Source organism: Roseomonas sp. HF4, assembly GCF_005222755.1.
Classification (GTDB): domain Bacteria; phylum Pseudomonadota; class Alphaproteobacteria; order Acetobacterales; family Acetobacteraceae; genus Neoroseomonas.
The window spans coordinates 1-54,437 of the sequence record NZ_STGD01000016.1 but is presented as its reverse complement, the minus strand read 5'-3'; the positions used below and the strand labels follow the sequence as shown (position 1 = coordinate 54,437).

52 protein-coding genes (1 of these 52 running past the window's edge) are annotated in these 54,437 nt (G+C 72.9%); 27 read left to right on the top strand and 25 right to left on the bottom strand.

Going from position 1 to position 54,437, the window contains the following annotated elements; translation table 11 throughout:
• Positions 1–619: the 5' portion of a sulfite exporter TauE/SafE family protein gene (locus tag E8M80_RS21065; RefSeq protein ID WP_137127705.1), read on the bottom strand. Its footprint begins 296 nt before the window's first position; the window shows 619 of its 915 coding nt (coding positions 1–619); it begins with the start codon at positions 617–619; the stop codon falls past the left edge of the window.
• Between the two features lie 129 nt (positions 620–748).
• Here E8M80_RS21065 and E8M80_RS21060 point away from each other — a divergent pair, with 129 nt between their 5' ends.
• A complete protein-coding gene (locus E8M80_RS21060; RefSeq protein WP_137127704.1) occupies positions 749–2,335 on the top strand; it encodes a bifunctional UDP-sugar hydrolase/5'-nucleotidase in 1,587 nt (528 codons plus the stop codon).
• 177 nt (positions 2,336–2,512) lie between these two features.
• On the opposite strand, the gene panC is transcribed toward E8M80_RS21060, so the two are convergent.
• From panC to E8M80_RS21045, 3 genes are all read right to left on the bottom strand, one after another.
• Positions 2,513–3,385: a pantoate--beta-alanine ligase gene (gene panC, locus E8M80_RS21055; protein WP_137127703.1), complete on the bottom strand. Its 873-nt coding sequence runs from the start codon at positions 3,383–3,385 to the stop codon at positions 2,513–2,515.
• Positions 3,386–3,524: 139 nt separating this feature from the next.
• A complete protein-coding gene (locus E8M80_RS21050) occupies positions 3,525–3,869 on the bottom strand; it encodes a DUF1488 family protein (RefSeq protein WP_137127702.1) in 345 nt (114 codons plus the stop codon).
• A complete protein-coding gene (locus E8M80_RS21045) occupies positions 3,866–4,222 on the bottom strand; it encodes a hypothetical protein (protein WP_137127701.1) in 357 nt (118 codons plus the stop codon). The genes E8M80_RS21050 and E8M80_RS21045 overlap by 4 nt, the downstream gene beginning before the upstream one ends.
• Before the next feature lie 212 nt (positions 4,223–4,434).
• Here E8M80_RS21045 and E8M80_RS21040 point away from each other — a divergent pair, with 212 nt between their 5' ends.
• The 4 genes from E8M80_RS21040 (at position 4,435) to E8M80_RS21025 (ending at position 8,082) form a co-directional block, all read left to right on the top strand.
• The gene (locus tag E8M80_RS21040; RefSeq protein WP_137127700.1) at positions 4,435–5,646 is read left to right on the top strand and encodes a class I SAM-dependent rRNA methyltransferase; all 1,212 of its coding nucleotides are present in this window, start codon (positions 4,435–4,437) and stop codon (positions 5,644–5,646) included.
• A complete protein-coding gene (locus E8M80_RS21035; protein ID WP_137127699.1) occupies positions 5,643–6,089 on the top strand; it encodes a DUF3293 domain-containing protein in 447 nt (148 codons plus the stop codon). The genes E8M80_RS21040 and E8M80_RS21035 overlap by 4 nt, the downstream gene beginning before the upstream one ends.
• A 40-nt stretch (positions 6,090–6,129) precedes the next feature.
• Positions 6,130–7,284, top strand: coding sequence for an MFS transporter (locus E8M80_RS21030; RefSeq protein ID WP_170979548.1), 1,155 nt, complete (start codon positions 6,130–6,132; stop codon positions 7,282–7,284).
• Positions 7,285–7,428: 144 nt separating this feature from the next.
• Positions 7,429–8,082 (top strand): hypothetical protein, encoded by a 654-nt coding sequence (locus E8M80_RS21025; RefSeq protein ID WP_137127697.1) that lies wholly within the window; start codon positions 7,429–7,431, stop codon positions 8,080–8,082.
• Between the two features lie 16 nt (positions 8,083–8,098).
• Here the strand turns inward: E8M80_RS21025 and E8M80_RS21020 are convergent, their stop codons facing one another.
• From E8M80_RS21020 to E8M80_RS21005, 4 genes are all read right to left on the bottom strand, one after another.
• Positions 8,099–8,854: a Sir2 family NAD-dependent protein deacetylase gene (locus tag E8M80_RS21020; RefSeq protein ID WP_137127696.1), complete on the bottom strand. Its 756-nt coding sequence runs from the start codon at positions 8,852–8,854 to the stop codon at positions 8,099–8,101.
• A gap of 181 nt (positions 8,855–9,035) precedes the next feature.
• Entirely contained in the window at positions 9,036–9,806 is a 771-nt protein-coding gene (locus tag E8M80_RS21015) for a methyltransferase domain-containing protein (protein ID WP_137127695.1), read from the bottom strand.
• Positions 9,807–9,984: 178 nt separating this feature from the next.
• Complete coding sequence (locus tag E8M80_RS21010) at positions 9,985–11,055, bottom strand: patatin-like phospholipase family protein (protein ID WP_240790150.1); 1,071 nt, start codon at positions 11,053–11,055, stop codon at positions 9,985–9,987.
• Positions 11,052–11,846: a 3-hydroxybutyrate dehydrogenase gene (locus tag E8M80_RS21005; protein ID WP_137127694.1), complete on the bottom strand. Its 795-nt coding sequence runs from the start codon at positions 11,844–11,846 to the stop codon at positions 11,052–11,054. The genes E8M80_RS21010 and E8M80_RS21005 overlap by 4 nt, the downstream gene beginning before the upstream one ends.
• A gap of 217 nt (positions 11,847–12,063) precedes the next feature.
• Here E8M80_RS21005 and E8M80_RS21000 point away from each other — a divergent pair, with 217 nt between their 5' ends.
• Together E8M80_RS21000 and E8M80_RS20995 are read left to right on the top strand one after the other, a co-directional pair.
• Complete coding sequence (locus tag E8M80_RS21000; RefSeq protein WP_137127693.1) at positions 12,064–13,740, top strand: methyl-accepting chemotaxis protein; 1,677 nt, start codon at positions 12,064–12,066, stop codon at positions 13,738–13,740.
• A 320-nt stretch (positions 13,741–14,060) separates the two neighbouring features.
• Complete coding sequence (locus tag E8M80_RS20995) at positions 14,061–14,855, top strand: SDR family NAD(P)-dependent oxidoreductase (RefSeq protein ID WP_170979547.1); 795 nt, start codon at positions 14,061–14,063, stop codon at positions 14,853–14,855.
• Here the strand turns inward: E8M80_RS20995 and E8M80_RS20990 are convergent.
• Positions 14,779–15,279: a hypothetical protein gene (locus tag E8M80_RS20990; protein ID WP_137127691.1), complete on the bottom strand. Its 501-nt coding sequence runs from the start codon at positions 15,277–15,279 to the stop codon at positions 14,779–14,781. The two genes, E8M80_RS20995 and E8M80_RS20990, sit on opposite strands and share 77 nt — an antisense overlap.
• A gap of 142 nt (positions 15,280–15,421) precedes the next feature.
• Between E8M80_RS20990 and thiD the strand changes: the two genes are divergently transcribed.
• Positions 15,422–16,225 (top strand): bifunctional hydroxymethylpyrimidine kinase/phosphomethylpyrimidine kinase, encoded by an 804-nt coding sequence (gene thiD, locus E8M80_RS20985; RefSeq protein ID WP_137127690.1) that lies wholly within the window; start codon positions 15,422–15,424, stop codon positions 16,223–16,225.
• Between the two features lie 150 nt (positions 16,226–16,375).
• Here thiD and E8M80_RS20980 read toward each other — a convergent pair whose 3' ends face one another.
• Positions 16,376–17,242, bottom strand: a complete 867-nt coding sequence (locus tag E8M80_RS20980) for a sulfotransferase (protein WP_206035712.1) — start codon at positions 17,240–17,242, stop codon at positions 16,376–16,378.
• 127 nt (positions 17,243–17,369) lie between these two features.
• Here E8M80_RS20980 and E8M80_RS20975 point away from each other — a divergent pair, with 127 nt between their 5' ends.
• From E8M80_RS20975 to E8M80_RS20940, 8 genes are all read left to right on the top strand, one after another.
• Positions 17,370–18,182, top strand: coding sequence for a DUF1217 domain-containing protein (locus E8M80_RS20975; RefSeq protein WP_137127688.1), 813 nt, complete (start codon positions 17,370–17,372; stop codon positions 18,180–18,182).
• 83 nt (positions 18,183–18,265) lie between these two features.
• On the top strand, positions 18,266–19,444 hold the full coding sequence (locus E8M80_RS20970; protein ID WP_137127687.1) for a phosphoserine transaminase: 1,179 nt from the start codon (positions 18,266–18,268) through the stop codon (positions 19,442–19,444).
• Between the two features lie 3 nt (positions 19,445–19,447).
• Positions 19,448–21,046, top strand: coding sequence for a phosphoglycerate dehydrogenase (gene serA / locus E8M80_RS20965; protein WP_137127686.1), 1,599 nt, complete (start codon positions 19,448–19,450; stop codon positions 21,044–21,046).
• A 156-nt stretch (positions 21,047–21,202) separates the two neighbouring features.
• Positions 21,203–22,063 (top strand): endonuclease/exonuclease/phosphatase family protein, encoded by an 861-nt coding sequence (locus E8M80_RS20960; RefSeq protein ID WP_137127685.1) that lies wholly within the window; start codon positions 21,203–21,205, stop codon positions 22,061–22,063.
• A gap of 16 nt (positions 22,064–22,079) precedes the next feature.
• Positions 22,080–23,504 carry a phospholipase D family protein gene (locus E8M80_RS20955; protein ID WP_137127684.1) on the top strand — a complete coding sequence of 475 codons (1,425 nt, stop codon included), beginning with the start codon at positions 22,080–22,082 and terminating at the stop codon, positions 23,502–23,504.
• Between the two features lie 62 nt (positions 23,505–23,566).
• A complete protein-coding gene (locus E8M80_RS20950; protein WP_137127683.1) occupies positions 23,567–24,706 on the top strand; it encodes an ATP phosphoribosyltransferase regulatory subunit in 1,140 nt (379 codons plus the stop codon).
• A 4-nt stretch (positions 24,707–24,710) separates the two neighbouring features.
• Positions 24,711–26,000: an adenylosuccinate synthase gene (locus E8M80_RS20945; protein WP_137127682.1), complete on the top strand. Its 1,290-nt coding sequence runs from the start codon at positions 24,711–24,713 to the stop codon at positions 25,998–26,000.
• A 5-nt stretch (positions 26,001–26,005) separates the two neighbouring features.
• A complete protein-coding gene (locus E8M80_RS20940; protein ID WP_137127681.1) occupies positions 26,006–27,820 on the top strand; it encodes an ABC-F family ATP-binding cassette domain-containing protein in 1,815 nt (604 codons plus the stop codon).
• Positions 27,821–27,900: 80 nt separating this feature from the next.
• On the opposite strand, the gene E8M80_RS20935 is transcribed toward E8M80_RS20940, so the two are convergent.
• On the bottom strand, positions 27,901–28,386 hold the full coding sequence (locus E8M80_RS20935; RefSeq protein WP_137127680.1) for a VOC family protein: 486 nt from the start codon (positions 28,384–28,386) through the stop codon (positions 27,901–27,903).
• Between the two features lie 256 nt (positions 28,387–28,642).
• On the opposite strand from E8M80_RS20935, the gene E8M80_RS20930 reads away from it, so the two are divergent.
• Complete coding sequence (locus E8M80_RS20930; protein WP_137127679.1) at positions 28,643–30,268, top strand: FAD-dependent oxidoreductase; 1,626 nt, start codon at positions 28,643–28,645, stop codon at positions 30,266–30,268.
• A 199-nt stretch (positions 30,269–30,467) separates the two neighbouring features.
• Here the strand turns inward: E8M80_RS20930 and E8M80_RS20925 are convergent, their stop codons facing one another.
• Positions 30,468–31,448 carry a tripartite tricarboxylate transporter substrate binding protein gene (locus E8M80_RS20925; RefSeq protein WP_137127678.1) on the bottom strand — a complete coding sequence of 327 codons (981 nt, stop codon included), beginning with the start codon at positions 31,446–31,448 and terminating at the stop codon, positions 30,468–30,470.
• 271 nt (positions 31,449–31,719) lie between these two features.
• Between E8M80_RS20925 and E8M80_RS20920 the strand changes: the two genes are divergently transcribed.
• The 5 genes from E8M80_RS20920 to E8M80_RS20900 all read left to right on the top strand — a co-directional run bounded on the left by E8M80_RS20920 (position 31,720) and on the right by E8M80_RS20900 (position 38,395).
• Entirely contained in the window at positions 31,720–33,585 is a 1,866-nt protein-coding gene (locus E8M80_RS20920; RefSeq protein ID WP_137127677.1) for a ribonucleoside-diphosphate reductase subunit alpha, read from the top strand.
• A 91-nt stretch (positions 33,586–33,676) separates the two neighbouring features.
• Entirely contained in the window at positions 33,677–33,901 is a 225-nt protein-coding gene (locus E8M80_RS20915) for a hypothetical protein (protein ID WP_137127676.1), read from the top strand.
• Between the two features lie 152 nt (positions 33,902–34,053).
• A complete protein-coding gene (gene alaS / locus E8M80_RS20910; RefSeq protein WP_137127675.1) occupies positions 34,054–36,702 on the top strand; it encodes an alanine--tRNA ligase in 2,649 nt (882 codons plus the stop codon).
• Positions 36,699–37,784: a P1 family peptidase gene (locus E8M80_RS20905; protein WP_137127674.1), complete on the top strand. Its 1,086-nt coding sequence runs from the start codon at positions 36,699–36,701 to the stop codon at positions 37,782–37,784. The genes alaS and E8M80_RS20905 overlap by 4 nt, the downstream gene beginning before the upstream one ends.
• Positions 37,781–38,395 carry a hypothetical protein gene (locus tag E8M80_RS20900; protein ID WP_137127673.1) on the top strand — a complete coding sequence of 205 codons (615 nt, stop codon included), beginning with the start codon at positions 37,781–37,783 and terminating at the stop codon, positions 38,393–38,395. Before E8M80_RS20905 ends, E8M80_RS20900 begins: the two co-directional genes overlap by 4 nt.
• Before the next feature lie 4 nt (positions 38,396–38,399).
• Here the strand turns inward: E8M80_RS20900 and E8M80_RS20895 are convergent, their stop codons facing one another.
• From E8M80_RS20895 to E8M80_RS20885, 3 genes are all read right to left on the bottom strand, one after another.
• Positions 38,400–39,068 carry a DUF599 domain-containing protein gene (locus tag E8M80_RS20895; protein WP_137127672.1) on the bottom strand — a complete coding sequence of 223 codons (669 nt, stop codon included), beginning with the start codon at positions 39,066–39,068 and terminating at the stop codon, positions 38,400–38,402.
• 9 nt (positions 39,069–39,077) lie between these two features.
• Entirely contained in the window at positions 39,078–40,151 is a 1,074-nt protein-coding gene (locus tag E8M80_RS20890) for a hypothetical protein (protein WP_137127671.1), read from the bottom strand.
• A gap of 139 nt (positions 40,152–40,290) precedes the next feature.
• Positions 40,291–41,508: an NADP-dependent isocitrate dehydrogenase gene (locus E8M80_RS20885; RefSeq protein WP_137127670.1), complete on the bottom strand. Its 1,218-nt coding sequence runs from the start codon at positions 41,506–41,508 to the stop codon at positions 40,291–40,293.
• Positions 41,509–41,657: 149 nt separating this feature from the next.
• On the opposite strand from E8M80_RS20885, the gene E8M80_RS20880 reads away from it, so the two are divergent.
• A complete protein-coding gene (locus tag E8M80_RS20880) occupies positions 41,658–41,855 on the top strand; it encodes a hypothetical protein (RefSeq protein ID WP_137127669.1) in 198 nt (65 codons plus the stop codon).
• A gap of 9 nt (positions 41,856–41,864) precedes the next feature.
• Here the strand turns inward: E8M80_RS20880 and E8M80_RS20875 are convergent, their stop codons facing one another.
• Entirely contained in the window at positions 41,865–42,548 is a 684-nt protein-coding gene (locus tag E8M80_RS20875; protein WP_137127668.1) for a hypothetical protein, read from the bottom strand.
• A gap of 94 nt (positions 42,549–42,642) precedes the next feature.
• Positions 42,643–43,644 carry an MBL fold metallo-hydrolase gene (locus tag E8M80_RS20870; RefSeq protein ID WP_137127667.1) on the bottom strand — a complete coding sequence of 334 codons (1,002 nt, stop codon included), beginning with the start codon at positions 43,642–43,644 and terminating at the stop codon, positions 42,643–42,645.
• Between the two features lie 136 nt (positions 43,645–43,780).
• Between E8M80_RS20870 and E8M80_RS26110 the strand changes: the two genes are divergently transcribed.
• From E8M80_RS26110 to E8M80_RS20860, 3 genes are all read left to right on the top strand, one after another.
• A complete protein-coding gene (locus E8M80_RS26110) occupies positions 43,781–43,954 on the top strand; it encodes a hypothetical protein (RefSeq protein WP_170979546.1) in 174 nt (57 codons plus the stop codon).
• A gap of 13 nt (positions 43,955–43,967) precedes the next feature.
• Positions 43,968–45,179, top strand: a complete 1,212-nt coding sequence (locus E8M80_RS20865; protein ID WP_137127666.1) for a flavin-dependent oxidoreductase — start codon at positions 43,968–43,970, stop codon at positions 45,177–45,179.
• A gap of 134 nt (positions 45,180–45,313) precedes the next feature.
• A complete protein-coding gene (locus E8M80_RS20860) occupies positions 45,314–46,117 on the top strand; it encodes an enoyl-CoA hydratase (protein ID WP_137127665.1) in 804 nt (267 codons plus the stop codon).
• Here the strand turns inward: E8M80_RS20860 and E8M80_RS20855 are convergent.
• The 7 genes from E8M80_RS20855 to E8M80_RS20825 form a co-directional block, all read right to left on the bottom strand.
• Positions 46,105–46,662, bottom strand: coding sequence for a VUT family protein (locus E8M80_RS20855; RefSeq protein WP_137127664.1), 558 nt, complete (start codon positions 46,660–46,662; stop codon positions 46,105–46,107). The two genes, E8M80_RS20860 and E8M80_RS20855, sit on opposite strands and share 13 nt — an antisense overlap.
• Positions 46,659–47,363 (bottom strand): 7-cyano-7-deazaguanine synthase QueC, encoded by a 705-nt coding sequence (gene queC, locus E8M80_RS20850; RefSeq protein ID WP_137127663.1) that lies wholly within the window; start codon positions 47,361–47,363, stop codon positions 46,659–46,661. The genes E8M80_RS20855 and queC overlap by 4 nt, the downstream gene beginning before the upstream one ends.
• A complete protein-coding gene (queG, locus tag E8M80_RS20845) occupies positions 47,360–48,364 on the bottom strand; it encodes a tRNA epoxyqueuosine(34) reductase QueG (protein ID WP_137127757.1) in 1,005 nt (334 codons plus the stop codon). Before queG ends, queC begins: the two co-directional genes overlap by 4 nt.
• A gap of 86 nt (positions 48,365–48,450) precedes the next feature.
• On the bottom strand, positions 48,451–48,924 hold the full coding sequence (gene queF / locus E8M80_RS20840; RefSeq protein WP_137127662.1) for a preQ(1) synthase: 474 nt from the start codon (positions 48,922–48,924) through the stop codon (positions 48,451–48,453).
• Positions 48,921–50,048 carry a tRNA guanosine(34) transglycosylase Tgt gene (gene tgt, locus E8M80_RS20835; protein WP_137127661.1) on the bottom strand — a complete coding sequence of 376 codons (1,128 nt, stop codon included), beginning with the start codon at positions 50,046–50,048 and terminating at the stop codon, positions 48,921–48,923. The genes queF and tgt overlap by 4 nt, the downstream gene beginning before the upstream one ends.
• Positions 50,045–51,166, bottom strand: a complete 1,122-nt coding sequence (gene queA / locus E8M80_RS20830) for a tRNA preQ1(34) S-adenosylmethionine ribosyltransferase-isomerase QueA (RefSeq protein ID WP_137127660.1) — start codon at positions 51,164–51,166, stop codon at positions 50,045–50,047. Before queA ends, tgt begins: the two co-directional genes overlap by 4 nt.
• A gap of 46 nt (positions 51,167–51,212) precedes the next feature.
• Positions 51,213–51,557, bottom strand: a complete 345-nt coding sequence (locus E8M80_RS20825) for a DUF427 domain-containing protein (RefSeq protein WP_137127659.1) — start codon at positions 51,555–51,557, stop codon at positions 51,213–51,215.
• A 97-nt stretch (positions 51,558–51,654) separates the two neighbouring features.
• Here E8M80_RS20825 and E8M80_RS20820 point away from each other — a divergent pair, with 97 nt between their 5' ends.
• Positions 51,655–52,641, top strand: coding sequence for a hypothetical protein (locus E8M80_RS20820; RefSeq protein WP_137127658.1), 987 nt, complete (start codon positions 51,655–51,657; stop codon positions 52,639–52,641).
• 282 nt (positions 52,642–52,923) lie between these two features.
• On the opposite strand, the gene E8M80_RS20815 is transcribed toward E8M80_RS20820, so the two are convergent.
• Entirely contained in the window at positions 52,924–54,339 is a 1,416-nt protein-coding gene (locus E8M80_RS20815) for a lipase/acyltransferase domain-containing protein (protein ID WP_137127657.1), read from the bottom strand.
• Positions 54,340–54,437: the final 98 nt, after the last annotated feature.

Genomic DNA, 54,437 nt, shown 5'->3' with positions numbered 1-54,437 from the left:
GCAGATAGATCATGGCCGGGACCAGCATGAAGCCGCCGCCGACCCCCATGACCGCCGAGAGGATGCCGATGCCGAAGCCGACGGCCAGCGGCGGCACGATCGAGATATAGAGGCGCGACTTGCGGAAGCGCACCTTGAAGGGCAGGCCGTGCAGCCAGGTGTGTTCGTGCGCGCGGGCGGCGGCCGAGCCGGTGCGGCGGCGGCGGAAGATGGCGCGCACGCTCTCGCGCACCATCAGCGCGCCCACCGTGCCGAGCACGACGACGTAGAAGAACGACACCGCGAGGTCGACCTGCCCCGCCTTGCGCAGCGCCGCGAACAGCTGCACGCCGAGCAGCGATCCGAGCAGCCCGCCCGTCAGCAGCACGATGCCCATCCGGGCATCGACATTGTCCCGCCGCCATTGCGCGATGAGGCCGGAGACCGAGGCGCCCAGCGTCTGGTTGGCGCCGGAGGCGACCGCGACCGGCGCCGGGATGCCGATCAGGATCAGCACCGGCGTCAGGAGGAAGCCGCCGCCGACGCCGAACAGGCCCGACAGCCAGCCCACGCCGAAGCCGATGCCCAGCAGCAGCATGGCATCCACGCTCATCTCGGCGATCGGCAGGTAGACCTGCATCGCGTTCCGGTCCCGGTTGCTGGGAAAGACGTCGAACCCTCGCGGTTTGAACCCGCGTGCCGCATGCGGCAAGGGACAATCGCCCGCCGGCGCGGCAGGATTGCGGCAGACGACCCCGGAGTCCCCCCCATGCGCCTTCCCCGCCGCCTGTTGCTCGGCGCCGCCCTTGCCGCTCCCGTCCTGCGCCCGGCGCGGGCGCAAGCGGCGCGCGCCGTGCGCCTCCTGCACGTCAACGACTTCCATTCCCGCCATGAGCCCGTGGCGCGCGCGACCGGCGCGGCGTGCCGGGCGGATGCGCCCTGCCTCGGCGGCGCGGCGCGGCTGGTGGGTGGGATCGCGGCGGCGCGGGCGGAAGCGGCGGCGGCCGGGCGCGCCGTGGTCGCGGTCGACGCCGGCGACCAGTTCATGGGCAGCCTGTTCTACACGCACCACCGTGGGTTGGCGGAACGCGCCGTGATGCAGGCCTGGGGTTGCGAGGCGATGACTCTCGGCAACCACGAGTTCGACAACGGCCCCGAGGTGCTCGCGCGCTTCGCCGAGGGCGCGGGCTTCCCGATCCTCGCCGCCAATATTGACGCGCGGGCGGAACCGCTGCTGTCCGGGCGCATCCGGCCGTTCTGGGAGACGACGAAGGCCGACGCCCGCATCGCCTTCGTCGGCGTCATCACGCCCGAGACGCCGCTTCTGGCCTCCCCGGGGCGGAACCTCCGCTTCGCCGACCCGGCCGAGGCCGTGGCGCGCGCCATCGCCGAGATCCGCGCGCGCGGACCCGCGACGGTGGTGGTGGTGTCGCATCTGGGCCTCGGCGCCGACCGGCGGCTGGCGGCGGAGGTGGCCGGCATCGACGCCATCGTGGGCGGCCATTCCCACACGCTTCTTGCGCCCGAGCCCGACGCGGAAGGCCCCGCGCCCCTGCTGGTCGCCGGGCGCGACCGGGACGTGCGGATCGTGCAGACCGGCGCCTATGGGCGCTTCCTCGGGCGGCTCGACCTCGACCTCGCGGCGGATGGGCGGATCGCGGCGCATGGCGGCGCGCCGCTCGCGCTCGATGCCGCGGTGCCCGAGGATGCGCGCGTGGCCGCGCTGGTGGCCGACCTCGCCCGGCCGCTCGCGGAGACGCGGCGGCGGCCGGTCGGCACGCTTTCGTCCGCGCTGCCCAATGCCGGCTGCCGGCGCGGCGAATGCGCGCTGGGCAGCCTGGTGACGCAGGCGATGCTGGACCGCATCCCGGGCGCCGAGATCGCCATCACCAACGGCGGCGGGCTGCGCGCCGGGCTGCCGGGCGGCCAGGTGACCTATGGCGACGTGCTGACCGTGCTGCCCTTCGGCAATACCATCGCGGTGATGGGGCTGCGCGGCGCCGACGTGGTGGCGGCGCTGGAGAACGGGCTGTCGCAGGGCGCGGGCACGGCGGGGCGCTTCCCGCAGGTGGCGGGCATCCGCTTCGCCTGGGACCCGGCGGCGGCGCCCGGCAGCCGCGTGCGCCAGGTGGAGGTCGCGCAGGGCGCGGGCTTCGTGCCGCTCGACCCGGGGCGGGTCTATCGCGTCGTGACGAACGACTTCATGCGCCGCGGCGGCGACGGCTACGTGATGTTCCGTGACCGCGCGCTCGACCCCTACGACACCGGGCCGGTGCTCGACGAGACGGTGGCCGAGGCGATCGCCGCCGGCCGCTTCGGCGCCGTGCGGGAGGATGGGCGGATCACGGCGCGCTGAGGGGGCGCGCTGGAAGGGCGGGGGGAGAGAAGGGAACTTCTCCCCCCGGACCCCCCACAACCTTCTTTGGCCCTTGGCGCTGGCCTTGGAGGTCGGTCACCCAGGGACAAGGAAGGGAGGGGGCGCGGGGGAGGTTCTCCTCCCCCCCCCTTGCGACGGCGGTCCCCGGCCGGATGTTCAGCCCGGTCCGGGCGTGCCGGCGGGCGCGCCGAGGGGAATGTTGTCGAGCAGCCGCACGGCGCCGAGGCGCGCGGCCGCCAGCAGGCGCATCGGCGTGTCGCGACTTGGTGCGTCGAGCGGGCGCAGCGTCGCGGCCTCGACCGCCGCGAGGTAGTCGGGCGCGAAGCCCGCGTCGCACAACGCCGCGCGCGCGCGTTCCAGCGTGGGCGCGATGGGCGCGCCGGCGGCGATGGCGGCGGCGGCCTCGGTCATGCGGCGATGGAGCAGCGGCGCCGTCGCGCGCTCGGCGGTCGTGAGGTAGCGGTTGCGCGACGACATCGCGAGCCCGTCCGCCTCCCGGACCGTCGCCACGGGCAGGATGCGGACGGGGATGTCGAGGTCGGCGGCCATGCGCGTCACGACCTGCAATTGCTGCCAGTCCTTCTCGCCGAAGGCGGCGATCTCGGCGCCCGATTGCAGGAAGAGCTTGCAGCACACGGTCGCCACGCCGCGGAAATGGCCGGGGCGGGCATCGCCCTCGAAGCCCGCCGAGGGGCCGGCGACCTCGACGGTGGTGGCGGCGCCGGGCGGGTACATGGCCTCGACAGGCGGCATCCAGACGAGGTCGCAGCCGGCGGCGCGGAGCTTCGCGAGGTCGCCTGCCTCGTCGCGCGGGTAGCGCGCCAGATCCTCGTTGGCGGCGAATTGCAGCGGGTTGACGAAGATCGAGGCGGCGACGGCGCCGGCGCCCGCGGCGCGCGCCGCGGCGACGAGCGCGAGATGGCCGTCGTGCAGCGCGCCCATGGTGGGCACGAGGCCGAGCCGCCGGCCGTCGGCGCGGAGCGCGGCGGTGGCGGCACGGAGCGAGGGGAGGTCGCGGCAGATCTGCATGCCGGGACGCTAGAACAGCGCCCCATCGCGGGGAACCATCGCAGGGCCCGGTCTGCCGGAGGGCACCAGCCGATGCGGGACCAGGGAATCCCGGCGCGTGACCCCAACCCGGAATCGCTGCGCCGTCGGGGCCGGTTCGTCAGCCGCGCGGCGCGGTCGCGGTCCGGGAGACGGTGGGCGCGGCGGGCGACGGGTCGGTCACGTCTTCCTCCCAGATATGCAGGAGGCCGAGCGGCGGGCCGGCGCGTTCGCGCAGCCTGGCCTGCGCCGCCGCCTCGATACGCGGCCGCGCCGCGGCGAATCGTCGCAGCAGGTCCATGGTGCGGAGTGACCCGCCGCCGCTCACGGCGAGAAGCGCCAGGCGCGAGATCGCGCAACGCACCTGACCGCCGCCCTCGAGCGGCAGGTCGAAGAGGAGCCTGTGGCCGTCCCAGCGGGGCGGCGGTGCCTCGGCGGAGGTCATGGCAGGGTGCGCCGCGGTCATCGCGCCAGGCGGTCGGCGCAGGCGCGGGCGACGTCGGGGTCGATGGCCGTGCCACCCGGCATGGTCGCGAAACGGCGCGCGAGGTCGTTGCGGGCGGACCAGCCGAGGCTCGCGGTCTCCGCCGTGTCGGCGCGCGCGCGGTCGGCGCAGAAGATCGCCTGCTGTTCGATCACGCCGTTGCGGGCCATCGCCTGGGCGGTGCTGGTTCGCATCTGGAAGCCGGCCATGCCGGAGATGACCGGCCCGGCGACGAGGCCCACGCCGAGCGCGAGCAGGAGCGGCTTCGCGGCAGTCCAGCGGGCGCCGGCATCGGCGGTGAAGCGGGCGAAGGCACTCGGGGTATTGGCGGACATGGCCTGGATTCTCCGGATGGGACTATTGGATGGGCAGTCCCTGGAAATCCTGCGACGCCACGAGAATCATTCTCATGAAAATCTCAGAAAAACCGCTGTATTAAACTTGGTGATATTTTTCGCGGATTCAATGTTGAATTCGAACGATATTTTGAGCGGCCCTCAGCGAACCTGTGCCTTGCCGGGCAGGCGGTGAGGGGCTAGGCGGCCTCATGCCCGAGACCCGCCCGATCATCCGCCTTCTGCCCGGCCGCGACCGCCGCGTGAAGGCGGGCCACCCCTGGGCCTTCAGCAACGAGGTCGCGATGACGCCGGCCGCGCGCGCCCTGCCGCCCGGCAGCGTCGTGCGGCTGGAAGGCGACGACGGCACCAGGCACGGCGCCTGGCATTTCAATCCGCATTCGCTGATCGCGGCACGGCGCCTCGACGCCGACCCGGCCGCGCCCTGCGACGCCGCCTGGTTCCGCGCCCGCCTGGCGGAGGCGCTGGCGCTCCGCGGCCGCCTGTTCGAAGCGCCGCACTACCGCCTGGTGCATGCCGAGGCGGACGGGCTGCCGGGGCTGGTGATCGACCGCTACGGCGACGTGATGGCGCTGCAGGCGAATACCGCGGGGATGGAGGCGGCGACGCCGATGATCCTCGACGCGCTGGCGGGCCTCATCGCGCCGCGTGGCGTGGTCGCGCGCAACGACAGCGCAGTGCGCGGGCTGGAAGGCCTGCCCGAGGAGGTGCGCCTGCTGGCCGGCGACGCCGCGGGCGCGATGGTCGAGGAAGGCGGGCTCCGCTTCCCCGTGGACCTGCTGGGCGGGCAGAAGACCGGCTGGTTCTTCGACCAGCGCGAGCACCGCGCGCGCGTCGCGCGCCTGGCTCGGGGCGCGACCGTGCTCGATGCCTTCTGCCACACCGGTGGCTTCGGGATCGGCTGCGCTTTCGCCGGCGCGACCGCGGTCACGCTGCTCGACCGCAGCGAGCACGCGCTGGCGACGGCGCGGGACGCGGCGGCGCTGGCCGGCGTCGATGCGCGCGTGACCACGTTGCGCGCCGAGGCCATGGAGGCGCTGGAGCGCATGGCGGGGGAGGAACGGCGCTTCGGCGTCGTCATCGTGGACCCGCCGGCCTTCGCCAAGCAGCGCAAGGACCAGCCCGCGGCGCTGCGCGCCTATGGCAAGCTCGCGCGGCTCGCCGCCGGGCTGGTCGAGCGGGGCGGTTTCCTGTTCATCGCCTCCTGTTCCCACCACGTCGCGCCCGGGGATTTCGCGGATGCCGTGGTCTGGGGCGTGCACCGGGCGTCGCGCCAGGGGCGCGCGGTGCATGGGCGGGACGCGCGCATCCTGCACATGGGCGGCGCCGGCCCCGACCATCCGCTGCACCCGATGCTGCCCGAGAGCCAGTATCTCAAGGGCATGCTGCTGCACCTGCCGTGATCCCGCCCGCGTCGCCGCATCTGCGCTTCCTCTGCGCCGCGCCGCGGCCGATCGGCGCCGCGCTGCTGCGCGGCTGGCGCGGCACGGGCTTCGAGGCGGGCGGCGCCGTGGGGCGGCTCGGGCGCCGGTCGCCGGGCATGGATGCGGTGCTGGCGGCTGCGGGCGTGCGCCAGGCGGTCGTCCTCGGCGCCTGGAACCCGGCGAGCCGGCGCTGGCCGGCGCGGCGCAACGTCGCGATGCAGGCACGGCTGATGCTGCGCGCGCGGCGGCTTCGCGTGCTGGAGGCGCTCGGCCGCCCGGCGCGCGGCGCCTGGAAGCCGGAGCCGCATCTCGTCGTGCCGGGCGATGCGCGCCCCGCGATCCGCCTCGCGCGGGTGTTCCGCCAGCATGCGGTCCTGCGGCTGCGGCTGCGCGCGCCCGCGGTCCTGCTGGTGCTGCGCTGATGTCCCGGGCGCGCCGCGGCACCGCGTGGGGGCGTCCGCGGTGAAGGGCTCCGGCGCCTTCCTGGTCGCGGTCTTCGCGGTGCGCTTCGCGCTGGGCGCGCTGTTCCAGGCGCCGGGCGCGGCGGGGCCGGTGCTGGTGCCGGAATTCGACCTGGACTGGACGCGCTTCGGCACGCTGGTCGGGCTGTTCTGGCTGCCGGGGCTGGTGCTGGTCTTCCCCCTCGGCCTCGCGGCGCGGCGGATCGGGGACCGCGCGGGGGTGCTGGCGGGGCTCGGGTTGCTGACGGCGGGCGCGCTGGTCTCGGCCGCGGCAGGCGGGGAGGCGGTGCTGCTCGGAGGCCGCCTCGTGACCGGCATCGGCACGGTCTTCTGCATCCTGTTCCTGACCAAGATGATGCAGGACCGCTTCCAGGGGGCGGACCTGTTCCTGGCGATGTCGGTCTACGTGCTCGGCTGGCCGATCGGCATCGCGGCGGCGCAGGCGGCGCTGCCGGGGCTCGCCGTCACGATGGGCTGGCAATTGCCCTTCCTGGTGGCCGCCGTGGCGGGGGCCGTCGCCTTTGCCGGGCTGGCCGCCGCCGCCCGGCCCGCGCCGCGCGCGGCGCCGCCGCCGGCCGGGACCGGCCGGCTGACGCGGCGGGAGGTCGCGCTGATGTGCCTGGCCGGCGCCTGCTGGGCCTGTGTCAACGGCACCTACATGGTGCTTGTGACCTTCGCGCCCCCATTGCTGGTGGAGCGCGGGCTGTCGGTGGCGGAGGCCGGCTTCGCCACCTCACTGATGTCCTGGGTGAACATCCTGGCGGTGCCGGGGGGCGCGCTGCTGGCGCGGCGGGCGGGGCTGGTCGGGCCGATGGTGGTGGGCGGCATCACGGCCGCCGCCCTGCTCGCGGCGCTGCTGCCCTTCGCGGGGCTGGGCCTCGCCGCGCCGATCCTGGCGCTGCATGGCCTGCTCTACGCGCTGCCGATCACGGTCTTCTCGGCCCTGCCGGCGCTGGCCGTGCCGCCGGAGCGGCGGGCGCAGGGCCTGGGCGTCTATTTCGTCTGGTTCTACGCGGGCTGCACGGGCTTCCCGCCGGTCGCGGGGTGGCTCGCGGACCATGCAGGCACGACGGCGCCGGTGGTCTTCGCGGCCGCGCTGCTGGCGGTGGCGCTGGCGCTGTTCCTGCTGTTCCGGCGCGTCGTGGCGGGGCGCTGAAAGCGCAACCGGGACTGCGCATGCCCACGCATTCCGACGTCCCGCGTCGCCCGGCCTGCGCCGCAGGTCCCGCTTGCGGGCGTGCGGCGTGACGCGCCATGCTCGGCGCGCCGGGCCCGTGTCCACCCCGAATGGGAAGCCCCGATGGCGAACTACAAATTGTATGGCCTGACGACCGACCGGATGCCGCCGCGCGTCGCGGATTATGTCGGCTACAAGTTCCCGGCGATGGTCGAGGTGCCGGCGGGGTACGGCGGCGACCGGGGCATCAGGGGCGGCCCGGCGAAGGTCGAGGAGATTTTCGCCGGCGCCTTCAGGGAACTCGAGCTCTGCGCGCGGCGCGACGCGTGCAACGCCCATTTCCGGGCGCTCGGTGCCGGGCTAGGCCTGTCGGACATCCTGGGGGGCTGGACGCTGTCCTTCTTCGCCTTCGCGCCGCAGGGGGCCGAGGGGCAGTGGCCGGAATCGGATGCGGGGCTGACGCTGGCGCAGGTGGTGGGCACCTACAAGGCCACCTCCTTCGCCGAGATCGGCGTGCACATCACGTCGCTGCGCAGCGCCGAATACCTGGCGGGAACCATCCTGCACGAACTGGCGCATGTCGCCGGCGCGCCGGGCGCCTCGGCCGAGGACGCGTCGCAGCACGCGAAGGGCCGCCTTCCGGCCGCGGATGTGCGCCGCCTGCATCAGGCGGAGAAGGCGGTGCTCACCTGCGGGCTGCGCCGCCAGTACAAGCAGAACGTGATCGGCGCACTCGACCGCATGAGCCGCGGCCCGGGGGGCGGCCGCCCGGTGTGACGACGGCCCGGTCGCGTCAGTTGGTGCCCGTCGCGCCGCCCAGCGCATCCCCGATCGGGGCATGGACGACGAGGTCGGCGATGCCGTCGAGCGGCGTCGGGTCGTTGTTCACGATCACCAGCCGCGCGCCGGCGCGCTTCGCGATCTCGGGGAAGCCCGCGGCCGGATAGACCACGAGTGAGGATCCGAGCACGAGGAACAGGTCGGCCGCCAGCGTCGCCTCCTGCGCGCGGCGCATCGGCGCCTCCGGCATCGCCTGGCCGAAGGAGACGGTGGCGGTCTTGAGCAGGCCGCCGCAGGCGGCGCAGCCCGGCACCACCCCGGCAGCGTCGAAGGCGGCGCGCAGCGGTGCCAGCTCGTGCCGCGCGCCGCAGTCGAGGCAGGCGGCGTAGGTCGAGTTGCCGTGCAGCTCGATCACCTGCTCCTCCGGGATGCCGGAGGCCTGGTGCAGGCCGTCGATGTTCTGCGTGATGACCGCGCCGGCGCGACCCTGGCGCACCATGAGCGCCACGGCGCGGTGGCCGCGGTTGGGCTGCGCCGCGGCCATGACGGGCTCGGCTTCGAAGCGGCGGCGCCAGGCTTCGCGGCGCGCGGCGGCGGAGGCCACGAAGTCCTGGAACATGATGGGCTTCATGCGCGCCCAGGTGCCGTTCGGGCCGCGGAAATCGGGAATGCCGGATTCGGTGCTGATGCCGGCACCCGTGAAGACCGCGATGCGGCGGGCGGCGTCGATCAGGCGCCGCAGGGCGGCGATGTCGCGGGCGGCGTCCATGGGACTGAGTCTGGCGGGGGAGGGGCGCCTTGTCGAGGAAGGGCGGGGGGAGAAGGGAACTTCTCCCCCCGGACCCCCCACAACCTTCTTTGGCACTCGGCGCCCGGCCTTCCCGGACCGGCGCCAGGTGCCAAAGAAGGGAGGGGGCTCGGGGGAGGTTCCCCCCCCCCCACCGTTCTTCTCACGCGACCCGCGCGACCATGAACATCCGCCGGAACGGCAGCAGCACCGCGCCGTCCGCACGTGGCGGGTAGGCCGCGCGCATCGCGGCGCGGTAGGCCGCGAGGAAGCCTTCCCGCGCCGGCGCCTCGAGCGCGTCGAGATACGGCCGGAGGCTCGTGCCCATCGCCCATTGCACCACGGGATCCTCGCCGCGCAGGACGTGGATGTAGTCCGTGACCCAGAGGTCGAGCGCGGCCACGCGCGGGCGAAGCAGGTCGTAGTAGTCCCCGGGCTCGAGGATGGCCGGCGCGCTCGCGATGCCGGCCAGCGCCGCGGCCCAGGGGCCCGCGCGCGCGATCCGGTCCTGTTCCGCGCGGAGCGGCGCCGCGTGCATCGCGGGCATCTGCACCGCCAGCGCGCCGCCGGGCGCGAGATGCCCCAGCAGGCGCGGGAACAGCCTGTCGTGCCCGGTGAGCCAATGGAGCGCGGCGTTGCTGAACAGCACGTCGACCGGCGCGGCGGGCGTCCAGGCGGCGATGTCGGCCTGCGCGGTCGCGAAGCCCGTCGCGGCGGCCCTGGCAAGCATCGCGGCCGAGCCGTCCACGCCCGTGACGGCGGCGCTGGGGAAGCGCGCGGCGAGCGCCGGCAGCGCATTGCCCGCACCGCAGCCGAGGTCCACCACGCGCGCCGGTCCCGGGTGCGGGATACGGGCAATGAGGTCGAGCGCCGGGCGCAGGCGCTCATCCTCGAAGCGGAGGTATTGCGCGGCGTCCCAGGTCGCCTGCGTCATGGCCTCATCCTGTGCGCGATCCCTTCGGATCGAGGCAACGCCGCGATCCGGGAGCGCGAAGCGCGACCGCGCCCAGCCTGCGCGTCGCTGCCGGAGCGCCCGCGCGCGGCGCGAAAGCCAAGCCCGCGGATGCGGGCGCCGGTGCCTGAGGTCACAATAAAGGCGCCGGCGCCTGAGGTCACAGGAACCGTGCCCGGATATCCACGCTGCTCTCGCGGCCGAGCTTGTCGAAATGCTCGGCCAGCCAGGCGTCCGCGGCCTCGCGCCCGTATTGTCGGAGCGTGCTGAGGAAGTCCCAGTCGCCGTTGAACTTCGTGCTCAGCTTGAATTTCCGCATGCGATCCTCGTCCTCGATCAGGTGGAGGAACAGGCGGCGGTAGCGCGGCTGTTCGAGCCGCCCGGTGTCGAGCAGGCGCTGCACGAAGTCGATCGCGCGCATCTCGGCCATGAGCGAGCCGTTGAAGGTGATCTCGTTCAGCCGGTTGACGATATCGGATGCGGTGGTGGGCGCTTCCTCGCGCACTGTCGGGTTCAGCTGGATCAGCACGATGTCGGGCGGTCCGCCCTGGTCATACAGCGGCCAGAGCGCCGGGTTGCCGAGGTAGCCGCCGTCCCAGTAGGGCTCGCCGTCGATCTCGACCGCCTTGAACACCTGCGGCAGGCAGGCCGAGGCGAGCAGCGCATCGACCGTCAGCTCCCGCCGCGTGAAGACGCGCGGCTTGCCGGTGCGCACGCTGGTCGCCGAGACGAACAGCCGCGGCGCCTTGGCCTCGCTGCGCAGGCGCTCGAAGTCGATGCTGTCGACCAGCGCGTCGCGCAGCGGATTGTAGGAATAGGGGAAGGGGTTGATCTGGTACGGCGACAGCACGCGGGAGAGCGTGTCGAAGGTGCGGTAGGCGACCGACCAGGTGAGGTCGTGGCCCCAGACCAGCTTCTCCATCGGCGTCGCCTGCAGCGGGCTGACGGCGAGCTTGCCCGCGATGCTGCGCCAGAACCGGTCGAGCGCCGCGATCGCCGCCGCGGGGCCGCCTTCCAGGAGGCCCTCGACCAGCATCACGCCGTTGATCGCACCGGCGGAGGTGCCGGACAGGCCGTCCACCTCCAGACGTTCGTCTTCCAGCAGGCGTTCCAGCACCCCCCAGGTGAAGGCGCCATGCGTGCCGCCGCCCTGCAGCGCCAGGCTGATGCGCCGCTTCGCCGGCGGCTTCGCGACCGCGGGCGCGGCGGGCGAGGGCGTTGCTTCGCTCACGCGGCGACCCAGCCGCCGTCCACGGACAGCGCGGCCCCGTTCACGCCGCCCGAGCCCGGGCCGCAGAGCCAGAGCGCCATGGCGGCGACCTCCTCCACCTCGATCCAGCGCTTCGAGGGCTGCTTCTCCAGCAGGTAGTCGGTCAGCGCCGCTTCCTCGCTGACGCCGTGCTTCGCGGCCAGCGGCCCGACCTGCGCCTCGGCCAGCGGCGTGCGCACGAAGCCGGGGCAGATCGCGTTGCAGGTGATGGGCGTCCTTGCCACCTCGAGCGCCACAACCTTGGTGAGGCCCACGACGCCGTGCTTGGCCGCGACATAGGCCGCCTTGTAGGGGCTGGCGACCAGGCCGTGGGCCGAGGCGATGTTGATGATCCGCCCCCAGTTGCGCTTGCGCATTCCCGGCAGCGCGGCGCGGATGGCGTGGAAGTTGGAGGACAGGTTGATCGCGAGGATCGCGTCCCACTTCTCCTCCGGGAACTCCTCGACCGGGCTGACATGCTGGATGCCGGCGTTGTCCACCAGGATGTCGCAGGCGCCGAGCGTCGCCTCGCATTCGGCGACCATGGCGCGGATCTCGGCCGGCTTCGCCATGTCGGCGGCGGAATAGGGGGCGTCGCCGCCGCCCATGGCCGCGCCGACCTTGGCGCGCGCCGCGGCGATCTCCGCCGGCCGGCCGAAGCCGTTCAGCATGACCTTGGCCCCGGCCTCGGCCATGGCGTGCGCGATGGCGAGGCCGATGCCCGAGGTCGAGCCGGTGATCAGGGCCGTGCGGCCCTCGAGGGTGCGATCCATGGGTAAGCGTCCTGCGTCGGGGCCGGGCAATGTGACGAAGGCAGGCGACCGCGGGAAGCCCTGGCGGGACACACGCGGGCGTCATGGCCGTTAGCGGGGCGGAAATGACGGTGGTCGTAAGGGTTGCAGGCCGCTCGGGCGGTTCGCGCGCGCCGATCGGCCTGCCCCGCGTGCCGGCCCGCCCCGGGCCGGCGCATACGTCCGGAGATCACTGCCCATGTCCCGCCTGTCCATCCGTTCGAAGCTGCTGGGTGGCTTCGCCGTCGTGCTTCTGCTGCTCGTCGGGGTCTGCGCGATGTCCGTCGTGGCGCAGCGCAGCGTCCACGGCATCCTCGACGAGATCACCGACGTGCAGGCGCCCGCGGTCGAACTGCTCGGGCGCTATCGCTACGACGCCGGGCGGCTGCGGGCTGATCAGCTCGCGGTCATCCTGTTCCCCGGGGAGGAAGGCCGGCGCGGCCGGCTCGCCCGGATCGAGGAAGCGGCCGGCGAGATGCGGAGCGCCTGGGCACAGCATCATCGGCTCGTGACCGCGCCCGAGATCCGGCGCGCCGCCGCCGCCGCCGAGGCACTCGGGAACCGCTACATGGCGGCGACGCGCGGGCTGGCCGGGCTGCTCGAGGCCGGTGACCGCGACGGCGCCATCCGGATGCTCGAGACCTCCTACGCCGTCTTCGACCAGTGGCAGACCGCGCTTCGCGCCATGCAGGACCTGGACACGCGGGACCTCGAAGCGCGCGCGGCCCTGGCGGGCTCTACGAGCACCCTGGCCCTGACTGCGACCCTGGCGCTCGGCACCGTGGCGCTGCTGGCGGGGGTTGTCGTCGCGCTGCTGCTCGGGCGCAGCATCGCCGGGCGCGTCGGGCGCCTGTCTGCGGCGCTCGGCCAGCTTGCGAAGCGCGACTACGCCTTCACCCTGGCCGAAACGAAGGACGGCGACGAGATCGGCGCCATGGCGCGCGCGTTCGATGCCTGCCGCGACGGGCTGCGGGAGGCCGACGCGCTGGCCGCACGCCAGGCGGAGGCCGAGCAGGCGCGCGCCGAGCGCGGCCGCCGCGTCGATGCGCTGGTCACCGCCTTCGAGGAGGAGGCCGCGGGCGTGCTGCGTTCGGTCGGCAGCGCCGCGACCGAACTGGCCGCCACCGCCTCCACGCTGAACGAGACCGCCGAGGACGGCACGCGCCAGGCGACAGTCGTCGCCGCCGCGTCCGAGCAGGCGAGCGCGAACGTGCAGACCGTCGCCGCCTCGGCCGAGGAACTCGCGGCCTCGATCGCCGAGGTGGCGCGCCAGGTGCGCGACACCGCCGGCATCACCGGCCGCGCGGCTGAGGCGGCGCAGGAGACCGACGCCACGGTGCGCGGCCTGGCCGAGGCCGCGAACAAGATCGGCGACGTGGTGCGCCTGATCAGCGATATCGCCGGGCAGACGAACCTGCTGGCGCTGAACGCGACGATCGAGGCGGCCCGCGCGGGCGAGGCCGGCAAGGGCTTCGCGGTGGTGGCGAGCGAGGTCAAGAACCTCGCGACCCAGACCGCGAAGGCGACCGAGGAGATCGGCGCGCAAATCGCCGCGATGCAGGCCGAGACGACGCGCACGGTGGGGGCGATCGCCGCGATCGCGCGCACGATCGGCGAACTGAACGCCAATACGGCGCAGGTCGCCGCGGCGTCCGAGCAGCAGGCCGCGGCGACGCAGGAGATCGGTCGCGCCGTCGCCGAGGCCGCCGCCGGCACGCAGGAAGCGTCGCGCAGCGCCGGCGGCGTGAAGCAGGGCGCCGAGCAGACCCGCGGCGCGTCGCAGGACCTGATGGCCGCATCCTCGGAACTGGCGGAACAGGCCGAGCGCCTGCGCGGCCAGGTGGACGGCTTCCTGGCAGGGCTGCGGGTGGCGTGAGATCGCACGGTTCGGCTGCGGCGCCGGGCGCGAGCGACAAAGAGCGCGGGGGAAGGGGACTTCTCCCCCCCCCGGGGGGGGGGACCCCTTCCTTGCCACCGGGCGCGGATGCCTCGAGGCGTGGCGCCAGGCGACAAGGAAGGCAGGGGGATCGGGCAGGGAGCCACTTATGCCGAATTCCCGTCCCGAATGCCTGACGTGGTGCGGAGCCCTGGTCGTTCGGATCCGGGACGGCGATGGTGTCGTGCCGGTGGGCGGCTCGACGGCAGGGGCGTATGTCCCGTCGCCGGGCCCCGGGGCTGAACACGGAGGGAACGCACATGGATTTCGCCGGCAAGGTGGCCGTCGTCACGGGCGGCGGCAACGGCATCGGCCGGGCCGTCTGCCTCGGCTTCGCGCGCCATGGCGCGCGGGTGGTGGTCGTTGACCGCGACGCCGCGGGCGCAGCCGCGGTTGCCGCCGAGATCGGCGGCACGCAGGCGATCGCCTGCACCGCGGACGTGACGCGCGGCGCCGATGTCGCGGCCTATGTCGCCCGGGCGCTCGATGCCTTCGGCAGCATCGACTGCTTCCACAACAACGCCGGCATCGAGGGCCGCGTGGCGCCAACCGCCGAATACGACGAGGCGGTGTACGACGCGGTGATGGGCGTGAACGCGAAGGGCGTGTTTCTCGGCCTCAGGCACGTGCTGCCGGTGATGATCCGCCAGCGGGGCGGCGCGGTGGTCAACACGGCCTCGACGGCCGGGCTGATCGGCACGGCGGGCATGCCGGCTTATGTCGCGTCCAAGCATGCGGTGATCGGGTTGACCAAGGTGGCGGCGGCCGAGGTCGGGCCGGTCGGCATCCGCGTCAACGCGGTCTGTCCCGGCCCGATCGCCACGCGCATGATCGACGACCTGGCGCGCCAGGTCTCGCCCAACAATCCGGCCGGCGTCGAGGCGCGCTACACCGCGGGCATCCCGCTGCGCCGCTACGGCACCGCCGAGGAAGTGGCGAATGTCGTGCTGTTCCTGTGCTCCGACCTCGCCGGCAACGTCACCGGCGCGCAGTATGTGGTGGATGGCGGGCGCACCGCGGCGCCGACGGGTGGCGCGACGACGGCATTGGACTAGTCGGCGTTGCCGCGCGGATCTGATGCCGCCGTCTGGCGCCGACGATGGCCGGATGCATCTCCGTCGTCGCCGGCAGATTGTGCCGTTCCGGGCGCGCGGGACGCAGCAGATGCGGCCGGACCGGGTGGCCGAATTCTGCGCGACCTTCATCGCGGAATCGAACCGCCTGGCGGCCGAAGCCTCCGCCGGTACCGAGGCCCGGCAGCGAGACCGGCAGGCCGCGCTCGATGCCGGGCCGCCGGTCGCCCCGCCGGCGCTGCACCCCGACCTCGCGCAGGTCTACGCCGATCTCCGCCACGCCATCGCCGCCGAGGGCGGCGCCGAAGCCCTCGAGGCCGCCCGTGCCCTGATCGACACCGTCGTCGTCTCGCCGACCGACGATCCCGGCGGTCTGCCCGGCATCGAACTGACCGGGCACCCTCATGGCGATGCTCGAGGCCGGCGCGGCCGGCCTGGCCCCCGAGGAAGACACCCTTGCCTCACGCCTCGCCGCCATGCTCGACGTTTCGGCAAAGTGAAAACCGTGGGGAGAAGTTCCCTGCTCCCCCCGGTCTTACGGAGTGACCATGCAAGGACGCGTACTGATCATCGCCGGCAGCGATTCCGGCGGCGGCGCCGGAATCCAGGCCGACATCAAGGCCGTCACCGCGCTCGGCGCCTTCGCCATGACCGCGGTCACGGCGCTGACCGCGCAGAACACGCTCGGCGTGCATGGCGTGGTCGGCGTGGATCCGGCCTTCATCCGCCAGCAGATCGCCGTGGTGCTGGACGACCTCGGCGCCGATGCCATCAAGACCGGCATGCTGCACAGCGTCCCGGTGATCGAGGCGGTGTGCGAGGAGGTCGCCGCGCGTGCCAGGGGCGTGCCGCTGGTGGCCGACCCGGTCATGGTCGCGAAGGGTGGGCATCCGCTGCTGGCGCCGGACGCGGTCGGCACGCTGAAGGCGCGGCTGCTGCCCTTGGCGACCGTCATCACGCCCAACCTGCCGGAAGCCGAGGTGCTGGCCGGCCGGCCGATCCGCGACGTCGCCGGGATGCGCGCGGCGGCCGCGGATTTGCGCGCGCTGGGCGTGCCCGCGGTGCTGCTCAAGGGCGGGCATCTGGACGGCGATACGGTGACCGACCTGCTGGTCACGGCCGGCGGCGTCGAGGAATTCGTCTCCCCCCGCATCGCGACGCGCCACACGCACGGCACCGGCTGCACGCTGGCGAGCGCGATCGCCACCGGTCTCGCGCAGGGGCTGGGGCTGCGCGATGCGGTGGCGCGGGCGCGCGCCTATGTGCTGGCCGCGATCGCGGCGGCGCCGGGCTATGGCGCCGGGCACGGGCCGCTTGATCACGGCGTGACCGTGGACCCCGGGCGGTTCTGACCTGGCACGGCCGAGGCGGGTTCATGCCAGCGACCGCCGGCATGACCTTTCTGTCGCGCGCAGCCGCCACACCGGGTCCCATCGAAGCGAGCTTCGATCGGCGCCCGTCAACCCTGCGCGCGGATGCGTCCGGACCTTCGGCCGGCTGCATCAGTCGGGCCGGTAGCCGAGCTCGGCCAGGAGGTCGCCGGCCACGACCCCGAAGGCGCGGATCTCGGCCGGGGTGAGGAGGCCGCGCCAGGCCTCGGCGCGCGCGGGGCGGAGCGGCTCGCGCACCAGGCGCTGCTGGTCGAGGCGGCGATCCCGGTCGAGAAGCACGGTGCCGTCCGCCGCGACGCGGCCCTGGTGCTCGGCCAGCCGGGTCGCCGCGCGTTCGTGGTAGCGCAGCATCGCCGGGTCGTAGTCGATGCGAAGGAAGGCAGCCGCCCGGCGCAGCGCCGCTTCCGGCTCTGCGAGCAGCGCCTCGTAGCGCAGTTCGAGCACCGGGTGCCCGGCCGCCGCGGCTGCCCGGCCGGCGGCGACGAGGTCGCGCCAGTGCCGCGCCAGGGTCTCGATATCGGTGCCCGGCGCGAACCAGAGCGGCCGGAGCGAGGCGGCGGCGGCGCGGCCGTCGCGGATGAGGTGGATGAAGCGCGCCTCGGGCAGCAGGCGCGCGATGGCGGGGATCGCGGCGACATGGGCGGGCGTCTTGTCGCCGCCGAGCGGCTTGCCGTGCCGGGCGGCATAGGCCCGGTAGAAGGCGCGCACGTCCCCTGCCACGTCGAAGGGGCGGATCCGGCCGAGCGCCTCGGCCAAGGTCGCCCGGTCGAGGCCGAAATCGACCCAGCTGGACCAGGGGTCGCCCGGCCGTTCGATGAGGTCGATCAGTGCGGCGGCATCGGCCGTGCCCGCTTCCGCGAGCGCGGCGCAGGCGGGCAGGAAGCCGGTCTCGGGCGGGATGGCGATCGCGGGGTGGCTGTCGAGCATCATGCGCAGCAGCGTGGTGCCCGAACGCGGCGCGCCCACGATGACGGGCATGGGCGCCGCCCCCTGTCCGGGGGTCGGCGAGGCGGGATCGGGCATGGCGCGTGTCTATCGGTCCTCGGGCCCGGCGGCGAGCGTGCCGTTAAGGCATTGGTGAGGCGCGCGTCGCCATGGTCGCGCGATGAATCTCTCCCTGCCGCAGATCCAGGCGCTGTTCGGCGTGTCGTCGCAGGGCGCGGCCGCGGGCAATGCCGCGACCGCCATCCCGGCGCTGCGCCGCGCGACGGAAGCGGGCGCCGAGGCGAAGGGCATCGCGCAGGAACGCAAGGACCCCGTGTCGCTGACCGCGCTGGCGCAGTTCCGCCAGGCGCTCGACAAGGCCGGCAGCATCGAGGCCGCGCTGTCCGACCCGCGCATCCTCAAGGTGGTGATGCCCGCGCTCGGCCTGCCGGATCAAGCAGGCAGCCCGGCGCTCGCGCGGAAGGCCCTGCTGTCCGACCCCGATGACCGCAACGGCCTCGCCGCCAGGCTCGGCGCGACCTGGCAGGCGGCGGCGCGGACGCTCGGCGTGTTCGAGGCCGGGCTCGACGGGCTGCGCGACCCGGCCATGGTGCAGCGGCTGTCGGATGCCTTCCTGAAGTACCAGTACCGATCGGGCCTCGACGACCAGCAGGCGGGGCTCGCGGATGCGCTCTATTTCCTCGAATCCGCGCGCAATGCGGAGGATGTCTTCGACGTGCTGGGCGATGCGGTGCTGCGGCGGGTGGTGACGGGCGCGCTCGGCCTGCCGGACCAGATCGCCATCCAGGGGGTGGAGGCGCAGGGCCGCGCCGTCACGTCCCGGCTGAAGCTCGAGGCGCTGCAGGATGACCGCGCGGTGCGCAAACTCGCGGAACGCTACCTGATCGCCGCGGCGAACCGGGCGGCCGAGGGGCAGGCGGCGGCACCCACGGACCCCTTCGCCATCATCGCGGGCCTGTCCATCCGGGCTTGATCGAGCCGGGGCTTCGGGCGTAACCCTCCGCCCGGGCCACGCCCCCCCACCGGGGCGCATCCGCTTCTGGAAGGGAGCACCTCATGGCGAACGCCGCCCCGAAGCCGGACATCCGTCCGGCCAACCCCAATTTCTCCTCCGGTCCCTGTGCCAAGCGCCCCGGCTGGTCGCTGGCCGCGCTGGAGGGCGCGCTGCTCGGGCGCAGCCACCGCGCGAAGGATCCCAAGGCGAAGCTCGCCGAGGTGATCGATCGGTCGAAGGCGATCCTCGGCCTGCCGGCCGGCTGGCGGCTCGGCATCGTGCCGGCGTCGGACACCGGCGCGGTCGAGATGGCGCTGTGGTCCATGCTCGGCGCCCGCGGCGTCGACATCCTGGCCTGGGAATCCTTCTCGAAGGACTGGGCGACGGATGTGGTGAAGCAGCTGAAGCTCACCGATGCGCGCGTGATCGACGCGCCCTACGGAAGGCTGCCGAACCTTGAGCAGGTGGATGCCGCCAGCCGCGACGTGGTGTTCGTCTGGAACGGCACGACCTCCGGCGTGCGGCTGCCCCATGCCGACTTCATCCCCGTGCAGCGGGACGGGCTCGCGATCTGCGACGCGACCAGCGCCGCCTTCGCGATGGACCTCCCCTGGGACCGGCTCGATGTCGTGACCTGGTCCTGGCAGAAGGTGCTGGGCGGCGAGGCGGCACACGGGATGCTGGCGCTCAGCCCGCGCGCGGTGGCGCGGCTCGAATCCCACAAGCCGACCTGGCCGATGCCGAAGATCTTCCGCATGACCAAGGACGGGAAGCTCAACGAGGGCATCTTCAAGGGCGAGACGATCAACACGCCGTCGATGCTCTGCGTCGAGGACGCGCTGGACGGGCTCCGCTGGGCGGAGAGCGTGGGCGGCCTGAAGGGGCTGGTCGCGCGGAGCGAGGCGAACCTCGCCGCCATCGCGGCCTGGGTCGCGGCGGGCTCGGGCTTCGGCTTCCTCGCCGAGGACCCGGCGACGCGCTCCTGCACCTCGATCTGCCTGACCATCACCGCGCCCTGGTTCACCGTCATGGGGGCGGAGGCGCAGGCGGCTGCGGCGAAGAAACTCGCGGGCCTGCTGGAGAAGGAAGGCGTGGCACTCGACGCCGGCGCCTATCGCGACGCGCCGCCGGGCCTGCGCATCTGGGGCGGCGCGACCGTCGAGACCGCCGACATCGCGGCGCTGCTGCCCTGGCTCGACTGGGCGCTCGCCGCCGTCGAAGCCGAGATCGTGGTGGCCTGACCGATGCTCTCCAAAACCCCGAAGGTCCTGATTTCCGACAAGCTCTCCCCCGCCGCCGTTCAGATCTTCCGCGACCGCGGCATCGAGGTGGACTTCAAGCCCGGCCTCAAGCCCGCCGAGATCCGCGAGATCATCGGCGCCTATGACGGGCTCGCGGTGCGCTCGGCCACCAAGGTCACGCGCGAACTGATGGAGGCCGCGCCGCGGCTCAAGGTGGTCGGCCGCGCCGGCATCGGCGTGGACAACGTGGACGTGACCACCGCCACCACGCGCGGCGTGGTCGTGATGAACACGCCCTTCGGCAACGCGATCACGACGGCCGAGCACGCCATCGCGATGATGTTCGCCCTCGCCCGCCAGCTGCCCGAGGCGAGCGCCTCCACCAAGGCCGGCAAGTGGGAGAAGAACCGCTTCATGGGCGTCGAGCTGTTCGGCAAGACGCTCGGCCTGATCGGCTGCGGCAACATCGGCGCGATCGTCGCCGACCGCGCGGTCGGGCTGAAGATGAAGGTGGTCGCCTACGATCCCTTCCTGTCGGAGAAGCGCGCCCTCGATCTCGGCGTCGAGAAGGCGGAGCTGCACGACCTGCTGCACCGCGCCGATTTCGTCACGCTGCACGTGCCGATGACCGAGCAGACGCGGAACATCCTGTCGCGCGAGAACATCGCGCGCATGAAGCCCGGCGCGCGGCTCATCAACTGCGCCCGCGGCGGCCTGGTGGACGAGGCGGCGCTGCATGACGCGCTGGTCTCGGGCCACCTGGCCGGCGCCGCGCTCGACGTGTTCGAGACCGAGCCCGCGACCGCGAGCCCGCTGTTCGGGCTCGAGAACGTGGTCTGCACGCCCCATCTCGGTGCCGCGACGGCCGAGGCGCAGGAGAACGTGGCGCTCCAGGTGGCCGACCAGATGGCCGACTTCCTTCTGTCGGGCGCCGTCTCCAACGCCATCAACATGCCGAGCGTGACGGCCGAGGAAGCGCCGCGCCTCAAGCCCTACATGGAACTGGCGCGCATGCTGGGCGCCATGGCCGGGCAGCTGACCGCCGCGCAGGACGGCGCGATCAGGGCGATCCGCGTCGAATACGAGGGCCATGCGGCGGAGCTGAACCACCGCCCGCTGACCGCCGCCGCGCTGGCCGGCGTGCTGACGCCGCTGATGGGCGCGGTCAACATGGTCAACGCGCCGGTGCTGGCCAAGCAGCGCGACATCGAGGTGGCCGAGACCGTGCTCGAGCGCAGCGGCGAATACCAGACGCTGGTCCGCCTGACCGTCGTGACCGACCGCTACGAGAAATCCATCGCGGGGACGCTGCTGGCCGAGAACCGGCCGCGCCTGATCGAGATCAAGGGCATCGCGGTCGAGGCCGACTTCGCGCCGCACATGCTCTACGTCACGAACCAGGACAAGCCGGGCTTCATCGGCCGCTTCGGCATGGCGCTGGCCGATGCGGGCATCAACATCGCGACCTTCCACCTGGGGCGGTCCGCCCCCGGCGGGGACGCGATCTGCCTGGTTGGGCTGGATGGCCCGATGCCGGAGGATGTGCTGGCGGGCGTCCGCGGCCTGCCGTTGGTCGTGCAGGCGACGGCGCTGGCCTTCTGACCGGCGCGGGGCGCGGCCGCGCCCCGCGCCCCACCCATGTAGGCGGTTCATCCGATCCTTACGCTTCCAGCGTGCAATCCCGGGGCTTCGCGTTCTATATGTGCAGTCGCGGCTCCGTTGGGTGCCGGCTCGCACCCGATACGGGACCGACCATAGATGATGCTGCCGACCGAGCGGCCCACTCCTGCCCGCGTGCCTGCCCTGCCCAGGTTGCTTGCGGGGCTGCGTGACCGCCTGCGTGTCGAGCCGCCGGCCCGCCGCCCCGTGCCGGCCGGGGCGCTGGCCGTCGCCTCCTACAACATCCACAAATGCGTGGGCACGGACAACCGCTTCGACCCGGCGCGCGTCGCCGCCGTCATCGCGGAGCTCGACGCGGACATCCTCGCGCTGCAGGAAGCCGACCGCCGCTTCGGCCGCCGGCACGGGCTGCTCGACATGCCGGCGCTGGAACGGCGCACCGGCCTCTCGCTTCTGCCGCTCTCGCTCGAGCCCGGCGGGCATGGCTGGCGCGGCAATGCGCTGCTGGTGCGCAACGCCCGGGTGATCCGCCAGCGCCGCCTGGTGCTGCCGGGCGGCGAGCCGCGCGGCGCGGTGATGGCCGAGCTCGACCTGCCGGCCGGCCGGCTCTGCGTCGTCGCGGCGCATTTCGGGCTGCTGCGACGCCACCGGGCGCAACAGGCCATGGCCATCCTGGCCGCGCTGGCCGAGGCCGAGGACGTGCCGACGCTCGTCTTCGGCGACCTCAACGAATGGCGGCCGGGGCCGCGCTCCTCGCTGCGCGCGCTGGAGGACGGCTTCGGCGGCGCCGTGCCCGGCCCCGCCACCTTCCCGAGCCGCCTGCCGGTCCTCGCGCTCGACCGCATCCTCGGCCGGCCGCGCGGCCTCGTGCTCGGCGTTGAGGCGCATGACACGCCGCGCGCGCGCGTCGCTTCCGACCACCTGCCGATCCGGGCGGTGATCGACCTGGCCGCGGTGCAGGCGCCGGCCCTGGCCCCGGCCCTGTCCGAGGCCGCCTGACGCGAGGCGGCGCCGCATGGACGCGGCCCCGCGGGAACGCGAGGTGCCCGCCGGCGGCGTCGCGCTGATGCCGGACGGGCTGACCGCCTTCGCTGCCCGCGTGGCTGCCGCCCGCAGGGCCGAGACCAGCCTCGACCTGCAATACTACATCTGGCGCGGCGACCTCACGGGCGGCCTGCTGGCGCGCGAGGTGCTGGGCGTCGCCGAGCGCGGCGTGCGCGTGCGCCTGTTGCTGGACGACATGTACGCCGTCGGCGCCGAGCGCGTGCTCGCCGCCCTCGACACCCATGGCCGGATCGAGGTGCGGCTGTTCAACGCGACCCGCTGGCGCCGCTTCGGCCCGCCGGGCCTGCTGCTCGAGATGCTGTTCGGCGGCTGGCACCTGAACCGGCGCATGCACAACAAGGCCTGGATCGTGGATGGGCGCCTCGCGATCCAGGGCGGGCGGAACATCGGCGACGAGTATTTCGACACCTCCGGCGCGTTCAACTTCCGCGACCTCGACCTCGCCATCTCGGGGGAGGGGGCGGGCCAGGTGCAGGCGGCCTTCGACCGATACTGGAACCATCCGCTCTCGGCGCCGCTGCGCCGGATCAGCCGCGTCGCCTATCGCCGGCGCGCGGCGCGGCGGCTGATGCGCCGGCTCGACGCCGCAGCGCGAGCGCCCGCGGCGCGGCCCTTCTTCGACCGGCTCGACGCCGACCCGGCCGTCGGCCGCATCCTGGCCGATGACCCGGACGCCCGCTTCGTGCCCGTGGCGCCCACGGAGATCGAGGTGGTGGCCGACCCGCCCGCCAAGGCCAAGGGCCGCGCACGGGCCGGGGAGGGCGTGGCCCATGCCGTCCTTGCCGCGCTGCGCTCCGCGCGGCGGGAGGCGCTGATCATCTCCCCCTATTTCGTGCCCGGTCCGGCCGGCGCCGCGCTGCTGGCCGGGATGGCGCAGGCCGGCGTGCGGGTCTCGGTCGTGACGAACTCCCTGGCCGCGACGGACGTGGTCGCGGTGCATGGCGGCTATGCCCGCTACCGGGAAGGGCTGCTCGCCGCCGGGATCACGCTGCACGAGATGAAGCCGACGCGCGACGAGGGGGCGAGCGTCTTCGGCTCCCGCGGCGCCAGCCTGCACACCAAGGCCCTTGTGCTGGACGGGGAGCGCGGCTTCGTGGGCTCCTTCAACCTCGACCCGCGCTCGGTCGCGCTCAACACCGAGATGGGCACCTTCGTGCGCAACGACGAGGTGGCGCGGCAGTTGCGGGAGGAGCACGCGCGGCTCGCCTCCCCGCTCCGGAGCTGGCGCGTGACGCGCGCGGGGCCAGGGCGGCTGCTCTGGACCGCCCAGGTGGACGGGACGCTCCGGGTCCTGGCGCGGGAGCCCGAGGCCTCCCGCATCCGCCGGGTGCTGGCGCGGCTCGTGCGGCTTCTGCCGGTCGAATCACAGCTCTGACCGCCATGGCCGCGGGCGGGGTTGCCCCGCGCCACCGCCCCTGCCACACCCTGCCGCCTGAGATGACCGACGACCTGCCCAACCCCGCCCTGCTGCCTGCCGGCCTGGCGGACCTGCTGCCGCCCGAGGCCGAGCGTGAGGCTGCGCTGGTCGAGGCGATGATGGGCGTCTTCGCGGCGCATGGGTACGAACGCATCAAGCCGCCGCTGCTGGAATTCGAGGACAGCCTGCTGGCAGGGTCCGGCGCCGCCGTCGCCGAGCAGACCTTCCGCCTGATGGACCCGGTCAGCCAGCGCATGATGGGGCTGCGCGCGGACACCACGCCGCAGGTGGCCCGCATCGCGGCGACGCGCCTGGCCGCCCAGGCGCGGCCGCTCAGGCTCTGCTACGCGGGCCAGGTGCTGCGCGTGCGCGGCACGCAGCTGGCCCCCGCCCGGCAATTGCCGCAGGCGGGGATCGAGTTGATCGGCGGCGCGGCGCCGGCCGCCGATGCCGAGGTCGCGATCGTCGCGGTCGAGGCGCTGGCGGCCGTCGGCGTCACGGCGGTCAGCCTCGATGTCACGCTGCCGACCATGGTGCCGGCGCTGTTCGACGCGGCAGGCGCGGACGCCGCGCTGCGCGCGCGCCTGGCCCGCGCGCTGGACCGCAAGGACAGCGCGGCGGTCACTTCGCTGGTGCAGGACCAGGGCGGCGCTCTCGCGGCGCTGCCGGGGCTGATGGCGGCGGCCGGGCCGGCGGATGGCGCGCTGGCCGCGCTCGAGGATGCGGCGCTGCCGCCGGCGGCGCGCGCCATCGCCCTGAACGCGGCCGCCGTGCTGGGCGCGATCCGCGCCCGCGCGGCGGCGCTGCGCATCACGCTCGACCCGGTCGAGTTCCGCGGCTTCCGCTACCACACGGGCGTCGCCTTCACGCTGTACGGGCCGGGCATGTCGGGCGAATTGGCGCGCGGCGGGCGCTATGTCTCCCAGAACGACGAGCCGGCGACGGGGATGTCGCTCTATCCCGATGCGGTGCTGCGCGCGGCGCCGCCGGTGGCGCCGAAGCCACGGCTGTTCCTGCCGCTCGGCGCCGATGGCGCGGCGATGCGAGCCCGGGGCTTCGCGACCGTCGCGGCGCTGGCGCCCGAGGACACGCCCGCGCGCCTGCGCTGCACCCATGAACTGAAGGACGGCGCGGCCGTCCCCGTCGTGACGAAGGACTGACCCGATGGCCAATGTCGCCGTGATCGGCGCCCAGTGGGGCGACGAGGGCAAGGGCAAGGTGGTGGACTGGCTCGCCTCCCGCGCCGACATCGTCGTGCGGTTCCAGGGCGGCCACAATGCCGGCCATACGCTCGTGGTGGGGGACCAGACCTACAAGCTGTCCCTGCTGCCGTCCGGCGTGGTGCGCGGCAAGCTCGGCATCATCGGCAACGGCGTGGTGCTCGACCCCGAGGCGCTGCTGTCGGAGATCGCGAAGGTCACCGCCCAGGGGCTGCAGGTGAGCCCCGAGAACCTCCGCATCGCCGAGAACGTGCCGCTCATCCTCCCGCTGCATCCCGCGCTCGACAAGGCGCGCGAGGCGGCGCGGGGCGAGGACAGGATCGGCACCACCGGGCGCGGCATCGGGCCCGCCTACGAGGACAAGGTGGGGCGGCGCTCGATCCGCCTCTGTGACCTCGCGGAGCCCGAGACGCTGTCGGCCAAGCTCGATGAATTGCTGCTGCACCACAACGCGCTGTTCCGCGGCCTCGGCGCGCCGGAATTCGGGAAGCAGGCGCTGCTCGACGGGCTGCTCGCGCTGGCGCCCAGGCTGCTGCCCTTCTCCGAGGCCGTCTGGGAACGCCTGGAGGAGGCGCGGCATTCCGGCAAGCGCGTGCTGTTCGAGGGCGCGCAGGCCGTGATGCTCGACGTCGACCACGGCACCTACCCCTACGTCACGTCGTCGAACACGGTGGCGGGCAATGCGGCGGCGGGGGCGGGCTGCGGGCCGGATGCGATCGGCTTCGTGCTCGGCATCGCCAAGGCCTACACGACGCGCGTCGGATCGGGGCCGTTCCCGACGGAACTGCACGACGAGACCGGCCGGCTGCTCGGCGAGCGCGGGCACGAATTCGGCACCGTGACCGGCCGGCCGCGCCGCTGCGGCTGGTTCGACGCCTGCATGGTGCGCCAGGCGGTGAAGGTGGGCGGCGTGCAGGGGCTGGTGCTGACCAAGCTCGACGTGCTGGACGGGCTGCCGGAACTGCGCATCTGCACCGGCTATCGCATCGGGGGCGAGACGGTGAAGCGCCTGCCGGCCGCTTTCCGCGCGCAGGCGGCGGCCGAGCCGATCTACGAGACGCTGGAAGGCTGGTCCGGCTCGACGCGCGGCGCGCGGTCCTATGCCGAACTGCCGGCGGAAGCGGTGAAGTACGTCCGGCGCATCGAGGAACTGGTCGAGGCGCCGATCGTGCTGCTGTCCACGAGCCCGGAACGCGACGACACCATCATGATGCGCGACCCCTTCGCGGGGTGACGCGCATGGCGGCGCCCCCGCTCCTGCTGCTGACCGACATCCGCCACGGCTTCGGCGCGACGCGCCTGCTGGAGGGCGCGTCGCTGTCCGTCTCCCCGGGCGAACGCCTTGCGCTGGTCGGGCGGAACGGGTCGGGCAAGTCGACGCTGCTGAAGGTCGCGGCCGGCCTGGTCGAGCCCGAGGGCGGCACCCGTTTCCTGCAGCCCGGCGCGACGCTGCGCTACCTGGAGCAGGAGCCCGACCTCTCGGCCTTCCCGAACGTGCTGGCCTATGTCGAGGCGGGGCTCGGCCCCTCGGACGACGCGCACCGCGCGCGCTACCTCCTCGGCGAACTCGGCATGAGCGGCAACGAAGCCCCCGCCGCGCTGTCGGGCGGCGAGACGCGGCGCGCGGCGCTCGCCCGCGCGCTGGCGCCCGAGCCCGACATCCTGCTGCTGGACGAGCCGACCAACCACCTCGACCTGCCGGCGATCGAGTGGCTGGAATCCGAACTGGCGTCGCTGTCCTCGGCGCTGGTGCTGATCAGCCATGACCGGCGGTTCCTCGAACGCCTGTCGCGCGCCATGGCCTGGCTGGATCGCGGCACGACGCGGCGGATCGAGCAGGGCTTCGCCCATTTCGAGGCCTGGCGCGACCAGGTGCTGGAGGAGGAGGAGCGCGACGCCCACAAGCTCGCGCGCAAGATCGTGCGCGAGGAACATTGGCTGCGCTACGGCGTCACCGCCCGGCGCAAACGCAACGTCCGCCGCCTCGAGGGGCTGCACGCGCTGCGGCAGAAGCACCGCGAGCGCGTCGGCGCGCAGGGCCGTGTCAGCATGGCGGCGAGCGAGGCGGCGGGGTCGGGCAACCTCGTCGTCGCCGCCGAGGGCATCTGCAAGTCCTATGGCGGGCGCGCGGTGGTGCGGGATGTCTCGACGCGCATCCTGCGCGGCGACCGGGTCGGCATCGTCGGGCCGAACGGGGCGGGCAAGACGACGCTGCTCAACATGCTCACCGGCGTGCTGGCGCCGGATGCGGGTGAGGTGCGACTCGGCACGGCGATCGAGATGGTGGGGCTCGACCAGAAGCGCGCGAGCCTCGACCCCGGCCTGACGCTGGCCGAGGCGCTGACCGAGGGGCGTGGCGACCAAGTGCATGTGAACGGCCAGCCGCGCCACGTGATCGGCTACATGAAGGACTTCCTGTTCACGCCGGAGCAGGCGCGCACGCCGCTGTCCGCCCTGTCGGGCGGCGAGCGCGGGCGGCTGATGCTGGCGCGCGCCTTCGCCCGCCCGTCCAACCTGCTGGTGCTGGACGAACCGACCAACGACCTCGACCTCGAGACGCTCGACCTGCTGCAGGAACTCGTGGCCGAGTATGCCGGCACCGTCATCCTGGTCAGCCACGACCGCGACTTCCTGGACCGCACGGTCACCAGCGTGATCGCCTGGGAAGGGGAGGGGCGCTGGCAGGAATATGCCGGCGGCTATTCCGACATGGTGGCGCAGCGCGGCCATGGCGTGCGGGCGCGGGCGGCCGAGGCTGCCGCGAAGCCCGCCGCCGCGAAGGCCGAGGCTGCGCCGCGCGCCGCGCCGCCGGCCAGGCGCCGCGGGCTGAACGCGAAGGACCAGCACGAACTGAAGACGCTGCCCGCACGGATGGAGAAGCTCGGCGCCGAGGTGGCCGCGCTGGAGGCGAAGGTGGCGGCTCCCGCCTTCTATGCCCGCGACGCGGCCGGCTTCGCCCGCACGACCGAGGCGCTGGCGCTGGCGCAGGCCGCGCTGGCCGCGGCCGAGGAACGCTGGCTCGAACTCGAGATGCTGCGCGAGGAGGTCGGGTAGCGGCCGCCATGTCGGGGGTTCCAAGGGCCTGAAGCCCTTGGCGGGGTGGTCCGGAGGGGCGATGCCTCTCCGGTTGCGCCTCATGCCGCCGCGGCCAGCAACTGCTCGAGGTCGAGCCGCCGCGTCACCATCGCGAGGTTCCCCGCCGCGTCGCGCGGCCATTCCGCCTCCACCCGGTCGCGATAGAGCTCGACCCCATTGCCGTCCGGGTCACGCAGGTAGATCGCTTCCGACACGCCATGGTCCGACGCGCCTTCCAGCGGCCAGCCGGCGTCGAGCAACCGCTTGAGCGCATCCGCCAGCGCGGCGCGGTCCGGGTAGAGCAGCGCGACATGGAACAGCCCCGTCGTGCCCGGCGGCGGCCAGGCGCCGTCCAGGCTCTCCCACGTGTTGAGCGCGATGTGGTGGTGGTAGCCGCCGGCCGAGAGGAACACGGCGCGGTCGCCGAGGCGCTGCTGTTCCCCGAGCCCGATCACGTCCCGCCAGAAGCCGAGCGCGCGGTCGAGGTTTGCGACCTTCAGGTGGACATGGCCGATGCGGGTGGCGGGGTGGATGGCGGCGGTCATGGCGCGGGTCCTCGTTGCTGCTGGCGGTCATTTGCGCCCGCGCGCGTGGCGGCGCCAATCAAGCCGGCGGATGGCGGCGATCGGTGCGGTCCATGGGGGTGAAGCGCGTCCTCACCTGCGCTGTCGCCGCCGGCCGCATGATCCCTGGCCCGCAGCCCCGCCCCGGGTCCCAAAAAAGGTTGAGGGGGGCGCGGGGGGAGAAGTTCCCTTCTCCCCCCCCCCTTGCCGCACGGCGCCCACGGCGCGATGACGGCGCATGGTGGATTTCCGGACGGATGTGCTGGTGCTGGGCTCGGGCTCGGCGGGGCTGACGGCGGCGCTGACCGCGGCCGCGCAGGGGCTTTCGGTGGTGGTGCTGGAGAAGACAGACCGGCTGGGCGGTACCAGCGCCATGTCGGGCGCCGGCACCTGGGTGCCGGCCAACCACCACGCCGCCGCCGCCGGCATCGAGGACAGCGTCGAGGAGGCGCTCGCCTATGTCCGTGCCGGCGCGCCGCCCGGCTGGGCGGCGGAGGAGGATGCGCTCTGGCAGGCCTTCCTGCGCGCGGGGCCCGAGATGCTGCGCTTCGTCGAGGCCGCGACGCCGCTCCGATTCGCGCTGACGCCCGAGCCCGACCCGCTGCGCGGCCTGCCCGGCGCCAAGGACCGGGGGCGGATGCTCAGTCCCCGCGCGCTCAGTCGCTGGCGGGCGGGGCGATTCGCGCGCCGGATCCGGCGGTCCACCATCCCCGAGATCTTCACCTACCACGAGGCGGTGACGACCGACCTCTATCACAAGCCCTATCGGACGGCGCTTTCGCTCTGGCCGCGTCTGCTCTGGCGGTGGCTGACCAACAGCCGGGGCAAGGGGACGGCGCTGGTCACGGGGCTGCTGCGCGGGTGCCTCGACCAGGGGGTGGAGGTGTTCCTCGGTGCCCGCGCCATGGAACTGACGCAGGCGCCCGACGGCACCGTGACCGGCGCCGTGGTCGAGCGCGCCGGGCGGCGGGAGGCGTGGGCGGCGCGGCGCGGCGTGGTCATCGCGACCGGCGGCTTCGAATGGGAGGCCGGGCTGCTCGCGCGGCATTTCCCGGGGCCGGTGGACTACCTCGGCAGTCCCTCGGGCAACGAGGGCGACGGGCAGCGCATGGCGGCCGCGGCCGGTGCGGCGCTCGCGCGGATGGACCAGGCGACCATCGCGCCGTCGATTCCCGTCCGCTACCAGGGCCGCATCCTGGCGCAGCCCGTGCCGTTCCACACCGAGCCGAACGCCATGCTGGTGAACCGGCACGGGGTGCGATTCGTCAGCGAGCTGACGTTCAACATCGGCGAGGCGCTGGATGCGCGCGACCCCGCGACGGGCGCGCCGGTCCACCTGCCGGCCTGGGTGATCAGCGATTCCCGGCTGCTGGAACGCCTGCCGCCGGCGCGCTGGGCGGCGCGGGCCGATCCCGGCTGGCTGCGCGAATCGCCCGACCTCGCGGGGCTTGCGGCGCTGACCGGCCTGCCGCCGGCGGCGCTGGCCGCGAGCGTGGCCGGCTTCAACGCCGCGGCCGCCGCGGGGCGGGACGAGGCGTTCGGCCGCCCCGCGCGCCCGGACGCCGCCGCCGCCGGGGACAAGCGGCGACGGGCGGGAATCGAGCCGATCGCCCACCCGCCCTTCATCGCCCTGCCGATCAGCCGCGCCATCCTCGGCACCAAGGGGGGCGCGCGGACGAACGAACATGCCGAGGTGCTGCGCCCGGACGGCAGCGTCATCCCGGGGCTGTTCGCGGCCGGCATCGCCATGGCGAGCCCGATCGGCACGCGCAACGTCGGCACGGGCACGACGATCGGGCCGAACATGGCCTGGGGGTACATCGCCGGGATGCGGCTCGCGCGGCGCAACGCGGGCGGGGGGTGAAGGGGGGGGGGAGAAGGGAACTTCTCCCCCCGGACCCCCCACAACCTTCTTAGTCCTTTGGCGCCCTACCTTCGAGGATGGGCGCCAAGTGCCAAGGAAGGGAGGGCTTGGGGTCCCTGCGGCGCTGCGCAGCAACGTCGCGGGGAGCCGGTTCGGGGGAGGTTCTCCTCCCCCGGCCTTGTCCGCGCGACGGCTCGCCCTACTCCGCCCGGATCCCCAGCGCCCGCACCTCTGGCTCCCAGAGGTCGATCTCGTCGCGCACGTAGCGCGCGAAGCGTTCGGGCGTGTAGCCGCGCATGGCGGGGGTGCCCATCTCCTCGAGGCGCCCGTTGATGACGGGGTCGGCGAGCGCCTGGTCCACCGCCGCCGCCATCCGGTCCACCACGTGCTGCGCCGTGCCGCGGGGCGCGAAGAAGCCGTACCAGGAATAGGCCTTGTAGCCCGGGATGCCGGCCTCGGCGGCCGTCGGCACGTCGGGCAGCAGGGATGACCGCTGGTCGGTCGCGACGAAGATGACGCGCGCGGTGCCGCCTTCCTGGAAGCCCTTCAGGATGGAGGGGATGTCCGAGCAGAACTGGATCTCCCCGGCCGTGAGCGCCGCGAAGACCTGGCCGCCGCCGCGATAGGGCACGTGGACCGCCTGGGTGTTCGTCTTGATGCAGAAGGTGGCCGAGGCGATGTGCCCCGAGGTGCCGATTCCCGACGACCCGTACTGGTAGCGGCCGGGCGCGGCCCGGAGGGCCGCGACGAACTCGGCCGCCGTGCGGGGCGCGAAGTTGCGGGTCGTGATGGCCATGGCGATCGGCACGAAGACCGTGGGCGCGATGGCGACCAGGTCGCGCCGCGCATCGAAGGGCACGGGCGCGGGCAGGCCCCGGGCGAGCGCGATGGGCGACAGGGTCGACAGGACGAAGGTCTCCCCGTTCGGCGGCTGCTTCGCCACGTAGTCGGTGCCGACCACGCCGCCGGCGCCGGGGCGGTTCTCGATCACGACGGCCTGGCCCAGGATCTCGGCCAGGCGGGGCTGGATCAGCCGGGTGGTGATGTCGGTGCCGCCGCCGGTGCCGAAGGGCACGACGATGCGGACGGGCCGGGTCGGCCAGGGTGCCTGCGCGAGGGCGGGGGCGGCGAGCCCCGCGATGGGGGTGGCGAGGAGGCTGCGGCGTGGCAGGCGGGTCATGTCGGGTTCCGGCTCCGGGTGCTTGGGCCGACAGAGTGCGGCGGTTCGGGGCTGTGGAAAAGTCCCGCCTTGCGCCGGAGGTGGCGATGCCGATAATGAACGAAACGGGAACATGTAACATCGTTTGGCAGGTCTGCGGCGTTTGGCAAGTCCTCTCTCGCCCACCCGATGTGGTGGTGACGGAACTGTGGCAAGACTACATCTTGTTTCCCATCCCCCCGCGGCGGCAGGATGCCGTCCTAGGGGATAAGTTTTCCGGGGGGTCTTATCGGTGTTCGACGCAGTCCAGCTTGAGGGCCACGGTCAGGTCCGCATCGATCGTTCGCGCGACGCGCTGCTGACCGATTTCGGCAAGGCAACGCTCAATGACCGCTACCTGCTGCCGGGCGAGTCCTACCAGGACCTGTTCGCCCGCGTGGCGTCCGCCTATGGCGACGACGCGGCCCATGCGCAGCGGATCTACGACTACATCTCGCGCCTCTGGTTCATGCCGGCGACGCCGGTACTGTCCAATGGCGGCACGACGCGGGGCCTGCCGATCTCCTGCTTCCTGAACGAGGCGTCCGACAGCCTCGATGGCATCGTCGGCCTCTGGAACGAGAATGTCTGGCTGGCGGCCAAGGGCGGCGGCATCGGCTCCTACTGGGGGAATCTGCGCGGCATCGGCGAGAAGGTCGGCCGCAACGGCAAGACCTCGGGCGTCATTCCGTTCATTCGGGTGATGGACAGCCTGACGCTCGCGATCAGCCAGGGGAGCCTGCGCCGCGGCTCGGCCGCTTGCTACCTGCCGGTGAACCACCCGGAGATCGAGGAATTCCTCGAGATGCGGCGCCCGACCGGCGGCGATCCGAACCGCAAGGCGCTGAACCTGCACCATGGCGTGCTGATCCCCGACGCCTTCATGCGCGCGGTCGAGGCCGACGAGGACTGGGCGCTGGTCTCCCCCAAGGATGGCGCGCTGATGCGCAAGGTCTCGGCGCGCGGCCTCTGGATCCGCATCCTCACGGCGCGGATCGAGACGGGCGAGCCCTACATCATCTATTCCGACCACGTGAACCGCGCGCGGCCGGAGCACCACAAGCTCTCGGGCCTCGAGGTGAAGACGTCGAACCTCTGCTCCGAGATCACGCTGCCCACGGGGATCGACCAGCACGGCCAGGAGCGGACGGCGGTCTGCTGCCTCTCCTCGCTCAACTGCGAGACCTGGTTCGAGTGGAAGGACGATCCACTCTTCATCACCGACGTGATGCGCTTCCTCGACAACGTGCTGCAGTCCTTCATCGACACGGCACCCGATTCGATGGCTCGGGCGAAGTACAGCGCGATGCGCGAGCGCTCCGTCGGCCTCGGCGTGATGGGCTTCCATTCGTTCCTGCAGAAGATGAACGTGCCCTTCGAGAGTGTCGTCGCGAAGGTCTGGAACAAGAAGATGTTCAAGCACGTGCGGGAGCAGGCTGACGCCGCGTCGCGCCTGCTGGCCGAGGAGCGCGGGCCCTGCCCCGATGCCGCCGAATACGGCTTCATGGAGCGTTTCTCGAACAAGATGGCGATCGCGCCGACGGCGTCGATCAGCATCATCTGCGGCGGCGCCAGCCCGGGCATCGAGCCGATCGCGGCCAATGTCTACAACCACAAGACGCTGTCGGGCTCCTTCATCGTGCGCAACCCGTACCTGGCAAGCGTGCTGGAGAAGCACGGCCGGAACGACGAGGACACCTGGACCTCGATCACGGTCACCAAGGGGTCCGTCCAGCACCTCGACTTCCTGAGCGAGCAGGAGAAGGCGGTGTTCAAGACCGCGTTCGAGCTCGACCAGCGCTGGGTGGTCGAGCATGCCGCCGACCGCACGCCGTATATCTGCCAGTCGCAGTCGGTGAACGTCTTCCTGCCTGCCAATGTCCACAAGCGCGACCTGCACCAGATCCACATGATGGCGTGGAAGAAGGGCGTGAAGTCGCTCTACTACTGCCGGTCGCTGTCGATCCAGCGGGCGGATACGATCAGCGAGAAGGTGGTCGGCCAGGGCGACATCATGGCAGCCCACGTGCCGAGCGGCGCCCCGGTGCGCCTGGCGGCCGTGGCCGCCGCGCCGGCCGCGAACGGCAACAACTACGAGGAATGCCTGGCCTGCCAGTAGGCCAGGCTGGTGCTGCCTCGCGGCTGCGGCTGCTTGGGAAGCGGAGTATGATGGCGTCCGCCCGGATCAGACCGGGCGGGAAAGGAACGCCATGGCCAGGAAGCCCGAACCGGGCGGGAAGCCGCCGCGCCCCGCCCGCGACCTGCCGCCCCCGGAGGCGGTGAGCCCGCCCCGCATCGGCCCGCGCGCCCGGCAGCGCCCGGACGAACGCAAGGAAGGCGGCCCGGATTTCGGCCGCGAGCCGGAGCAACGGGAGCGCGCCGCCGAGGAAGCACGCGAGGCAGCCAGGCCCCCGCCGGCCAAGCCGCGGCGCTGACGACCCCGCTGCGACACCCGGCCCGGCACCGGACCCCGGGCGCCATGGCCCGCGTGCCCCTTCACGCCCCGCCCCCCGCGCGCTACCTGTCGCGCCTTTGAAATGCCGCGCTTTCCGGTCGGACGGCATGCGGGCGACGCGACGGGCAGGACATGACGAGCAGCAACGACATCCGCGCCACCTTCCTCGACTACTTCCGCCGCAACGGGCACGAGGTGGTGGAGAGCAGCCCGCTGGTGCCGCGCAACGACCCGACGCTCATGTTCGCCAATTCGGGCATGGTGCAGTTCAAGAACGTCTTCACCGGGCAGGAGAAGCGCCCCTACAGCCGCGCCACCACTGCGCAGAAATCGGTCCGCGCGGGCGGCAAGCACAACGACCTGGACAATGTCGGCTACACCGCGCGCCATCACACCTTCTTCGAGATGCTGGGGAACTTCTCCTTCGGCGACTACTTCAAGGAGCAGGCGATCCCCTACGCGTGGGAGTTGCTGACGAAGGATTTCGGCCTGCCGAAGGACCGCCTGCTGGTCACCGTCTATTCCGAGGACGAGGAAGCGCCGGCGATCTGGAAGAAGGTGGCGGGGCTGCCCGACAGCCGCATCATCCGGATCAGCACCTCCGACAATTTCTGGCGCATGGGCGACACCGGCCCCTGCGGCCCGTGCTCCGAGATCTTCTTCGACCATGGCGACAAGATCCCCGGCGGCCCGCCCGGCAGCCCGGACGAGGACGGCGACCGCTTCATCGAGATCTGGAACCTGGTGTTCATGCAGTTCCTCGAGGACCCGCCCGGCACGCGCAACCCGCTGCCGCGCCCGTCCATCGACACCGGCATGGGGCTGGAGCGATTCGCCGCCATCCTGCAGGGCAAGCACGACAACTACGACACCGACACGCTGCGCGCGATCATCCTGGCCAGCGCGGAAGCGACCGGCCAGGAGCCCGACGGGCCGTTCCGCAGCAGCCACCGCGTGGTGGCCGACCACCTGCGCGCCGGCGCCTTCCTGATCGCGGATGGCGTGCTGCCGTCGAATGAGGGCCGCGGCTACGTGCTGCGCCGGATCCTGCGCCGCGCGATGCGCCACGCGCACATGATGGGATCGCGCGATCCGCTGATGCACAGGCTGCTGCCGGCGCTGGTGCGCCAGATGGGCGGCGCCTATCCGGAACTGGTCCGCGCCGAGGCACTGATCTCCGAGACGCTGCGGCTCGAGGAAACCCGCTTCCGCTCCCTGCTCGAACGCGGCCTCGGGCTGCTGGCGGAGGAGACGGCGCGGCTCGGCTCCGGCCAGACCCTGCCCGGCGACGTCGCCTTCCGGCTCTATGACACCTTCGGCTTCCCGCTCGACCTGACGCAGGACGCGCTGCGCGCCGAGGGCCGGCCGGTGGACGTGGAGGGCTTCAACGCCGCCATGGCCGAGCAGCGCAAGCGCGCCCGCGCCGCCTGGGCCGGGTCGGGCGAGGCCGCGACCGAGGGCGTGTGGTTCGACCTCAAGGAGAAGGCCGGCGCCAGCGAGTTCCTCGGCTACACGACCGAGACCGCGGAGGGCGAGATCGTCGCCCTGGTGGTGGACGGCAAGCCGGCCGATCGCGCGCCCATCGGCACCGAGGTCGCGGTGCTGCTGAACCAGACGCCCTTCTACGCGGAATCCGGCGGCCAGGTGGGCGACACCGGCATCATCCAGGCCGGCGACGCCTGCCGGATCGAGGTGCGCGACACGCAGAAGAAGCTCGGCGCGCTGTATGTGCACCTCGGCACCGTCGTGCACGGCGAGGCGACCCTCGGCCTCGCGGTGCAGGCGGAGGTCGCGCATGAGCGCCGCTCGCGCATCCGCGCGCATCATTCGGCGACGCACCTGCTGCACGAGGCGCTGCGCCGGCGGCTCGGCACGCATGTGGCGCAGAAGGGCTCGCTCAACGCGCCCGACCGGCTGCGCTTCGACGTCTCCCAGCCCGTGCCGATGACCGAGGAGGATCTGCACTGGGTCGAGGCCGAGGTGAATGCCCGCATCCGCGAGAATGCCGAGGTCGTCACCCGCCTGATGACGCCGGAAGCCGCGGTCGAGGCCGGCGCCATGGCGCTGTTCGGCGAGAAATACGGCGAGGAGGTGCGCGTCGTCGGCATGGGCCATGACGCCGCCGCGGTCGAGAAGCACGGTGTCTATTCGCTGGAACTCTGCGGCGGCACGCATGTGCGGCGCACCGGCGACATCGGCCTGTTCAAGATCGTGGCCGAGGGCGCGGTCGCCGCCGGCGTGCGGCGCGTGGAGGCGGTCACCGGCGATGCCGCGCTCGCGCATGTCGCGGGCATGGAGGAGAGCCTGATCGCCGCCGCCGCGGTGCTGAAGGCGCAGCCCGGCGAATTGGCCGGCCGCATCGCCGCGCTGGTCGAGGACCGCCGCAAGCTGGAACGCGAGGTCGCGGAGCTGCGCAAGAAGCTCGCGACCGGCGGCGGCGGGGCGGAGGTCGAGACGGTGGCCGGGCTGCGCGTCGCGCTGCGCGACCTGGGCGAGGTGCCCGCCCGCGACCTCAAGGGCCTGGCGGAGGCGATCCTGAAAGGCGGCACGGCGGATGTGGTGGCGCTGGTCTCGACCGCCGAGGGCAAGGCCAGCATCGTCGTCGGCATCGGCGAGGGTGCCAAGGGCCGCGCCGACGCGGTGGCGCTGGTGCGCGCCGCCAGCGCCGCGGTCGGCGGCAAGGGCGGCGGCGGGCGGCCGGACATGGCGCAGGCCGGCGGGCCGGATGCCGACAAGGCGGCGGACGCGCTGGCCGCGGTGAAGGCGGCGCTGGGCGGGTGAGCGGGCGGACCCGCGCGCGCGACCTCGGCCTGGCGCCGGGCCTCTTCCGCCCGGGCGCGCTGAACGCCATCACCGACGTGGCCGGCGTCCGGGTCGGCCATGTCACGCTCATCGAAGGGGAGGCAACGCGCAGCGGCGTCACCGCCATCCTGCCCCATCCCGGCAACCCCTTCACGGACCGCGCGCCGGCGGGGCTGGCCGTCATGAACGGCTACGGCAAGCTGGCCGGCGCGACGCAGGTCGCCGAGCTGGGCGAGATCGAGACGCCGATCGTGCTGACCAACACGCTGGCCGTCGGCCGCGCGATGGAGGCGCTGGTCGACTGGACGCTGGCGCGCAACCCCGGGGCGGTCAGCGTCAACGCCCTGGTGGGCGAGACCAATGACGGGCGGCTGAACGACATCCGCGCGCGCGGCGTGACGGCCGCGCATGTGCTGGCGGCGCTCGACGGTGCGGCGGATGGCGCGGTCGCGGAGGGCAGCGTCGGCGCCGGCACCGGCACCATGGCCTTCGGCTTCAAGGGCGGCATCGGCACCGCGTCGCGCGTGCTGCCCGCGGCGCTTGGCGGCTGGACGCTGGGCGCGCTGGTGCAGGCCAATTACGGTGGCGCGCTGGTCATGGACGGCATCCCGGTCGGGCGGGCGCTCGGCCGTTGGTACCTGAAGGAGCACACCGACCGCGGCGACGCCGACGGCTCGGTGATGGTGGTGATGGCGACGGATGCGCCGCTGTCGGACCGCAACCTCTCGCGCCTCGCGACGCGCGCGATGGCGGGGCTGGCGCGCACGGGGGCGGCCTTCAGCGACGGATCGGGCGACTATGCGCTGGCCTTCGCCACCCATCCCGGCGTGCGCCGCACGGCCGAGCGCCGCGCGCACCAGGCGATCCTGGCCGAGTGGCCGAACGAGCGCATGTCGCCGCTCTTCGTCGCGGCGGCCGAGGCGGTGGAGGAGGCGGTGCTGAACGCGCTGACCATGGCGACGACCATCATCGGGCGCGACGGACGCACGGGCCGGCGCGCGACGGGGGAGGCGATCGACCTCGACGCGCTGCGCGCCGTGCTGGCGCGGCACGGGCGATGAGGCGGGTGATCCTCGGCGCCCTGTTGCTGGCGGGCCTGGCCTGGCCGGCGGCGGAGGCGCGGCGCGCGACGCTTACCGCCGCGCGGCAGAACATGACGCCGCTGACGCTGCGCGCCGAGCACGGGCAGGACCACTGGCGCATCCTGGTGCTGGAAGGCGGCATGGAAAGCCAGCGGATCGAGGTGCAGTCCGACCTGCCCGAGGTGCTGCCCCGGCTCGCCGATGCGGATGGCGACGGCGCGCCGGACCTCTGGGTGCCGGTGATCGGCGGCAATGCGAACACCGCCTGGGAGGTCTGGCTGATGCGCCCGGCCGAGGCGCGCTTCGTCCGCGCGGGGGAGGTGAGCGGCCTCGGCTTCTCGCGCGATCGCGGCGGGATGCTGGTGGCGCTCGGACGGAACGGCTGCTGCGCGTCGAGCCTGACGTGGCATCGCTTCTCGGCCGAGGGCGCGCTGCGGGAAGCCTTCGCGGTCGAGCGGCAGGAAGGCTTCAGCCGGGCGCTGGCCTGCGAGGGCCTCGCCATCGCCGAGGAGCCGCCGGCGGCCACGGTGCGCGCGGCCTGCGGGCTCGCGGTCGGGCAGGTGCCGGGGCGGCGGCTCGGGGTGCCCTGACGCGCTACGGCACGAGCGCGTCGCGCGCCGCCGATCTGAACTCGCGCCGGTGCAACTCCCGCAGCACCAGCAGGCTGGCCGCGACCAGCGCCAGCGGATGCACGATCCACGCGAGCGCCGCGAGCCCGAAATAGTAGGAGCGCAGCCCCGTGTTGAAGTGCTGCGCGCCACGGTTGGCAAGGCGCACCGCGGCTTCGGCCTGCGCCGTCGCCGCCTCGTCGCGCGGCATCGCCATGACCAGCGTCGAGGTGTAGTTGAACTGCCGCAGCGCCCAGGTCAGCTCGAAGAAGGCGTTGACGAAGATCAGCAGCAGCAGGCCGATCTTCACCTCCCACATCGCGTCGTCCGGCACGGTGGACCATGGGAAGGCGGCGACGACGCGCCGGCCGAGGTCAGGTGCCGCCATCATCGCGACCAGTCCGCCCAGGATCAGGATGGAGCTGGTCGCGAGGAAGGAGACCGAGGACATCAGGTTGCCGATCGCCGCGATGTCGGCGATGCGGTTTTCCCGCGGCAGGGCGGCGAGCATCCAGCGGCGGCGGTGCTCGTCCATCGCGGCGATGACGCTGCGCGCGCGGATGGACGGGATGCGGTCGACCAGCAGCGCATAGGCGAGCCAGCACAGCACGAAGACCGCGAGCGCGATCGCGTCGAGCAGGGTGAAGGGCGGCATTGGTCCCGGTCAGGCGGGCGGGGCGGCCAGGCGTGGGAACCAGAGCTCGATCCGCCCCGCCGGCAGGTTGCGGAAGCGGTCGCCGATGAAGACGGCGCGCAGCGCCGACAGCGGGCCACCGAGGCCTTCCAGGCAGGCGGCGTGGCGGATCACGCCGACCAGGCGCTCCGCTTCCTCCTGTTGGCCGGTGCGGTAGTAGCGCACCTCGGCCGCCTGGGCGGCGGGGTTGCGGGCATTCACGTTCTCGATCGGCGCGCGGCTGAAGTCCTGGTCCACGGCATTGGCGCGGTCGAGGATGCGTCGGGCCAGCGGCCGGTCCGGTTCCTGCACGACCTGGGCGAAGACCGTCAGGCGTTCGGCATTCGCGACGGGCGCGGGGAGGGCGGGGCAGCCCTCGGCCGGGCGGGGCGGGGCGGCCGGCGAGGCTGGGGCGGCGGCCACGACGGCGCCGCGCGGCGCCGGCAGCGCGATGCGAAGGTCGGGCGAGCGCTCGCAGCCGGCCGGCGCGCTGTCCTCCAGCTGGTCCAGCATCTCGCGCCAGGCATTTTGGACGGCGGGTTCGTCCATGACGGCGGACGGCAGGTCGTGGCGCATGGCGCGCAGGATCGCCGCCGCCTCGGCCGGTGGAAAGAGGGCGATGACGGTATTCGCGATCAGTTCGACCGAGGCGCGGTCACGTGCCGCGCCCACCGCCTGGATCTGCTCGCGCGTGAAGCCCACGATGCGCATGCCGAGTTCGACGCAGCGGATGCTCCGCTCGGCGGCCAGGCGGCGCTGCTCGGCTTCCTCGCGCCGCTGCTGCTCCTGGGCCGCGGCGGCGGCGCGGCGGGTATTCTCCGTGCGCTCGATCTCGGTGCGGCGGGCCTGCTCGCGTTGCACGAAATAGGTGTTGGCCAGGGTCGCGCCGCCGACCAGCACGGCGGCGACCGAGACGAAGGCGCCGGCGTGGCGGTTCAGCAGCCGGTTGTCGTTGCGTAGCTTCGGCACCTCGGCCGCGAGTTTGTCGACTTCCGCTGCCAGTTTCCGGAGCTCGAGCGCGGGTCGCTGCTCGGGCTGGGGTGTGCGGTCCGCATCGGTCTGCATGGCTGGCTCCGCGGCTGATCGGGGATGCAAGGCTGGAACGAGCCTGACGTCGCGGCCAGCAACCCGGATCACACCGTATGCGCAAAGGGCGGCGGGGTCGTCCCCGCCGCCCTTGCAGCCCGCGCGGCCGGTGTGCCGGTCAGGCCATCGCCTTCTTCAGGTTCTCGTCCAGCTTGGCCAGGAAGGCCTGGGTATTGAGCCAGGGCTGGTCCTTCCCGATCAGGACCGCGAGGTCCTTCGTCATGTGACCGCTCTCGACCGTGTCGATGCAGACCTTCTCGAGCGTCTCGGCGAAGGCGGTCACGTCCGGCGTGCCGTCGAAGCGGCCGCGATAGGCGAGCCCGCGCGTCCAGGCGAAGATCGACGCGATCGGGTTGGTCGAGGTCTCGCGGCCCTTCTGGTGCTCGCGGTAGTGGCGGGTGACGGTGCCGTGTGCGGCCTCGGATTCAACGGTCTGGCCGTCGGGGGACAGCAGCACGGAGGTCATCAGGCCGAGCGAGCCGAAGCCCTGCGCCACGATGTCGGACTGCACGTCGCCGTCGTAGTTCTTGCAGGCCCAGACATAGCCGCCTTCCCACTTCAGCGCGCAGGCCACCATGTCGTCGATCAGGCGGTCCTCGTAGGTCAGGCCCTTGGCCTTGAACTTGTCGGCGAATTCGGCGTCGAACACCTTCTTGAAGATGTCCTTGAACTCGCCGTCATAGGCCTTGAGGATCGTGTTCTTGTGGCTGAAGTAGACCGAGTAGCCGCGGGCCAGGCCGTAGTTGAGGCTGGCGCGGGCGAAGCCCTCGATCGACTTGCGGGTGTTGTGCATGCCCATCAGCACGCCGCCGCCGGCGGGGAAGTTGGTCACTTCCAGCTCGATCGGCTCGCCGCCGCCCTCGGGTGTCCAGGTCAGCGTGGCCTTGCCCGCACCCGGGATCTTGGTCTCGGCGGCGCGGTAGATGTCGCCATAGGCGTGGCGGCCGACCACGATCGGCTTCGACCAGTGCGGCACCAGGCGGGGGACGTTCTTGCAGATGATCGGCTCGCGGAAGATCGTGCCGTCGAGGATGTTGCGGATGGTGCCGTTCGGGCTGCGCCACATCTTCTTGAGGCCGAACTCTGCGACGCGCGCCTCATCGGGGGTGATGGTCGCGCACTTCACGGCCACGCCGTACTGCTTCGTGGCATGGGCGCTGTCGACCGTGATCTGGTCGTCCGTCTCGTCGCGCTTCTGGATGCCGAGGTCGTAGTACTTCAGGTCGATGTCGAGGTACGGGAGGATCAGCTTGTCCTTGATGAACCCCCAGATGATGCGGGTCATCTCGTCCCCGTCCATCTCGACGACGGGGGTCTTCACCTTGATCTTGGCCATGCCTGTCCTCTGTGGCGCGTGCGTGAAGCGGGCCACCCCTTGCAGGCCGGCCGGCGCGGCCGGACCTTGCACCGGGGGCGCCGGTGCGGCAAGCCCGCAGGGGGCCGAAAAAGCCCGGAATGGCAGCGTTTCACCGGGAGCAGACCTGCATGAAGGACGCAGCGCGCGGCGTGGCCGCCCGCCTTGCCCGCAGCCTCGATGTCGCGACCGGGGAGGGCTACCGCCTCGGCTACGAGATCGCCCGCGACGAGGCCGCCTTCCTGGCGCTCGAGGCCGGGCGGCCGGACCTGGCCGAGCGCATCCGGGCGCTCCGGCCGCTGCCCGACCGGGATGCGCCGCGGGGCTGAACCGCCGCATCAGAGCGCGAGGTTCACCTCGGCGCGTCCGGCGAACCTGTCCTCGTAGATCCGCTTGCGGTCCTCGAGCGACCAGCTTCGCACGCGCTGGTAGGTGATGTCGTTCAACGCCGGGCCGTGGATGACCAGCGCCTTCGGCGCTGCGTTCAGCAGCGCGAGTCCCTGGCCCTGGAACTTGATCTGCGTCAGCGTCGCATCCGTCGGGCAGGCGACGGTCGGCCCGGCGATGATGGCGTAGTTGCCCCAAGTCAGGGTGTTCTTCTCCCCCGTCAGGCCATGGCCCTCGGGGTCGGCGTTGATCTCGCGGAATTCATTGAAGTTCATGCGGACGCTGGCGTCGCCGAATTGCGGCACGGTCACGCTGCGTATGGTGGTGTCGGTGCCGGCGTCGTAGCCCGTGCCGTAGTCGGAGGGGCGGTTGGCATTGGGCCGGAAGCTCATCATCGCCGGCGCCGTGATGCCCTGCTGCTGCACCGCCAGCTGGGAGACCGAGATGGAGATGACCGCCCAGCCGCCCGCCGCCTGGCCGTAGTATTGCAGCGCCGAGATGATTCCGGCCGGCAGGTCGTCCCGCCAGTAGTAGCTGCCATTGCCGAATTCGCCGTTGCTCGTGGCGGCGATCTGCTCGGCGCCGCCGACGATCGCGTCGGCTCGGGTCTTGGACAATCCGCGGTAGAGCAGCATGCGGTCCTCCGGGCCTTCGCCGCGTTGGTGCCACAGGCGGCGTCATGACGGAACCGGAAAGGGCGGCGCCCGCGCGGGGCGCCGCCCGCCGGCCTCAGCCGAGGCTGGTCACGTCCATCGGCGCCGGCAGCCAGGCGAAGCCCTCGCCCTCCTTGACCACGTTGCCGAGCCCCGGCCAGGGGAAATGATAGGACAGGACCTGCGGCTGGTCGGTCGCGAAGCGGTCGAGCATCCGCGCGCGCGTCTGCGCAGACTGCTTCGGGTCCGTGTCGAAGGCGAATTCCAGCATCGGCCGGCGCAGCAGCAGCACGTGATGGTGTGCGAGGTCGCCGGTATAGACCATGACCCTGGGGCCCGAGGCGATGGCATAGACGGTGTGCCCGACCGTATGCCCGGGTGCGGAGATGGCGGTGATCCCCGGCACCACGGGCTGGCCGTCCTGCACCATCACCATGCGGTCGCGATAGGCGGCGAGGTTCTTCTGCGCGCCGCGGATGAAGGGCTCCATGAAGGCGGGGCCACGGATGTTCGCGTCATCCGTCCAGTACTTCAGGTCGGCCTCGGCGATCGCCACCTGGGCATTGGGGAAGTTGCGGTTGCCCTGCGCGTCCACCAGCGCCCAGCAATGGTCGCAATGGGCGTGGGAGAGCACGACCATGTCGATCTGCGCCGGCTCGATGCCCGCGGCGCGCATGTTGCGCAGCAGGCGGCCGGTGGTGGGCCCGAACATCCGGCTGGCCTCGCCCATGCTGTCGCCCATGCCGGTGTCGAACAGCACCAGGTGGCGGCCGGTGTTCACGATCACCGCGTTCTGCTCCAGCACCGCATTGGCGGGGTCGAGCATCGCGGCGCGCAGCATGGCGTTCACCTCGCCCGGCCCGGCGCCGACGAAGGCGTCCTCCGCCTTGCCGAGCGGCAGCGCGCCGTCGGACACCACGGTCACCTCGTAGTCCCCGAAGCGGAACCGGTACCAGGCGGGCGCGCCGCGGCCGATCATGGGGGCGGCGGCATGGGCCCGGGACGGGGGCAGCGTGCCCGTCGCGAGGCCCGCGGCGGCAATCCCCGCGCCCAGCAGGGCGCGGCGTGCGATGGTCATGGCTGGTTCCTCCGTTTGGTCGGCGCTACAGCAGTGGGCAGCCCGGCGGCGCAGCCTATCGGCCGGCGGGCGCGCGATGCCAGCATCGCGTGCATTGCGTGACATCATTCTCCCGTGACGGGAAAGGAGCCTTGCCATGATCCTCCGTGCAGTGGCGGCCGGCATGGTCGGGATGGCGCTGCTGGGCGCGGCGACGACCGCCGCGGCCGGGGCGGCGGTCCTGGCCTGCGCCGCGCGCCGCCGGGCCAGGGACCGCGCGGCCTGGCCCGAGGAAGCGCCCCCGCCGCCGCCCGACGACGACGAGACCTGAGGGGATGCCCGCCATGCATGTGCTGATCGCGGGCGGCGGCGTGGGTGGCCTCACGCTCGCGCTCTCGCTGCAGGAACGGGGCATCGGCTGCACGGTGTTCGAGGCGGCGGCGCGCGTTGCGCCGCTCGGCGTCGGCATCAACACGCTGCCGCATGCGATCCGGGAACTGGCGGCGCTCGGCCTTCTGCCGGCGCTCGATGCGGTGGCTGTGCGCACGCGGGACCTGCGCTACCTCAATCGCTTCGGCCAGGAGATCTGGTCGGAGCCGCGCGGCACCTGGGCGGGGCACGAGGTGCCGCAATTCTCGATCCATCGCGGGCGCCTGCACCAGGTGCTGTGGCAGGCGGTGCGGGAGCGGCTGCCGCGCGGCAGCCTCGTCACCGGCGCGCGGCTCGCGGGGTTCCGCCAGGACCGCTCGGGCGTCACGGCCCGCTTCGCGGATGGCAGCACCGCGCGCGGCGCCGTGCTGGTCGGCGCCGACGGCATCCATTCGGTCCTGCGCGCGCGGCTCTATCCGAAGGACGGGGGCATCCGCTGGAACGGCATCCAGATGTGGCGGGGCGCCGTCGAGTGGCCGGAATTCGAGGGCGGCGACACCATGATCGTCGCCGGCGACATGGCCGAGAAGCTGGTGCTCTACCCGATCGCGCAGGGATCGCGGCCGGGGACGCGGCTGACCAACTGGGTTGTCTGCGCGCGGATCGGCGATGCCGCGAAGCCGCCGCCGCGGCGGCAGGACTGGTCGCGCCCCGGGCGGCTCGAGGAGGTGCTGCCCCATGTCGCGCGCTTCCGCATTCCCTTCCTGGATGTCGCGGCGCTGGTGCGCGCCACGCCCGAATTCTGGGAATACCCGATGTGCGACCGCGACCCGCTGCCGACCTGGACGCGCGGGCGGGTCACGCTGCTCGGCGATGCGGCGCACCCGATGTATCCGGTGGGCTCGAACGGCGCGTCCCAGGCGGTGCTCGATGCGCGCTGCCTGGCCGGGATGCTGGCCGCGCGCCCGCCGGCCGAGGCGCTGGCCGCCTACGAGGCGGAACGCCTGCCGAAGACGGCCGAGATCGTGCGCAGCAACCGGCTCGGCGGGCCGGAGCGCGTGGTGGACGTGGTCTCGGAACGCGCGCCCGAGGGCTTCGCGCGGCTGGAGGATGTGATCACGCGCGAGGAACTGGCGGCGATCGCGGGCGGGTACGCAGCGATGGCGGGGTTTGCGGTGGCGCGGTGAGGGGAAGGTCGGGGGAGGGGAACCTCCCCCAAACCCCCTCCCTTCTTTGGCACCTGGCGCCCATCCTGCCAAAAGGTTGAGGAGGGTCCGGGGGGAGAAGTTCCCTTCTCCCCCCGCCTTCCTGGGAGCGAGACATGACCGGACGGATCGACCTGCACCGCACCCATGACGGCGCCGTCGCGCATGTCGTGGTGGACCACGACGCCAAGCTCAACACGCTCAATCCCGACCTCATGCGGGATTTCGCCGCCGCCTTCGCCGCGCTCTCGGCCGAGGAGGGCCTGCGCGCCGTGGTGCTGACCGGCGCCGGCCCGCGCGCCTTCATCGGCGGCGCCGACATCGGCGCCATGGCGGCGGTGACGAGCCCCGCGGGCGGCGAGGCCTTCATCCGCCTGGTGCATGGCTGCTGCCGCGCCGTCCGGGACTGCCCCGTGCCGGTGATCGCGCGGGTCAATGGCTGGTGCCTCGGCGCCGGGCTCGAGGTGGCGGCGGCCTGCGACCTCCGCATCGCGACCGAAACGGCGAAGTTCGGCATGCCGGAGGTGCGCGTCGGCATCCCCTCGGTGGTGGAGGCGGCGCTGCTGCCCGGGCTGATCGGCTGGGGCCGCACCCGGCGCCTGTTGCTGCTGGCCGAGACGATCGGCGCCGCCGAGGCGCTGGAATGGGGGCTGGTCGAGCGCGTCGTGCCGCGAGGCGCGCCGGGCGATGCTTCGCCGGCCGCGGCGCTCGACGCGGCCGTGGAGGAATGGCTCCACCTGCTGCTGGAAGCCGGCCCGCAGGCGATCCGCGCGCAGAAGGCGCTGATCCGGAAGTGGGAGGACATGGCGCTGTCGCAGGCGATCGCCGCCGGCATCGACGCCTTCGCCGCATCCTGGCGGACCGAGGAACCCGTCCGGATGCTGGGCGCGTTCGTGAACCGGAAGCGTCAGGCCGGCTGAATGCCGCGCCGTTCGTCGCGCCGCCGGAGCAGCGCGACCAGCGGCAGGGACAGCGCCACCATCCACGCCTTCCCCACCACCTGGCCCGCCAGGTAGTCCAGGCTGCCGAAGGCGAGCCAGAGGAACACCACGCTGTCCACCACGAGGCCGACGGCGCCGCTGGCGGCCACCGCCAGCACCAGGCGGCGCCGCTGCAGCGGCGTATAGACCGCGAGGTCGGCGAATTCGCTGAGCAGGAAGGCGACGGCGGAGGCCACCACCAGCGCCGGCGGTGCCACGAAGGCGGAAAGCGCCGCGCCAGCCAGAACCGCGCCCGCCGCGAAGCCGAGGCCAAGGCGCCGCTGCACCAGGTCCCGCAGCACGAGCGCGAGCCCGATCATGAGCACGCCCGACGGCGCCATGAGGCCGGGTGCCACCGGCACCAGGCAGGGACCGTCCGGCACGCAGACCGTGCCGGCATTGCCGATCAGCCAGTTGGCGGCCGGGATGCAGAGGCCGAAGCCGATCAGCGCAAGCACGCCCTCGGCGCGCGGGGTCAACGTCATAGCCGCTCCTGGGCGTAGTGGTGCCAGCCCCGGGCACGCAGTTCGCAGGCCGGGCAGGTGCCGCAGCCATGGCCCCAGGGGTGGCGCTTCGATCGATCACCGAGATAGCAGGAATGGGTGTGCTCGACCACCGCCGCCACCAGCGCCTGGCTGCCGAGCCGTTCCGCCAGCCGCCAGGTCTGGCCCTTGGACAGCCACATCAGCGGTGTCTCGAGCACGAAGCGCCGCTCCATGCCGAGGTTGAGCGCGACCTGCAGCGCCTTGATGGTGTCGTCGCGGCAATCCGGATAGCCGGAATAGTCGGTCTCGCAGACGCCCGTGACGATGCGGCGGATGCCGCGCCGATAGGCGAGCGCGGCGGCGAAGGTCAGGAACACCAGGTTGCGGCCGGGCACGAAGGTGGTGGGCAGGCCGTGCTCGCCCATCGTGATCTCGGCGTCGCGGGTCAGCGCGGTGTCGGAAAGCTCGCCCAGCGCATCGAGGCGGATCGTGTGGTCGGGGCCGAGGCGGGCGGCCCAGTCCGGGTCGATGGCGGGCAGCGCGGCGCGGAAGGAAGCGCGACAGTCCAGTTCCACGCGGTGGCGCTGGCCGTAGTCGAAGCCCAGCGTCTCGACGCGGCCGAAGCGGTCGAGCGCCCAGGCGAGGCAGGTGGCGGAATCCTGCCCGCCGGAGAACAGCACCAGCGCCGCGTCGTCGGTCATGTCGCCTCCTCCAGCCGCGCTACGGCCCAGCGCGCGGCCTCGGCCACCACTGGGTCGGCATCCTCGCACAGCGCCTGCGCCACCGGCCGCAGCGCGCCATCGCCCGAATTGCCGACCGCGATCATCACGTTGCGCACGAAGCGGTCGCGCCCGATGCGCTTGACCGGGCTGCCGGCGAACATTGCACGGAAGGCGGCGTCGTCCAGCCGCGCGAGGTCCGCGAGCATCGGCGCGCGCAAGGCATCGCGCGGCGCGAAGGCGGGCTCGCTGTGCGCCTGCGCGAACTTGTTCCACGGGCAGACCGCCAGGCAGTCGTCGCAGCCATAGATGCGGTTGCCCATCAGCGGGCGCAGCGCGGGGTCGATCGGCCCTCGATGCTCGATCGTGAGGTAGGAGATGCAGCGCCGCGCATCGAGCTGGTAGGGCGCGGGGAAGGCCGCGGTCGGGCAGATGTCGAGGCAGGCACGGCAGCTGCCGCAATGATCGGCCTCGGCGTCGTCGGCGCCGAGGTCGAGGGTCGTGAACACCTCGCCCAGGAACAGCCAGGAGCCGAGCGCGCGGGAGACGAGGTTGGTGTGCTTGCCCTGCCAGCCGAGCCCGGCGGCCTGCGCGAGCGGCTTCTCGGCGACCGGGGCGGTGTCCACGAAGACCTTGATGCCCGTGCCCGGCCAGGTCTCCGCCATCCAGCGGCCGAGCGCCTTGAGGCGCTTCTTGACCACGTCGTGGTAGTCGCGGTTCTGCGCGTAGACACTGACGGTGGCGCGGTCGCTCTGCGCCAGTGTCGCCAGTGGATCGTCGTCCGGCCCGTAGTTGAGGCCGAGCACCACGACCGACACGGCCTCGGGCCAGAGCGCGCGGGGGTTCGCGCGCTGCTCGGCGCGGTCCGCCATCCAGCCCATCGAACCATGGCGGCCTTCGCCGAGGAAGTGCATGAGCCTGTCGCGGATCTCGGGCGCCAGCTCCGCGCGTGCGAAGCCCACGGCATCGAAGCCGAGCGCCATGGCCTGCTGCCTGATGGCATCGCGCGGCACGTGGTTTCCAAAGGCCTTTCGGCCCTTGGCGGGGTGGTCCGGAGGGGCGGCGCCCTTCACCCGCGCCCACGATAAGGCTGCACGTCCTGCGCCGGGATCCACACCCCCTCCGGCGCGGGACCGCTCTGCCAGAACACGTCGATCGGGATCCCGCCGCGCGGGTACCAGTAGCCGCCGATCCGCAGCCAGACGGGCGCCAGCAGCGCCACCAGCCGCTGCGCGATATCCAGCGTGCAGGCCTCGTGGAAGGCACCGTGGTTGCGGAAGGACGCGAGGTAGTTCTTGAGCGACTTGCTCTCCACGATCCATTCGCCCGGCACGTAGTCGATCACGAGGTGCGCGAAATCCGGCTGGCCCGTCAGCGGACACAGCGAGGTGAATTCCGGCGCCGTGAAGCGCACGCAGTAGCGCAGCCCCTGGTGCGGCGCGGGCACCTTCTCCAGCACCGCGGCCTCGGGGCTCGCGGGCAGGGCGGTCTGGCGGCCGAGTTGCGTCAGGGCGTGGTATTCGTGGTCGGGGGCGCCGCTCATGCCGCTGTCTCCTCCTCGCGCGTGTGCCAGCCGGCTTCGATCCGCGCGGCCGTCTCCTCGAATGTGCCGGCCAGGATCGCCGCGCGCAGGTCACGCATCAGATCCTGGTAATACTGGATATTGTGCCAGGTCAGCAGCATCGGCCCGAGCATCTCCCCCGCCTTGAACAGGTGATGCAGATAGGCGCGCGAATGGCGCCGGCACGCCGGGCAGCCGCAATCGGGGTCGAGCGGCCCGTTGTCCTCGGCATGGCGGGCGTTGCGGAGGTTCAGCACGCCGCGGCGGGTGTAGGCGCGCCCGGTGCGGCCCGAGCGCGTCGGCATGACGCAGTCGAACATGTCGATGCCGCGCCGGACCGCGCCCACCAGGTCCGCCGGCGTGCCGACGCCCATCAGGTAGCGTGCGCTGTCCCGGGGCAGCAGCGGCACGGTGGTGTCGAGCACGGCGAACATCGCCGCTTGGCCCTCGCCGACCGCGAGACCGCCGACGGCATAGCCCTCGAAGCCGATGCGCGTCAGGGCATCGACGCTCTCGGCGCGCAGGTCCGGATAGGTGCTGCCCTGCACGATGCCGAACAGCCCGTGGCCGTCGCGCGGCACGAAGGCGTCGCGGCAGCGCGCCGCCCAGCGCATGGACAGGCGCATGCTGTCGGCCGCCTGCTGCCCGGTCGCGGGAAAGGGCGTGCATTCGTCGAGCACCATCGTCACGTCGGCGCCAAGCAGGCGCTGGATCTCGACGCTGCGTTCCGGAGTCAGGCGGTGCTTCGAGCCGTCGATGTGGCTCTGGAAGGTCACGCCCTGCTCGTCCATCTTGCGCAGGCCGGACAGGGACATGACCTGGAAGCCGCCGGAATCCGTCAGGATCGGCCCCTGCCAGTCCATCATCCGGTGCAGCCCGCCGAGGCGCGCGACGCGCTCCGCCCCCGGGCGCAGCATCAGGTGGTAGGTGTTGCCGAGCACCATGCGCGCGCCGGTGGCCCGCACCGCGTCCGCCGTCATGGCCTTGACCGTGCCGGCGGTGCCGACGGGCATGAAGACCGGCGTCGCCACTTCGCCATGCGCGGTGTGAAGAACGCCCGCGCGCGCGGCGCCGTCCGTCGCCTCCCGGGTCCAGCGCAGCGTCATGCCGTGCGCTCCAACAGCGTCGCGCGGTCATCCGCGCGCTCCAGCAGCGTCGCGCGGTCATCCGCGCGCTCCAGCAGCGTCGCATCGCCGTAGGAGTAGAAGCGGTAGCGCGCGGTGACGGCATGCGCATAGGCCGCCTTCATGCGCGCCGTGCCGGCGAAGGCCGAGACGAGCATGAACAGCGTGCTGCGCGGCAGGTGGAAGTTGGTCAGCAGCAGGTCGGCGGAGCGGAAGCGGTGGCCGGGCAGCAGGTAGATGTCGGTCAGGCCGCGGAAGGGATGGATGCGCCCGTCCGCGTCCACGGCCGATTCCAGCAGCCGCAGCGCCGTGGTGCCGATCGCGACGATCCGCCCGCCGGCCGCGCGTGCGGCGTTGATGGCGCCGGCGGCCTCCTCGGTGATCTCGCCCCATTCGGCGTGCAGGCGGTGCTGGCGGGGGTCCTCGGCGCGGAGCGGCAGGAAGGTGCCGGCGCCGACATGCAGCGTCACGGCCGCGCGCGCCACGCCGCGCGCGGCGATGGCGGCGAGCAGCGCCGGCGTGAAGTGCAGGCTCGCGGTCGGCGCCGCGACGGCGCCGGGGCGCTCGGCGAAGATGGCCTGGTAGTCGGCCGCGTCCTCGGGGCGCGGGCCGTCCGGGCGGGAGATGTAGGGGGGCAGCGGAACTTCGCCGGCGGCGTCCAGCGCGGCGGCGAGCGCCGCCTGGTCCGGCCCGAAGTCGAGCCGCACGGCACCGCCCTCGGGCGCCTCGATCACCGTCGCGGCGCAGCCCTCGGTGCCGTCCACCGCGATCACGTCGCCGGCGCGCAGCCGGCGCGCGTTGCGCACCAGCGCATGCCAGACGCCGCCGCCCTCGGCGCGGTTCAGCATCACCTCGATCCGCGCCTGGCCGCGGCGGGCGCGCAGGCGGGCCGGGATGACGCGGGTGTCGTTCACCACCATGACGTCGCCGGGGCGGAGCAGGCCCGGCAGATCGCCGACGCCGGCATCGGTCAGCCCCGCGGTGCCGACCACCAGCATCCGCGCGGCGTCGCGCGGCCGCGCGGGGGCGTGGGCGATCAGGTCCTCGGGCAGGGCGAAGTCGAAATCGGCGGTGGCGAGCGGCGGGGGGGTCTCGGGCACCGGGGGCGGGTAGCCCGCGCCGGCGCCGCGCGCAACCGCCGCGCGGTCAGGCGCCCTCGATGGCGTCCACGCGGTCCGGGTAGAAGGCGAGGTGCCCGGCGATGGCGGCGACGCCAGGCAGCGGCGCCTCGTAGGACCAGACGGCGTCCGTGGCGCGCCGGCCGCCGGCCTCGATGCTGAAATACGATGCATCCCCCTTCCACGGGCAGGTGGTGCGGAGCGTGCTCGGCTGCAGCAGCGTCATCGCCGCATCCTCCCGTGGGATGTAGAGCACCGGCGCGCGCGCGCCTTCACGCATCACCAGCGCGCGCGTCGTCTCGGCCACGGTCTGGCCGGCGAAGCGCACCCGCACCTGGCCGGCATGCGGGGCGATGGCGATGGCGGGCGGCATGGGCGGTCTCCTCGCGGAACTGCAACAGGACGGAGGTGGCGCCACGCCGCGCAGCCCGCTACCCCCTATCGTGCATCCTTTCACCAGGACCCCGCCGATGCGCCGCCTTCTGCTCCCGATCCTCGCCCTGCTGGCGCTGCCCGCCGCGGCCGAGCCCTTCCGCTTCGCCGCCTTCGGCGACATGCCCTATTGCAGTCCCGCCCGGCCGCAGGACTGCCCGGCCGAGGAAGGCCGCGTCGCCGCGCTGATGCGCGAGATCAACGGCGCGCGCCCGGCCTTCACGGTGTTCGTGGGCGACACCAAGGGCGGGGCGGAGATCTGCACGGATGACCGCGTGCTGCGCGCGTTTTCCTGGATGGCGCTGGCGAACCGCCCGCTGGTCTATACGCCGGGCGACAATGAATGGACGGATTGCTGGCAGGACCGCGGCGGGCGGTTCGACCCGCTGGAACGGCTGGCGCTGCTCCGCGCGCGCTTCTTCGCGACGGCCGCGAGCCTCGGCCGGCCCATGGCCCTGACGCGCCAGGCCGATGCCGACCCGCAGTACCGCCCCTTCGTCGAGAATGCCCGCTGGACACACCAGGGTGTGGTGTTCGCGACGCTGCACGTGGTCGGCAGCAACAACAACCGGCCGACCGAGGCCGGCGAGACGCCCGCATCCCGCCCGCCCGCCGGGGCGATGGAGGGATACCAGGCGCGCGACGCGGCCAATCGTGCCTGGCTCGCCGCGGTCTTCGCCGAGGCGCGGCGCGTCGAGGCGCGCGCCGTCGTGCTCGCGATGCAGGCCGAGATGTACTTCGCCGACCGCTGCGGCCGCGGCCAGGTGAGCGGATTCCGCGACATGCGGGCTGCCCTGGCGCGCGAAGCCGCGGGCTTCGGTCGCCCCGTCCTGCTCATCCATGGCGACATCCACACCTGGCTGCAGGACCGCCCGGTGCCCGAGGCGCCGAACTTGACTCGCATCATGGTGCCTGGCGCCGCCGATACGCGCGCGGTGGTGGTCGAGGTGAACCCCGAGGCGGCCGACCCCTGGGCGTTCCGCCTGATCGGCCCGGAGGACCGGGTGCGCAGCAACGCCAGCTGAGAAGGCCTGGGGAGAAGGGAACTTCTCCCCCGTCTCCGCCCCCACAACCTTCCTTGGCACCTGGCGCCGATCCCTCGGGGTCCGGCGCCACGTAACAAGGAAGGGACGGGGATCGGGCATGCATCCACTTGTGCCGAACTCTCGTCTTCCGATTTTGATCGCGAGCCATGCGTGTGGGAATGACCCCAGATACATGCCTGATGCGCGACGAAAAATGCCGCGACCTTCGTGACACTGGTGCAGTGTCTGGGGTTCGGACACCTCGGCCCGTACCGGTATGCGTCAGCGCCGCCTTGGCTCGTCCAGCAGGCAGAAGAGGATGTTGTTGCGAAACGTCGGGTCGCGCGTAATCTCAAGATGTTCGCGCGGCAGGAACAGCACACGCTGGACGTCCATCGGCGTGATCACGCCCAGGCCGCGCGGCTCCTGCCCCTGCCGGAAGTCGAGCAGCGCCGAGTCCCGCAGGACGAGCCCGTCGCCTGCGGCCCTCTGGAGCGGCTCGATCCGTCCGGTCTCCGGATCTGCCGCCATCCGCATCGTCATTGGCAGCGCATCGCGGGCGACGGCCATCGGTTCCGTCCCGGCCGGCTGCGTTACGCCGCGCTCCATTGCCGCCGCGAAGGCTCGCGCCCGGCGCAGAAGCCGCGCCTGCAGGTCGGCGGCAAGCCTGCGGCGCTCCTCGGCTGCGGCGACATCGGGCATCAGCGTCGCCAGCCCGGCATCGATCCCCGGCTTGGCGATGCCCCATCCCATGCGTTGCCAAACCTCAGGGTCGTGCAGGTCGAGTGCAACCTCGTTCGACCCCGTCAGGACCACGGGCCGCGAGCGCGCCCGCGGCAGCAACTGGTAGAGCGACGGAAAGGTCCCGAGGATCGCCGGGCTGTAGGAGGGGACGATCGGCGTGCCGAAATCGCGCCCATCAACCAGCACGCGGAAGGCATCGGGCGAGTCGCCATTGGGCGTACCGATCTGGATCAGCCGCGCCATGAAGCGTGCCCCCTCGAAGGTGAGCGGCGGCAACGACCCGTCAGCAGGGAGGTCGGCCCCGCCGTAGAGCATCGCGTAGCGGGCAACGATCCCGCCCATCGAATGCGCGACGATGTCGAGCTTCACGTCGGCGTCGCGCACGCCGTAGCGGTGCGCATTCGTCACGTTGTCCTGCCGCCAGTCGTAGTCGAACTGGAAGCAGGTGCAGTGATCCGGGCCGTGGTCGATCTCGCCGCCGAGGCCGAGCGCCTCGTCCCGGTAGCCGCCGACGCCGAGCGTCGCCATGACCTCGGCATAGGCGCGCAGCACGATCAGGATGGCGGCGACACCGATGCACGCGCCCGGCAGCGCATAGGGCAGGTCTGCCGCCGCGCCGGCCAGGCGCACGCTGCGGTGCGACTGCGCCAGCGCGATCGCCCCCGCCGCCGCCGCCAGCACCAGCGCCGCGACGCCCGCGAGCACCAGCGACCGCCCGAAGGCCGCCCCTGTCTGCGCGCCCGGCGCCAGCGCCGCCGCGAAATTGGCCAGGGTGAAGGTCGCGGCCGACAGGCGCACGCCGATCGCGGGCACCAGCGCTGCCAGCAGCAGCGAAAGCATCGGCAGCCCGAGCACGACCAGCAGGTAGGCAACCGCCGCAGCCGCGCCCGCGCCGCGCAGCCGCAGCGGCATCGGCGCGAAGGGCCGCCCCGTCGGCAGCGGCGCTGGCCCCATGCACCTGCTGACCGACAAGGTCACCTGCGGCTGCTGCGGTGGCGGGTTCTCCGCCATGGGCAAGGATGACCTGGGCTGCCGCACCGCCCGGAACGGCG

Bases quoted from the DNA above. Each gene is read 5' to 3' on its own strand.
- E8M80_RS21060 (WP_137127704.1), top strand. From the start codon at position 749: ATGCGCCTTCCCCGCCGCCTGTTGCTCGGCGCCGCCCTTGCCGCTCCC.
- panC (WP_137127703.1), bottom strand. From the start codon at position 3,385: ATGCAGATCTGCCGCGACCTCCCCTCGCTCCGTGCCGCCACCGCCGCG.
- E8M80_RS21050 (WP_137127702.1), bottom strand. From the start codon at position 3,869: ATGACCGCGGCGCACCCTGCCATGACCTCCGCCGAGGCACCGCCGCCC.
- E8M80_RS21045 (WP_137127701.1), bottom strand. From the start codon at position 4,222: ATGTCCGCCAATACCCCGAGTGCCTTCGCCCGCTTCACCGCCGATGCC.
- E8M80_RS21040 (WP_137127700.1), top strand. From the start codon at position 4,435: ATGCCCGAGACCCGCCCGATCATCCGCCTTCTGCCCGGCCGCGACCGC.
- E8M80_RS21025 (WP_137127697.1), top strand. From the start codon at position 7,429: ATGGCGAACTACAAATTGTATGGCCTGACGACCGACCGGATGCCGCCG.
- E8M80_RS21020 (WP_137127696.1), bottom strand. From the start codon at position 8,854: ATGGACGCCGCCCGCGACATCGCCGCCCTGCGGCGCCTGATCGACGCC.
- E8M80_RS21015 (WP_137127695.1), bottom strand. From the start codon at position 9,806: ATGACGCAGGCGACCTGGGACGCCGCGCAATACCTCCGCTTCGAGGAT.
- E8M80_RS21005 (WP_137127694.1), bottom strand. From the start codon at position 11,846: ATGGATCGCACCCTCGAGGGCCGCACGGCCCTGATCACCGGCTCGACC.
- E8M80_RS21000 (WP_137127693.1), top strand. From the start codon at position 12,064: ATGTCCCGCCTGTCCATCCGTTCGAAGCTGCTGGGTGGCTTCGCCGTC.
- E8M80_RS20995 (WP_170979547.1), top strand. From the start codon at position 14,061: ATGGATTTCGCCGGCAAGGTGGCCGTCGTCACGGGCGGCGGCAACGGC.
- E8M80_RS20990 (WP_137127691.1), bottom strand. From the start codon at position 15,279: ATGAGGGTGCCCGGTCAGTTCGATGCCGGGCAGACCGCCGGGATCGTC.
- thiD (WP_137127690.1), top strand. From the start codon at position 15,422: ATGCAAGGACGCGTACTGATCATCGCCGGCAGCGATTCCGGCGGCGGC.
- E8M80_RS20980 (WP_206035712.1), bottom strand. From the start codon at position 17,242: ATGCCCGTCATCGTGGGCGCGCCGCGTTCGGGCACCACGCTGCTGCGC.
- E8M80_RS20975 (WP_137127688.1), top strand. From the start codon at position 17,370: ATGAATCTCTCCCTGCCGCAGATCCAGGCGCTGTTCGGCGTGTCGTCG.
- E8M80_RS20970 (WP_137127687.1), top strand. From the start codon at position 18,266: ATGGCGAACGCCGCCCCGAAGCCGGACATCCGTCCGGCCAACCCCAAT.
- serA (WP_137127686.1), top strand. From the start codon at position 19,448: ATGCTCTCCAAAACCCCGAAGGTCCTGATTTCCGACAAGCTCTCCCCC.
- E8M80_RS20960 (WP_137127685.1), top strand. From the start codon at position 21,203: ATGATGCTGCCGACCGAGCGGCCCACTCCTGCCCGCGTGCCTGCCCTG.
- E8M80_RS20955 (WP_137127684.1), top strand. From the start codon at position 22,080: ATGGACGCGGCCCCGCGGGAACGCGAGGTGCCCGCCGGCGGCGTCGCG.
- E8M80_RS20950 (WP_137127683.1), top strand. From the start codon at position 23,567: ATGACCGACGACCTGCCCAACCCCGCCCTGCTGCCTGCCGGCCTGGCG.
- E8M80_RS20945 (WP_137127682.1), top strand. From the start codon at position 24,711: ATGGCCAATGTCGCCGTGATCGGCGCCCAGTGGGGCGACGAGGGCAAG.
- E8M80_RS20940 (WP_137127681.1), top strand. From the start codon at position 26,006: ATGGCGGCGCCCCCGCTCCTGCTGCTGACCGACATCCGCCACGGCTTC.
- E8M80_RS20935 (WP_137127680.1), bottom strand. From the start codon at position 28,386: ATGACCGCCGCCATCCACCCCGCCACCCGCATCGGCCATGTCCACCTG.
- E8M80_RS20930 (WP_137127679.1), top strand. From the start codon at position 28,643: ATGGTGGATTTCCGGACGGATGTGCTGGTGCTGGGCTCGGGCTCGGCG.
- E8M80_RS20925 (WP_137127678.1), bottom strand. From the start codon at position 31,448: ATGACCCGCCTGCCACGCCGCAGCCTCCTCGCCACCCCCATCGCGGGG.
- E8M80_RS20915 (WP_137127676.1), top strand. From the start codon at position 33,677: ATGGCCAGGAAGCCCGAACCGGGCGGGAAGCCGCCGCGCCCCGCCCGC.
- alaS (WP_137127675.1), top strand. From the start codon at position 34,054: ATGACGAGCAGCAACGACATCCGCGCCACCTTCCTCGACTACTTCCGC.
- E8M80_RS20900 (WP_137127673.1), top strand. From the start codon at position 37,781: ATGAGGCGGGTGATCCTCGGCGCCCTGTTGCTGGCGGGCCTGGCCTGG.
- E8M80_RS20895 (WP_137127672.1), bottom strand. From the start codon at position 39,068: ATGCCGCCCTTCACCCTGCTCGACGCGATCGCGCTCGCGGTCTTCGTG.
- E8M80_RS20890 (WP_137127671.1), bottom strand. From the start codon at position 40,151: ATGCAGACCGATGCGGACCGCACACCCCAGCCCGAGCAGCGACCCGCG.
- E8M80_RS20885 (WP_137127670.1), bottom strand. From the start codon at position 41,508: ATGGCCAAGATCAAGGTGAAGACCCCCGTCGTCGAGATGGACGGGGAC.
- E8M80_RS20880 (WP_137127669.1), top strand. From the start codon at position 41,658: ATGAAGGACGCAGCGCGCGGCGTGGCCGCCCGCCTTGCCCGCAGCCTC.
- E8M80_RS20875 (WP_137127668.1), bottom strand. From the start codon at position 42,548: ATGCTGCTCTACCGCGGATTGTCCAAGACCCGAGCCGACGCGATCGTC.
- E8M80_RS20870 (WP_137127667.1), bottom strand. From the start codon at position 43,644: ATGACCATCGCACGCCGCGCCCTGCTGGGCGCGGGGATTGCCGCCGCG.
- E8M80_RS26110 (WP_170979546.1), top strand. From the start codon at position 43,781: ATGATCCTCCGTGCAGTGGCGGCCGGCATGGTCGGGATGGCGCTGCTG.
- E8M80_RS20865 (WP_137127666.1), top strand. From the start codon at position 43,968: ATGCATGTGCTGATCGCGGGCGGCGGCGTGGGTGGCCTCACGCTCGCG.
- E8M80_RS20860 (WP_137127665.1), top strand. From the start codon at position 45,314: ATGACCGGACGGATCGACCTGCACCGCACCCATGACGGCGCCGTCGCG.
- E8M80_RS20855 (WP_137127664.1), bottom strand. From the start codon at position 46,662: ATGACGTTGACCCCGCGCGCCGAGGGCGTGCTTGCGCTGATCGGCTTC.
- queC (WP_137127663.1), bottom strand. From the start codon at position 47,363: ATGACCGACGACGCGGCGCTGGTGCTGTTCTCCGGCGGGCAGGATTCC.
- queG (WP_137127757.1), bottom strand. From the start codon at position 48,364: ATGGCGCTCGGCTTCGATGCCGTGGGCTTCGCACGCGCGGAGCTGGCG.
- queF (WP_137127662.1), bottom strand. From the start codon at position 48,924: ATGAGCGGCGCCCCCGACCACGAATACCACGCCCTGACGCAACTCGGC.
- tgt (WP_137127661.1), bottom strand. From the start codon at position 50,048: ATGACGCTGCGCTGGACCCGGGAGGCGACGGACGGCGCCGCGCGCGCG.
- E8M80_RS20825 (WP_137127659.1), bottom strand. From the start codon at position 51,557: ATGCCGCCCGCCATCGCCATCGCCCCGCATGCCGGCCAGGTGCGGGTG.
- E8M80_RS20820 (WP_137127658.1), top strand. From the start codon at position 51,655: ATGCGCCGCCTTCTGCTCCCGATCCTCGCCCTGCTGGCGCTGCCCGCC.
- E8M80_RS20815 (WP_137127657.1), bottom strand. From the start codon at position 54,339: ATGGGGCCAGCGCCGCTGCCGACGGGGCGGCCCTTCGCGCCGATGCCG.